Here is a 53,042-nt window from a genome sequence, read left to right on the forward strand (position 1 = left end):
TCAAATGAGTGCTGATCCGCGCCACTACGACATCATCGTCTCCCCGGTCATCACCGAGAAGGCGACGAATCTCACCGAACAGAACAAGGTCGTCTTCCGGGTTGCCCCGAAGGCCACCAAGCCGCAGATCAAGGAAGCGGTCGAGAAGCTGTTCGACGTCAAGGTGACGGGCGTGAATACGCTCATCACCAAGGGCAAGAAGAAGGTTTTCCGCGGGCTTCGCGGCCAGCGTTCGGATGTGAAGAAAGCGATCGTGACCCTGGCCGAAGGCCACACGATCGACGTCACCACCGGGCTCTGAGGACGGATCGAGGACGAGCCGATGGCTTTGAAGACATTCAAACCGGTCACGCCGAGCCTGCGCCAGCTCGTGCTCGTTGACCGCCGTGAGCTCTACAAGGGCAAGCCGGTGAAGGCGCTGACCGAGGGCAAGAGCTCCTCGGGCGGCCGCAACAATCTCGGCCGCATCACCGTGCGTTTCCGCGGTGGTGGCCACAAGCGTTCGCTGCGCAACGTGGACTTCAAGCGGCGCGACCAGCTCAACGTGAGCGCGACGGTGGAGCGGATCGAGTACGATCCGAACCGCACTGCGTTCATCGCGCTGATCAACTACCCTGACGGCAAGCAGAGCTACATCCTGGCTCCCCAGCGGCTTGCCGCCGGCGACAAGGTCGTGGCGGGCGAGAACGTGGACATCAAGCCGGGCAATGCCGGCCCGATCGGCTCCATGCCGGTTGGCACGATCGTCCACAATGTGGAGTTGAAGATCGGCAAGGGCGGCGCGATCGCGCGGTCGGCCGGCAACTACGCGCAGATCGTGGGTCGTGATCAGGGTTATGTGACGGTCCGCCTTAACTCGGGCGAGCAGCGTCTCGTGCATGGCCAGTGCTTCGCGAGCGTCGGTGCGGTGTCGAACCCGGACCACATGAACATCTCCCTCGGCAAGGCCGGGCGGAACCGCTGGCTCGGCAAGCGCCCGCACAACCGCGGCGTGGCGATGAACCCGGTCGACCACCCGCACGGCGGCGGTGAAGGCCGCACCTCCGGCGGCCGTAACCCGGTCACGCCGTGGGGCGTCCCCACCAAGGGCAAGAAGACCAGGTCCAACAAGCGGACCGACGTCTTCATCCTGTCCAGCCGTCACAACCGCAAGAAGTAACCACCATGGCACGCTCACTCTGGAAGGGGCCGTTCGTCGACGGCTACCTCTTCAAGAAGGCCGAGGCGGCGCGGGGTTCCTCGCGCTCCGAGGTCATTAAAATCTGGAGCCGTCGCTCCACGATCCTGCCGCAGTTCGTTGGGCTCACCTTCGGCGTTCACAACGGCCAGAAGCACATTCCGGTCTACGTCACCGAGGAAATGGTCGGGCACAAGTTCGGTGAGTTCTCGCCGACCCGCACCTTCCCCGGCCACGCGGCCGACAAGAAGGCGAAGAGGCGCTGATATGGGCAAGCAGGCTACCCCCCGCGTGCTCCCCGAGAACGAAGCCAAGGCGGTGGCGCGCATGCTGCGCGTCTCCCCGCAGAAGCTGAACCTCGTGGCGCAGCTCATACGCGGCAAGAAGGTGGAGACGGCGCTTGCCGACCTCCAGTTCTCTCGCAAGCGCATCGCGACCGACGTCAAGAAGTGTCTCGAGAGCGCGATCGCCAACGCCGAGAACAACCACGATCTGGATGTCGACGACCTCGTCGTCAGCCAGGCTTTCGTGGGTAAGGCGCTGGTCCTGAAGCGCTTCCACGCCCGGGCCCGCGGCCGCGGCGCGCGCATTCTGAAGCCGTTCTCGAACCTCACCATCGTGGTTCGGGAAGTCCGCGCGGCGGAAGCGGCGTGAGGAGGATCTGATGGGTCAGAAAGTCAACCCGATCGGTCTCCGGCTCGGTATCAACCGGACCTGGGACTCCCGCTGGTTCGCCAACAAGGGCGAATACGCGAAGCTCATGCATGAGGACGTCGCGATCCGCGCCGCCCTGACCAAGCAGCTCAAGCAGGCCGCGGTCTCCAAAATCGTGATCGAGCGTCCCCACCGGAAGTGCCGCGTCACCATCCACTCGGGTCGTCCGGGCGTGGTGATCGGCAAGAAGGGCGCGGATATCGAGAAGCTGCGCAAGCTCGTCGGCACCATGACCAAGGCCGACGTGACCATCAACATCGTCGAGGTGCGCAAGCCCGAGATCGATGCCACCCTGGTGGCCGACTCGATCGCCCAGCAGCTCGAGCGTCGTGTTGCCTTCCGTCGCGCCATGAAGCGTGCCGTGCAGTCGGCCATGCGTCTCGGTGCCGAGGGTATCCGGATCAACTGCTCCGGACGTCTCGGCGGCGCTGAGATCGCCCGTCAGGAGTGGTACCGCGAGGGCCGCGTTCCGCTGCATACTCTGCGTGCGGACGTGGATTACGGGACCGCCACGGCGTTCACCACCTACGGCACCTGCGGTATCAAGGTGTGGGTGTTCAAGGGCGAGATCCTTGAGCACGACCCGATGGCCCAGGACAAGAAGGCCCAGGAAGAGGGCGGCCGCTCCGGCGGGCGCCGCGAGCGTGACGGTGAGGGTGGTCGTGACCGCCCGCGTCGCGAGCGCGAGCACGCGTGAGGTAAGCCATGCTGCAACCCAAGAAGACCAAGTTCCGCAAGCAGTTCAAGGGCCGTATCCACGGTACGGCCAAGGGCGGCTTCGACCTGAACTTCGGGCAGTTCGGCCTGAAGGCGATTGAGCCTGAGCGCGTCACCGCCCGTCAGATCGAAGCCGCCCGCCGCGCCATTACGCGCGAGATGAAGCGTCAAGGCCGTGTCTGGATCCGGGTGTTCCCGGACGTGCCGGTCTCGACCAAGCCGACCGAAGTCCGCATGGGCTCGGGTAAGGGTGCGCCGGACTATTGGGCCGCGCGTATCCATCCCGGCCGCATCATGTTCGAGGTCGATGGCGTCGCCGCCGACATCGCCCGCGAGGCCCTGCGCCTCGGTGCGGCGAAGCTCCCGGTGCGGACGCGCATCATCACGCGCATCGCCGACTGAGGAGATCGTTCGTGAAGACCACCCAACGCCACTCTGATCTGAAGGCTTTGTCGCCTGATCAGCTCGCCGACGAGCTGCTGAACCTGAAGAAGGAGCAGTTCAACCTGCGCTTCCAAGGGGCCACCGGGCAGCTCGAGAACGTTTCCCGCATCCGTGAGGTGCGGCGGGACATCGCCCGCGTTCGTACGCTGCAGCGTCAGAAGACGCTCGCGTCTGACGCCAAGGCCTGAGGAGAAGACCATGCCGAAGCGCGTCCTGCAGGGCGTCGTCGTCAGCGACAAGGGCGAGAAGACCGTCGTCGTGAAGGTGGAGCGTCGCTTCACCCACCCGGTGATGAAGAAGACCGTCCGTCGCTCGAAGAACTACCATGCGCACGACGAGGCGAATGCCGCCAAGGTCGGGCAGACGGTGTTCATCGAGGAGTGCCGTCCCTTCTCCAAGCTCAAGACCTGGAAGCTGGTCGAGGGCGAGGCCGCTCCGGCGGTCGAGTCGGGCGAAGCCGCCTGAGGCCCGGTCGGACGTTTCGTCCGGCCCTATTCCTTATCCGAACTTGCTGACGGCGAGGCGATCCTGCACGGGATCGCCTCGCCGTTTTGCGTTCCGAGTTTGCGTAGGGTCTGAGGCCCGGCTCGTCATTGCGAGCACAGCGAAGCAATCCAGGGATACGCTACGTTCCGAGACGACCCTCTGCCCTGGATTGCTTCGCTGTGCTCGCAATGACGGCGGTCGTCGATATTGGCTGAAGCAATCCTCAACGGCAAACGGCCCCGGATGTGATCCGGGGCCGTTTGTGCTTCGATCATGCGACGGGAGATGGACGCTCGATCACGCCTCGCCGGGATCGAGATCGTCGTCCGTCGGCTTGGCGTTTTCCAGGATCTTCTCGGCGACGAGGCCGGAGTTCTGGCGGATCATGCCCTCGATCTTGGCGGCGATCTCAGGGTTGTCGCGGAGAAAGCCCTTCGAATTCTCGCGGCCCTGGCCAAGGCGCTGGCTGTCGTGTGAGAACCACGCGCCCGACTTCTCAACGATGCCGGCCTTCACTCCGAGGTCGATCAACTCGCCGACCTTCGAGATGCCCTCGCCGAACATGATGTCGAACTCGACCTGCTTGAAGGGCGGGGCGACCTTGTTCTTCACCACCTTCACGCGGACCTGGTTGCCGATGGCCTCGTCACGCTCTTTGAGGGTCGAAACCCGGCGGATATCGAGGCGCACCGACGCGTAGAACTTCAGGGCGTTGCCGCCCGTCGTGGTCTCCGGCGAGCCGTACATCACGCCGATCTTCATCCGGATCTGGTTGATGAAGATGACCATGCAGTTCGAGCGCGAGATCGAGCCCGTCAGCTTCCGCAGGGCCTGGCTCATCAGGCGGGCCTGGAGGCCGGGCTGGCTCTCGCCCATCTCACCCTCGATTTCGGCCCGGGGCGTCAGAGCCGCCACCGAGTCCACCACCAGCACGTCGATGGCGCCGGAGCGCACCAGCGTGTCGGTGATCTCGAGGGCCTGCTCGCCCGTATCGGGCTGGGAGATGAGCAGATCGTCGAGGTTCACCCCGAGCTTGCGGGCATAGACCGGATCGAGGGCGTGCTCGGCATCCACGAAGGCGCAGACGCCGCCTTTCTTCTGGGCCTCGGCGATGGTGTGTAGGGCGAGCGTGGTCTTGCCCGAGGATTCCGGGCCGTAGACCTCGATCACGCGGCCCCGGGGCAGGCCGCCGACGCCAAGGGCGATATCGAGGCCGAGCGAGCCGGTGGAGATCGTCTCGACCTCCTGCACCTTGTCGTTCTTGCCCAGCCGCATGATCGAGCCTTTGCCGAAGGCTCGTTCGATCTGCGACAGGGCGGCGTCGATCGCCTTCGACTTGTCCTTATCTGCAGGGGGCATATCGACCACTTTCAGCGCGGGCTGGGCCATCTGGCGACGCTCCTTATGGAGAGGAAGGGCGCCGATCACAACGCGCCCCCCGGAGCGAATTTGTACATGATTTGTTCTCAAACGACAAGGGCACGGGCTTAGCCCTAAGGCTCAGACCCGACTGTGCCGACGAGTATTTGAGGGTTTTGGGCGGGGTTCGCTCGCGCGTTAAGGGAATGTGTGGCGCCACGCTTATTGCCTGTTATCGCGGCGTCGCTGCAAGCGAAGCAATCCAGCGATACGCTTCGCTTTGAGACGTGCCGTTGCCCTGGATTGCTTCGCTTCGCTCGCAATGACGGGGTGCGTAAAAATAAAAAAATTACTTCACGACGATCCAGTCTTCCACGACCAGGGCATCAAGGCCGGTGGTGTAGAACATCAGGATCGCGTCCTCCGCCGTGTGGAGGATCGGCTTGCCCATCACGTTGAAGCTGGTGTTGAGCAGCACCGGCACGCCGGTCAACTCGCGGAAAGCCTCGATCAGGGAGGCATAGGCAGGGTTACGGGCGGCGGTGACCGTCTGCAGCCGGCCGGTCCCGTCCTCGTGGACCACGGCCGGCACCTTGTCCCGGACGCTCTCCTTCCAGACGAGGGTACGCTCCATATACGGGCTGTCCGAAAAGTCTTCGAACCAGTCGGGGCCGGCCACGGCCAGGATCGAGGGGGCGAAGGGCCGGAACGCTTCCCGGTATTTCACCTTCGCGTTCAGGGAATCCTTGGCGCCGGCGGGCCGTGGGTCGGCCAGGATCGAACGGTTGCCCAGTGCCCGGGGCCCGAACTCCGCCTGACCCTGCACCCAGCCGACGAGCCCCCCCGCCGCCAGGATGCGGGCCGCCTCCCGGGTCACGGCACCGTGGCCGAGCTTCCGGGCGCGGGGCTCCTGCTCGGCGAGCCGCTCCATCGGGGCAGTGGAGACCCGCGCCCCGAGATAGGGCGTGAGCGGACGCACGGTGTCGGGTGGCCCAGTCCAGTCGGGGTTGTCATCCCGGAAGGCGAGCCACGCGGCGCCCACCGCGTTGCCGTCATCGGCCGGGGCCGAGGGCACGTGCAGCCGGGTGAAGGGCGAACGGCCGAGCACCCGCCCGTTGTAGGATGAGTTGAGCCCGCAGCCCCCGGCGATCACGAGGTTGTCGGACGGGGCCAGGGCATGGGCCTCCCCGACCAGGGTGTCCATGAGCGTTCCGAACAGGTCCTGCCCGCAGCGGGCGAGGTCGGCCCAGCCGTTCTCCATCGCGTCGGCCGGCCGCCGGGCGAGGAGGTCGGCGGCCACGCCGCGGATCGTGTCCGCATCGGCGAAGCGCAGGCGCGTGCCTTCGATTCGACAGAGCCGGGCGAGGATCGCGGCGAGTTCGGGGTCCGGCCGGCCGTAGGGGGCGAGCCCCATGATCTTCCATTCCTCGCCCTTCACCTGATCGAACCCGGCGAGGTCGGTGATGAGGCCGTAGAGGAAGCCGAGGGAGCCGCGCCCCCGGTGGCGCTTGACCTCCTCGATCTGGCCGTTGGCGAGGCGATAGATCGCCGAGGCGCCGGTCTCGCCCATTCCGTCCACCACCACGGCGGTGGCGTCGTGGAACGGGCTCCCCCACAGGCCGTAAGCGGCGTGACAGAGATGGTGCGGGTAGCGGCGCTGGCCGACGATCCGCGCCCGCGGCGGGCTTCCCCCGGTGCGCACGTCCTGCGTCAGGGCGAGGAGTGTCCCGAGGCCTGCACGCTCCTGGGCGAGGTGGAGGTCGGCGATGAAGACCCGCTCGGCCTGTTCCGGCACGAAGGAGGCGTTGAGATCCACCGGATGGGCCGCAAGCGCCGGCAGGTCGAAGGTCCCGGCCTGGGCCTGCCCTTTGAGGAACCCGGTGAATTGCTCGCCCCAGGTCGAGGCGACGACGATCTCCGAGCCGGGCGGGACGTACTCGCGCAGCAGGGGGGCGATCCGCATCGGGGCGTCGGGCTCGCAATTGGGGGCCCGTTTGTATTGCAGGAACCGCTCCGTCGCCTCGGCGAAGAGCAGGGTGCCGTCCGGTCCCACCAGAGCGAGGGCCGGATCGTGGAAGGTGGTCGCGAGACCGAGATAGAACCGCATCCGCGCCGGGTTAGCCCGCACACGCAGCAGGATCAACGGCGCAGGCTATGCCGAATGCAGGTCGCGCCCGTCAGGAGGTCCGGCCAAGGGCGGCGCGGACAAGGGCGAGGCCATCGGGGCTCGACCATTCCGCCGGCCCCTTCATGACGCCGATGGTGCAGCCGGCGCCGTCGATGAGCAGCGTGGTGGGGAGGCCTGCCGAATCGGCATGGTGCTGCACCACCGGGAGCACCCGGCCTCCCGGATCAGCATAGAACGGGAGATTCGCGATCCCCGCCTGTTTAAGCCATTGCGGCGGCTTCTCGAGGTTGCGGGTATCGACGTTGATGGCCACCACCGCGAAATCGGGGCCGCCCAGGGCGCCCTGCAGCCGGTCGAGGGCGGGCATCTCCGCCTTGCAGGGGGCGCACCACGTGGCCCACAGGTTCACGAGGAGGAGCCGGCCCTTCATGGCGGCGAGGCTCGTCTCGGTTCCGTCGGGCCCATTGAAGGCGATGTCGGGGGCGGGCTTGGCCTGCTTCGGCGCCTGCATGGCGGCGACATCGCCCCGGGCGGCGGCCTCGACCCGGGCGAGGCCGGGGGCGGAGGCCGCGCAGGGTCCTGACGCCACCCCCCCGTTGCCGCCCACGAGACCGCTCCCGTATAGGGCAAACCCGGCAAGGCCGAGGACGGCGAGTCCGGCGCCCGCGATAAGACCCGCGATGAGACCCTTGCGGTTGGGCATCAGGCTTGCCTCGGTGGAACGGCGCGACGCGGAAGGATCGACATGAGCAACCGGATGTGGGGCGGGCGGTTCGCGAGCGGTCCCGCCGAGATCATGGAGGAGATCAACGCCTCCATCGGGTTCGACAAGCGCCTCGCGCCCCAGGACATACGCGGCTCGCTGGCGCATGTCGCCATGCTCGGGGCCGCAGGCATCCTGCCGGCGGAGGATGTGGCGGCGATCGAGGCCGGGCTCAAGTCCGTCCGCGACGAGATCGAGGCCGGTACCTTCGTGTTCAGGCGCGAACTCGAGGACATCCACATGTCCGTCGAGAGCCGCCTGACGGAGATCGTCGGCCCGGGCGCCGGCCGCCTGCACACGGCCCGCTCGCGCAACGATCAGGTCGCGACGGACATGAAGCTGTGGGTGCGCGACACCCTCGATGCCCTCGACGGGCAAGCGGCGGAGTTGCAGCGGGCGCTGGCCGAGAAGGCGCTCGCCCATGCCGGCACCGTGATGCCAGGCTTCACGCATTTGCAATCGGCGCAGCCCGTGACCTTCGGGCACCATTGCCTCGCCTATGTCGAGATGCTCGCCCGGGACCGTGGGCGGTTCCGGGACGCCCGGGCGCGGCTCAACGAATGCCCCCTCGGGGCGGCGGCGCTGGCCGGCACCTCCTTCCCCATCGATCGTCACGCCACGGCGGCGGCCCTCGGCTTCGACAGGCCGACGGCCAATTCCCTCGACTCCGTCGCGGACCGGGACTTCGCCCTCGAAGCCCTCTCAGCCGCCTCGATCTGCGCCGTCCACCTGTCGCGCTTCGCCGAAGAACTGGTGGTCTGGACCTCGGCCCAGTTCAATTTCGTGAGGCTGTCGGACGGCTACACGACCGGCTCGTCGATCATGCCGCAGAAGCGCAATCCCGACGCGGCGGAGCTGGTGCGCGCCAAGGCCGGGCGGATCGTCGGCGCCCTGATGGGCCTGCTGATGGTGATGAAGGGCCTGCCGCTCGCCTATTCGAAGGACATGCAGGAGGACAAGGAAGGCACCTTCGATGCCCTCCAGGCGCTCTCGCTCTGCCTCGCGGCCATGACCGGCATGGTGAAGGATCTCGAGCCCGTGACGGAGGTGCTCGCCAGGGCGGCGGGGTCCGGCTTCAGCACGGCCACAGACTTGGCCGACTGGCTGGTGCGCGAGCTCGGCATGCCCTTCCGGCAGGCTCACCACGTCACGGGCCGCCTCGTCGGCGTCGCCGCGGGCAAGGGTGTGGGCCTGGAAGCCCTGACGCTGGCGGAGATGCAGGAGGCCGAGCCCCGCATCACGGAAGCCGTCTACGCGGTGCTGGGTGTCGAGAACTCAGTCGCGAGCCGCATAAGCTACGGCGGCACGGCGCCCGACAACGTCCGGACGCAAGCGCACGGCTGGATCGCCCGGCTCGACGGTGAATCACGGTGAAATGATGCGCCGCAACCGCTTCGCCCTTGGCGCGTTCACCGTCTAGCTAGGTGCGTCGCGTTACGGGGACTTGTGCGACCGGAGAGACCGCAAAGCATGTCGATCGAGAGCTGGATGAAGCCCGAAGACGTCGCCGACCTTGCAGCGCACGCGACTGCGATGATCGATGCCGCCCTGGTGGGCACCGACCTGTCGCGGGAGGTGTTCTGGGCCGCGGTGCGGAAGGGCTACAACACGCCCTACAACGATCCCCCGCGGCGGCGGTCGGCACCCGCCGCCGTCGAGATCGACCCGGTGGCAGTGGACGAGGCTGCTCCGGTAGTCGTCTCGCCCGCCTTGGCCGCAGCCGAACTGCGCGTCGTCTAGCCGGGCGCATGACAGATCAGTCCACGGTCGTCGTCGTCCGGTGCCTTGCTGTCGTCCCAACCCGCGTTCATTAATCGATTCCTAACGGCCCAGTTCGCTCCGGCTGGCGCCCGCAGGGAATGAATATGGTCCGCGTCTCCCATCTGGTTCCGGTCGGCCTCGTCGCTTTCCTCGCTTGTGCCTCACCGCCGGACACGATGGCGGCCCGTCTGTTCGGGGCCGGCCCGGCGCTGGCGCAGGAGGCGGAGGCTCCCGCGCAGGATGCCGCCCCCACCCGCCGGCAGCGGCATGCCGCCCGGAGCCACAGTCGCAAGAGCGAGCGGAGCGAGGTGACGCCTCCGGGGATGCAGCAGGCCGTCCCGGTGGCGATCTTCGGGGGCTGGAACGTTTTCGTGAACGGCGATGCGCGCAGCCGAATCTGCTACGCGATCTCGCAGCCCCAGACCCGCTCGCCCAAGACCCTCAAGCGCGACAGCGCCTATCTGTTCGTGACCGTCCGCAAGGCGGAGAACGTGCCCAACGAGGTGGCGGTGATGCTGGGCTTCCCGCCGAAGCCCTCCGCGGCGCAGGTCAAGGCGGGTTCGCCGGCCGCCCCCACCGATCCGAGCCTGAATCTCGGCACCACACGCTACGGGCTGGTGGTCAAGGACGGCAACGCATGGCTGCAGAACCCCACCGATGAGGCGCGGGTCGTCACAGAGATGAGTGGCCGCGCGCCCAAGCTGACGATCAAGACGACGTCAATGCGCGGCAACCCGACAAGCGACGAATACGACCTTGCCGGCTTTGCGGAGGCGATCAAGCGCGCCCGGGACGAGTGCAGCAAGTAAGGTTCGCGTTCGGGCCGGAAGGCAGCGGAATTCCGGAAGACTTCCAGTCGTGAACGGGCGCGCGGGTCTCGCCGCGCGCCCTCGACTGTCAGACCGCGATCGGCCGAGGCGCCTTGCGGGCGCCGGGCCGCGTCAGGTCGCGGGCGGCGCGGGCTGCCTGCTCCGGGTTGCGGAACAGCATCCCGTCCAAGCCGTCGAAATCCCGCGAGGCGGAGAAGAACCGCACGCCCCGGTCCTCCGGGACGGCGATACCGGCGGCGACCTCGCCGATCTCGATCACCCGTGCGAGGGCGGGGGCCGGCTGGAACAGGGCCGGCGGCGGTTCGGCTGAGGGGAGGGGAGTGTCAGGGTTATTCACGGTTGAAACGAGCGAAAGAGATCTGGGCATCGAACGTGCGACTCCCTGGGCCGGCGCAAAAGCCGTGCCTGATTGCGATGACGGGCCGGTGACTCCTCGGACGAGGAAAGAGCGCGGCTACAGTCGACAGCGCGATCCAGGAAAATTCTTCAGCCGATGCAGAACGATCATTGCAGTCACGTTGTCCTCCAAATTGAAGGACCGCGAGGCCAAACCAGCCCTCGCAGTGCTTTAGCGTTTGGTGACGCGGCGCAAGCGACGCTAATCAAATCACCGCGGCCGGCCTCCGCAAGGCCGACGCAGTGATGATGCGCCGGGCTGCAGCAGGCGTCAATGGAATTGTCTGCCGTTTCAGGTGCGAATGCCGGTGGAAACCATGCGGCTGAAGCATGCGACGCAGCAACAGCTTCTCCAGAGCGAATTTAACCTGTGATCACCTTGGAGAGGTTCGAATAGTCGGAAAATATCGTGGCGGCTCCGGCGCGTAGCAGATCGGCCCCCTCCGGGTCGTGACCCCAATGGCCACCTCCCGTAAAGCCGACGACGCGCATGCCCGCGGCCACCGCCGCCGTGACGCCCGGGACGCTGTCCTCGATGACGAGACATGCGGCTGGTGCAGCCCCCATCCTTTCCGCCGCGAACAGGAAGAGGTCGGGGTGCGGCTTCCCCCTCGGGACCTGGGTCGAGGAGAACACGTTCCCGGAGAAGAGCGGCAGCAGGCCCGTAAGGGTCAGCGAATGGCGCAGCCGCACGGGATCGCTGCTCGATGCCACGCAGACGGGCACGCTCAGCGCGCGGATCGCCCCGGCGACGCCGTTGAGGGCCTTCAACTCTCGGTCGAAGGTGGCGAGGGTCTCGGCCTTCACGTCGTCCACGAAGCCCGCCGGTGCGGCGACACCGTAATCGCGTTCGATATGGCCCATGATCGAGGGCATCGACGTACCGGCGAAGCGGCTGCGCACCGTCTCGAGGTCGATGGGAACGCCGATCCGGTTGAGGCCGGCCGTGAGGCAGGCGAGGCTGAGGGGTTCGCTGTCGACGAGGACGCCGTCGCAGTCGAAGATGACGAGGGCCGGTGCCGTTCCTGCGTTCCCCGTCATCATCCCTCCGTACCGGGAGCCCATCCCTCGAACCGGGGCTGTGACATGGGGGAGGGCCGGCAGGCAACCGCTTGCACAGGTGCGCCGCAGACCGTAGGCCGATGGCCGCGCCACTGCCGGCGCGGCTCGATGACCCGGTGATGCTCCGCTTCCTCGCCCGTCTGCTCGGCCTGTTCTTCATGGCGGGGGGCTTTGTCGCCCTGGTCTATGACGGTGCCCGCTCCATCGCCAATAACGGGCCGAGGATCACATCCCTGTCGGATGTGATCGCCTTGCTGTTCAAGGACAAGGCCGGGGCGCTGCAGACCGGCGTGGAGGGCGCGGCACCCTGGCTCTGGCACGTGCTCGGCCTGCCCCTGACCCTGGCGCCGGTCTCGCTGGTCGGCCTCGTGCTCGGTGCGGTCCTGCTCTGGCTGGGCCAGCCGGGCCGGGAACCGATCGGCTTCCTCACCCGCCCTTGAGCGGGGACTGGAGGGTCAGACGTGGGCCGGAATCTTGGCTTCTGCCTCGGCCAGCCGGGCTTTGAGTTCCGCGATCTCCGCCCGTAGCCGGTGATGCTCCGACACGTCGAGCTGCGAAGCGAAGAAGTAGACCACCTTGCCCTCCTCGTCCCGCACGGGGCCGACGTAGAGCGCATTCTGGAAGGTCGATCCGTCCTTGCGGTAGTTCAGGATGTCGATCCGGATATCGACCTCGTCCCGGATCGCTTCGCGGATCCGGTTCACGGCCTCGGCGTCGGTGCCGGGTCCCTGGAGGAAACGGCAATTGCGGCCGGTGACCTCAAGGCGGGTGTACCCCGTCAGCTTGAGGAAAGCGTCGTTGGCGAAGACGATCGGGTTGTCGAATTGCCGGGGGTCGGTCACGATCATCGGCATGCGCGTCGCCCGCACAGCCGCGGCGAACGGATCGCCCTTGACGGATTCGCTTTCCAGGTTTCCGAGCAGACTGCCGGTGGTCTGTTCCGTCCCCAAGTCGACTTCCCCCAAATGGCCGGCGTCGCAGCGCCGCCGTTCACTATGTAGAACTACGAAGCTGCGCGGAAGGTCTACCCCTCGCATGACTTTCAACGCTGCGGCGATGGAGATTATCCCTCTCCGCTTTCGAAGCAGGCTTTTCGGGCCCATATTGGCGTGAGATTGAGCGACCCGAGAGGAAGAGCCATGTTCCTTTTCCGCAAGAAGGCCGAGATGCCGAGTGCGGCCGATGCCCTGCCGGGCCGTCCGACACCGATCCCCACGGCCGACCGGCACTACGTGAACGGCAATCCTTTGAAGGGCCCCTTTCCCGCGGGGATCGAGTCGGTCGTCCTCGGCCTCGGCTGCTTCTGGGGCGCCGAGCGGCGCTTCTGGCAGGTGCCGGAGGGCGTGTTCGTCACCGCCGTCGGTTATGCGGGCGGTTACACCCCGAACCCGACCTACGAGGAAGTCTGCAGCGGTCGGACGGGCCATAACGAGGTCGTGCTGGTGGCCTTCGACCCGGCGGTGCTCCCTTTAGAGGCCCTGCTGCGCATCTTCTTCGAGAGCCACGATCCGACCCAGGGCATGCGCCAGGGCAACGATGTGGGCACGCAGTACCGCTCCGGTATCTACACGAGCGACGACGGGCAGAGGCGGACAGCGCAGGCCGTGCGCGACGCCTATGCCGGCGCCCTGAAGTCGAAGGGATTCCCGGATGTGACGACCGAGATCGTGCCGCTCGACACGTTCTATTACGCCGAAGCCTACCACCAGCAGTACCTCGCCAAGAACCCGGGCGGCTATTGCGGTCTCGGCGGCACGGGCGTCAGCTGCCCCGTCGGGGTCGGCGTACCCGCCTGATCCGGAAGGACGTTACCGGGGTGTCTCCGGGTCGCCCTTCTGCGCGACCGGCTTGAGCAGGCCGGTCGCGCTGGCCACGAGCGTGCCGTCCCCGTCGCGGATGACGGCCTCGCAGAACGCCACCGAGCGTCCGCCGCGGGTGACCCGCCCTTCCGCCTCAAGCGTGCCGCGGCCGGCGTTCAGGAACCGAACCTGCATATCAAGGGTCACGACGGGACCTCCGGCGGCGAGGCGGGCGGCGGTTCCCATCGCCACGTCGAGGAGCGTGCACAGGATGCCGCCGTGGGCAATGCCGAGGTTGTTGGCATGGTCGGGCCTGAGGACGAGGCGGAGGAGCGTCCTCCCCTCGGTGACCTCCAAAGCCTCGATCCCACAGAATTGAACAAACGGAATGTGCGCGCCGAAGATCGTTTCGGGATCCCATTCCGTCATCATATCGACCCCATCCTTCAGTGCGATCTGGCTGAAATGCCGCAATGCACGCAGCGGTCGTCCAGTGCAGGCATACCAGATCCGGCAAGTTTAAACCCATAGTTGTTCAGCGTCGTACTGCTGATGCGAATGGGTGGAAAAGCGACGCATGGAACGAAGCCGATGCGCTTAGGGCGTGTGCCGGTGGTTCCGCCTTGAAATTTGCACTCTGCACGACTGAGGTTGCATCGAGCCTGAATAATCGTGACAGATTTCTATGGGATTGGCCAAATTTCTGTTCTCATGTCTCTTGATTTTATCGCCCAAACGTTAGAACCGTCGCTGAAGCCCCAAGGAGAGGGAATCAACGATGGACGATACCACAGCAGTCCCCTACGAGAGCTTGATCGAGCAAGCGTCGGATATCGTGTCCGCCTATGTCTCGAATAATTCAGTACCGGTCGGGGAATTGCCGGCGCTTCTGGCTGGCGTACATGAAGCGCTCCTGAAGCTTGCGTCGCCGCCGCCCGCGACGCCCGAGGTTGCGGACAAGCCGACCCCGGCCCAAATCCGCAAGTCGATCACGCCGGATGCCCTGATTTCGTTCATCGACGGCAAGCCCTACAAGACCTTGAAGCGGCATCTCTCGCGCAACGGGCTGACCATCGAACAGTACCGTGAGCGGTACGGCCTGCCGCGGGATTATCCATCGACGGCCGCGAGCTACTCGGCTCAGCGTTCGGAACTCGCTCGCAGCCTCGGCCTTGGCCAGCAGCGCCGCAAGTCCGCGGCGCCTGCCGAAGCCCCGGCGGCGGAAGCGGTCGAGAGCACCGAGAAGCCCAAGCGCGCCTCGCGGCCGCGCAAGGCTAAGGAACCGGCCTGAGACGACCGGGTTCGCAGCCTCCCCGCGAGGGTGCGACATTCGTCTCCCTCTTTCCGATCGAGGGGACGGGGCGCGGACAGGTCCCGCGTCCCAGCTTTCACCGGGACTCAATTGACTTCAAAGGTGTCTGCCCAACCGGGGCAGACACCTTTTGTCGTTTTGGGCCCGGGTAAATCTGGGCCCAAGTGACTTGGAGCGGGTCAGCGCGAGTTGCCGCCGCCGCCGGCGCTGCCGTTCGGGACGGCGAGTTCCGGCCGGCCGGCATTGCCGCCCGCCGCCGAATTGGAGGTGAAGGTCTCGGCGCCAGTGGCCCCGCGGGGGATCGTCACGCTCACATCCCCGCCCGTATTGTTGCGGCTAATGATCGCGAAACCGCCGGGCGGTACGAAGACACCGGGAGGGAGCGGTTGGGCTGTTGCCACGGTCGCCGCCGCCGGCAGCGCCGACAGCACCGTGACGAGGGTGAGAGCGAGTTTGGTCATCATCCTGTCCTTTGTCGTCTTGTTCCTCAGCATGTCCTGACGTCCGCCGAACGGGACAATGCTGTATCTTAAAGGTGTCGCGGGCTTGTGGGTCGGACCCAGGTTGGTTGGCGGCTAGGCTCGATCTCAGGCGAAATCGGCGAGGTCGTCAGCCACGTCCCCGGCGTCGCGATCGAGGCGAGCCTGCTCTTCGGCCGATCCGCCGCCTCGCCCGGACCCGTCGGTGGGCGAGGGGTCGTGCTGCTTCCCCCGGGGCGGCACGTTGGCCCGGTCCGGTCCGGTTTCGGACGATGCTGGTGGATCACCCATGGCTATCCTCAGCCTGCAGCGTGACGCGATCCGTCACCGGCGCCCACCGGACTGTGAGCGTGGAGCGAATTCTGTGTCAAAGCCGAAGGGGGAGGTCGCGTTCCGGACAGACGGCGCCTCCGAGCAAGACGCCGCAGGGTCGGCTCACCCCTCGCATGGACCGGTGGGCATTCGGATCTGTCGTCGTGTTGGACCGGCCTGAAAGGGGGAAGTGTTTGGGGCAACGGTACGGGTTGGAAATCCGCGCGGTGTCGGGGAGCGATGCGCCGGGCCTTGTCGCACTTCTGGAAGCGCCGGAAGGTCGCCGCATCGAGCCGGCCGATATGGCGGCCCGTGTGGACGCCCTCGTCCAGGCCGGGGGAAGCATCCTCGTGGCCGTCGAGTGGGGGCCGCCGAGCGGCGTGATCGCCGTTCAGCCGCTGCATGACCTCGCGGCGCCCCGCCCCGCGGGATTGATCGTCGCCCTGGCCGTATCGGAGGATGCCCGTCGCCGGGGGATCGGCCGGTTGCTGGTGAAGGCCGCCGCCCGATCGGCGAGGCTCGCCGGATGCGACCGCCTTCTGCTCTTCGCCCATGACGCGTCGGATGGGCTTGCAGACTTCGCCGCCGCCGCGGGTTTCCTGCCGGAAGGACCCTACCTCGTCCGGCCGCTCCTAAGGCGGGGGCCTTCGGCGGATTGAGTGGGTGGGGTGGCCGGAAGTTTTCCACAGGTCCCGCCCGGTCCCAGGCTGGTGCAGGTCGGATTCGCAGCAGCTTAAAGGTCGATTCACGCCGCCGGGTTAGGTTTGCCTAACGGTACTTTTGCGTAAACCGGTCCCTGATGCCTGCATCCGATGCGCTGCCGGACCTGTCCGGGCTCCTCGAACTTTCGAGGATCGAACAGCTTGACCTCAAGCCGGTCATCCTGCGCGTCCAGACGGACCTGTATCTCCGTGCGCCGCGCCGGGATCGGGCTGCCCGCGAAACCTTCACGTCCCTGGCCTGCGGCCTGATCCCCACCGTCGATCAGGAGACTGCCTGTATCGTGGCCGAGAAGCTCGCCGGCCATCCCGAGGCTCCCCAGGCGGTGCTCGACGCCCTGGCGGCGAGGGGCGGCCCGGTCCGCGCGGCCATCCTTGCCGGAAGGGCCGCCGGAGCGGTTCACGTCGGTGTGGGGGATCCCCCCGACGACGCGGGGGAGGAGGCGCCCCTTCCCGCCATGCTCACGGCGCGTCTCGCCTCGCTGCCGTCATTGCGCCGGGAGGCCATCGAGGACCTGTCCCGCGACGGGCGGCCGGAGGTCGATCTGGCCCTGGCCCTCAACCGCGGGATCGTCCTCGCGGGTGCTCCCCTGCGGCGGCTCGTGGACCGGGCCCGACGTGCGCCCGACCTCGCCTATGTCCTCCTCGCCAGGGGCGACCTGCCGCCACCCGACCTCGCGCCCCTTTATCTCTACGCGGATCCGGCTCGGCGCGAAGCCATTGTGAGGGCCGTCGAGGCCACGGCGGGCCTTCGGCCCTGCCCGCCCGTCCCCCGCGGCCTGGGGGCCACCCTGACGGCCCTGTCGACGGACCGGGACGTGGCCGCCTTCGTCTCGACCCTGGCGAACTATCTCGGCCTGCCGCAGGATTTCATCACGGCCGTCGAGGAGGCCGCCGCCCGTTACGATCTGCTGGCGGTGGCCATGCGTGCGGTCGGCCTGCACGAGGACGAAGCGGTCTACGTCTTCCTCACGCTCAACCAGGGCGTCGCCTGTTCGGCTCAGCGCGTCTCCGCCCTCGTCTCGGTGTTCCGCTCGTTGACGCGGGCCACGGCCCGGGACCTCCTGGCCGCCCTCCTCGACAGCCCCCTGGCCGAACGGACGCCCGAACTGTACCGCCCCTATCACGGCCCCGAGGCGTCTTTTCGTCATGGGGGCGAGCGCGCTGCGCCGCGGCGTGCGTCCATGCCGTTGCTGCCCGTCCGCCCGGCCCGCGAGGCCAACTGAGCCCTCCGTTGGCCTGTCGCGCGGGAACGTCGTGGTCACCACGCACCGGGGCACGACCCGGCGCTGGATGATCGAAGTTACGGTGACAGTCGTGGGTGAGCACGTCGTTTGATCGGCGTGATCGCGATCCCTTAAAGGGTCAGCGATGCTCGATACCCCGCCATGCCGGGGCCCGATCAGCTTCGCTGAGCGTATCGTGGGACGGCGCGGACGGATCGGGCTCGGCCGCCCGGCGCGCGAGTTCCGCCATCAACCCACGGGCGAGCACATCGCGCACGACCTTCTCGCGAGTCTCTGTGGGCAGGGCCGCCGCCGCGGCCGGGAGGATCGCGGCGGGGGAGGGGAGGGCCGTCAGCTTGCGCGCCTCGACGACCGGATCCGCGCCGCCGCGCATCAGCGCGAAATAGGTGAGGGCGCCGACGACGAGGACGACGCGCAGGACGAACAGCATCGGGCGCCCCTTCATGAAGCCGGTGCCGACAATCCGCCGGGTTTAATGAAGTGCCCGTCAACCGTCCGGGGGATTCCGACGACATGGTGAACATCGTCTTCGCCGCGTCTGGTTACCTCGTGGAAAGCATCTCCGGCGGTCGTCCAAGTCCCGCAACACTCGTTTAAGGGGGGTCTGAGACCGTAGCGTAGTCGTTCGAAAGTCGAACCGGAGGCGTTTCGGGTGTCTGACGAACACCTTGACGCCGCGCGTGTGAGTCTTGACCATTAATAAAGTCCTGACAAACCTGTTCGACGAGCGCCTCGCTGGTCTCGTGCATCGCTCGGTGAGCGATGAGGGCGGCATCCGGCACCGGCACGAGCGTTTCCTCATCTCCCGCCTCGCCACGGGGCTGGTGACCATGGCGGCCTTGCCGCCTTACCTGCTGTGGCGGGGCGTGCCCTCGGCGATCGAGGCCGCCGCCTTCGCGAGTCTTCTGCTGCCTGTGCTCGCCGCGGTGCTGCTCTCGCGGACGGGCTCCCTCTGGATCGCCCATGCGGTCTCATCGGCGGGCCTCACCGGTCTCGTGGTCTGCCTCGCCTTGATGACGGGCGGGCCGTCCTCCCCGGCCGCCGTCTGGCTCGCGGTCATCCCCCTCGAAGCCCTGGTGTCCGGATCGTGGCGGGCCACCGTCGCGGCCACCGTCGTCGCCGCCCTCGGTGTGGGCGCGGTCCTTCTGGGAACGCTTTGGTTCGGCACCGATCCGATGATCGCCCTGCCGGTCAACGTCGCCCTGCCGGTCTTCGCCCTGGCCGCCCTCGGCCATGTGGCGGCCCAGGCCTTGGAGCATCTGCGCAACGAGGGCGCCTGGAAGGAGCGTCTGCGGAGCAACGAGGCCCGCGACCGCCTTCTCCTGTCGGCCATCGACGACCTCGTGACCTGGCACGACTGCAATGGGCGGGTCATCGAGGCGTCCGCCTCCGCGATCAAGTTTGTCGGCTGCGATGCTGCGAGCCTGCGCGGCCACGGCCTCCTGAAGCGGGTCCACGTCACCGACCGGCCCGCGCTCCTCAGCGCGCTGAGCGACGTCGCCGCTAGTGGCAAGCCGGCGACCCTGGCCGTGCGCCTGCACGTCGATCCGGCGGCCCACCGGGCGGACCGGGCCGAGCTGATCCACGCCGAGATGCGCGCCCATCGCATCGGCGATGCCGGGGCCGAGGGCGCGATGACCGTCGTCGCCGTGACCCGTGACATGACCGAGCATCACCGCCACGCCCAGGAGCTGGAAGAGGCGCGCAAGGCAGCCGAAATGGCCGACGCCGTGAAGGGGCGCTTCCTGGCCAACGTGACCCACGAGCTGCGCACGCCCCTGAACGCCATCATCGGCTTCTCAGAGGTGCTCTCCGGCGAGGGCGGCGTGGCGCTGGGCACGGAGCGGTCCCGGGAGTATTCGGGGCTCATCCACCAGTCGGGCCGCCATCTCCTCGACGTGGTGAACACGCTCCTCGACATGAGCCGCATCCAGAGCGGCAACTTCGACTATAAACCCGACGCGATGGATGTGTCGGAGCTGGTGCGGTCCTGCTGTGCCATGATGAAGCTCAAGGCGAGCGAGAGCGAGATCCAGCTCATCGCCAACCCGGTCGCCCCGATGGAGATCGTCGCCGATCCCCGTGCCTGCCGCCAGGTGCTGATCAACCTCATCTCAAACGCCCTGAAATACACGGGCGCCGGCGGTACGGTGGCGGTCAGCCTGAACCGGGAGGTGGATGGGCTGGAGATCACCGTTGCCGATACCGGCATGGGCATCGCCGTCGAGGACCTGCCGCGCCTCGGCACCCCGTTCTTCCAGGCCGGCGAAGGCGGCTACGCCCGCACCCATGAGGGGACCGGCCTCGGCCTCTCCGTGGTGCAGGGCCTCGTCGGCCTCCACGGCGGTGCGATCCGTATCGAGAGCGCCCCCGGACTGGGAACTGCCGTGACGGTGACTCTTCCTTATGCCGGACGTGAGCAGGATGCCCCCGGCGGTCCGGCGCCGATCTACACCGCGGTGCGCGGTGCAGCCCCGGCCCGGCCGAAAGTGGTGAGGTTGCCGCTCGGTCTGTTCGACCCGGAGCCCATCGTCGGCGCCGTGTCGGCATCCGATCTCGCTGCCACCGTGCCGTTCCGGCGCGCCGGCTGAGGGAAGGCAGGAAGGAGGACCGATGGCAGGCTATCGCGAGATCACCATCGCGGGCGAGGGCCGCTCCCCGCGCCCGAAGCGGACCTCGGTCAGGGTCGCCCCCGAAAGGGGGGGCGCGGGCTGGCGCGGTGTGGCGATGCGGATCCTGAGCCACGGCTTCGCCATGGGCAAAGTCGCCTGTCGGGAGAAGCCCGGTTCGGTCTTCGGCGGCGTCGTCGCCCTCGTCGCGGCCGGTTTCATCTGCGTGAACGCCCTCGACTCGCAGAAAGGCCGCCATCCGGCGCCGATCCTCCCCAAGGTCGCCCCGAAGGTGGCTGCCAAGGCTCCGCCTCCCGCGCCTACCCCGGCGCGGCAGGAAGCCGTGAGGGAAGTGGCCAGGGAATCCGTACCCGCTCCGGCCACCAATCCGGCGTCTCCCAAGCCAACGACGCCGGACCGGATCGCCGAACTGATCCGCGCGGAAGACACCACCGCTTCGGTGAACCCCCGGACGAAGCCCGCAGCGGCCAAGGCCGAAGCGTCGGCCCCGGCGGTGGACCCGGCCGTCTCGCGGGCGCAGCGCGCCCTGGCCAAGCTCGGCTACGGCCCGATCAAGGCCGATGGTGCCATGGGACCGGCCACCAAGGCAGCTATCGAGAAATTCGAGCGTGACCGCAAGCTTCCGGTGACCGGCGAGGCAGCGGGCAAGACCCTGCGCGCCCTGGAAACCGGCGCGGGCAAGGGCTAGGGGACGAAAGGGGAGGGGAGGCCCGCCCCCTCCGGGAAAGTCCCACCGCCATGCCGCGCCTGCGCTCCGATTTCTGGGTCTCGGCGCACCTGCGCCGCCTCAATGACCTTGCCATCCCCGCCGTGCTCCGCCGCCGGGGTGCCGCGGAGGCCGGGGCGATCTTCGTGAAGGTCGATCGTCTCGACGGCACAGCCGATCTCTACGGGCCCGCGCCCCAGTCGCTGATGGCCGAGCCGGACGATCTCGGCGAGCGGCGTTTCACACCCGTCCAGCAGGGGGCCTCGCCCCCGGATGTGGAGGAGCGTCTCAGCCGGGAGATCCGCTACGACTCCGACCTCTGGATCATCGAGATTGATGATCGCGAGGGCCGGCACTTCCTCGATCTGGCGGAGGGGTGATCACGCCGTTTCCGCCGCCCATCCACATTTCGTGGGGGCCGGACGACGAAGTGGACCGGTCCGACTAGCCAATCTGGGAAGCTCCCCCTCTCCCCACCTGCGGGGAGAGGGCCGCGACGACCCCGTCGTCGGCGCGGCAAGGCGGCAGCCGGGGGTGAGTGGGCGTGCGGGATGAGTCTGCTCCGGGCAGCTCCCTCACTGCCGCAACTCCTCATTCCCATCGCCGTCCTCATCCTGAGGTACCGTCGCGAAGCGTCGGTCTCGAATGAGGTGTCCATGTCCCTCGCGATCCCTGGAGGGCTCCTTCGAGGCCGCTGACGCGGCACCTCAGGATGAGGGAGAGGGTGGGAGGGAGGAACCGAGGCATCCCCTTGCCCCGAAGCAGTGCCGTGGGGCTTAGCCCTAGCGGATCCGGTTGCCCACCACGCCCGCCTCGACCGCGACGGACAGGCGGTCGGTCAGCGCCCATTCGACCCCGACGCGGGCGTCGGGGCGGATGGCGAGGTCGTCCCGGGAGAAGGCCGGCGAGACGGGTGTCGGTCCGGCCCGCAGGGTCTCGTGGACCGCCAGGGCGCCCACCTTGCCGTAGAGCAGCACACTCGGCGTGAGCAGGGTCCCCACCTGTGCGTGGACGATCCCGGCGAAATCGCGGGAATAGGCCAAGCGGCCGAACCCCGGCATCGTGGTGCCGCCGGCCGGGATCAGATAATCCAGGCCGCCTGAGATGCCGTAGACGAGGCGACCATCCTGCCAGAGCCGGCCACCCTCGAAGCCGATCGTCGGCCCCGAATAGCTGCCGAAGCGCTTGGACGAGACGGCCTCGTACCCCGTGGACAGGCTCGCATAGGACCCTTCCCACCGACCGGGCCCGTCACCGGCGGCCCCCGGCCACGCGAAGGACGGCAGGGAGGCGAACCCCACCGAGAACGGCACCCCCTGTGCCGCGGCGGGGACCGATCCGAGAACGAGGGCGCCGAGCCCCAGGGAGGCGACGAGCGGGCGGAGAAAGGCCGGTCCGGTCATGGGCGCTTCATAGCCGATCCCCGCGCGCCGCAACAGAAGGCCAAGCTTGGGCCGGTCGCCATTTACCCCCACAGGTCCGCCCCGGGCGGAAGGATCGTGCTGCCCTCGTAGCGCAGGGGTGGCTCGCGATCCCGGGCGAGGAGCAGGGGGCCGTCGAGATCGATGAACTCCGCGTGGTGCGTCAGGAGCGTCGCCGGCGCCATGCCGAGGGAGGTGCCGAGCATACAGCCAACCATCACGGTCAGGCCCCGGTCCCGTGCCGCCTGGGCGAGCAGGGTCGCCTCGGTCAGCCCGCCCGTCTTATCGAGCTTGATGTTCACCGCGTCGTAGCGGCCCGCGAGGGCGTCGAGACCGGCGCGGTCGTGCAGGCTTTCGTCGGCGCAGACCGGAACCGGATGGGCGATTCCGGCGAGGAGCGCATCCTCACCCGCCGGCAAGGGCTGCTCGATCAACTCGACGCCGGCCTCCAGGCAGGCGGCGAGGTTCATTTCGACATCGGCCGGTCGCCAAGCTTCGTTGGCATCCACGATCAGCCGGGACCGGGGCGCCCCCGCCCGGACGGCCGTGATCCGTGCAGGGTCGCCCTCGCCGCCGAGCTTGACCTTGAGCAGGGGCCGGGCGGCCGCCGCGCGGGCGGCCGCGCCCATACTCTCCGGCGTGCCGAGGCTCAGGGTGTAGGCGGTCGTGGCCGGGGCTGGCGCGGGAAGGCCGAGGATCTCCCAGGCCCGGCGACCGGTGGACTTGGCTTCAAGGTCGAGGAGGGCGCAGTCCAGGGCGTTGCGGGCGGCCCCGGCCGGCATCCGCTCCATCAGTTCGGCCCGCCCGATCCCCGCTGCGATCGCATCGCCCTGGGCCTCGATCAAGGCCTGGACGCTCTCGACGCTCTCGCCGTAACGGGGGTAGGGCACGCATTCACCCCAGCCCGCATGAGGGCCATCCGAGATCCGCGCGACCACCACCGCAATCTCCGTGCGGCTGCCGCGGGAGATGGTGAAGGCCCCTGCGATCGGGAAACGCTCGACGGTGAGGCTGAGGGAGCGGGCCATTCACGCCTCCGCGAAGTCGGCGACGATCCGGTCCACGAGGGTCTCGACCCCGAACCGCACCGGGTCGGTCGCCGGGAGGCCGTGTTCGGCGGACAGGGCCTCGAGCAAGGCACGGGCCTCCCCCTCGGCCAGCGCCTGGGTGTTCACGGCGATGCCCACGGGGCGGATGTCCGGGTTGGTGAGGGCGCCGAGCTGAGCCGTGAGGTCGATAACCTGACGGATCGTCGGCAGCGGGTGCGCGACACCGCGCATGGTGGTCCGTGTCGGCTCGTGGCAGACGACGAAGGCATCGGGCTGGGCCCCATGAAGGAGCCCAAGGCTTACCCCTGCGAAGGACGGGTGGAAGAGCGAGCCCTGTCCTTCGATCAGATCCCAATGGTGGGGGGCGGCGGCGGGGGAGATCGTCTCGACGGCGCCGGAGATGAAGTCGGCCACCACCGCGTCGATGGCCACGCCCCGGCCCGAGATGAACACGCCGGTCTGCCCGGTGGCCCGGAAGTCGGCGTCGAGTCCCCGATCGCGCATGCCCTTTTCCAGGGCGAGCGTCGTGTACTTCTTGCCCACCGAGCAGTCGGTCCCGACCGTGAGGAGGCGCCGGCCCGGCCGGCGGGTGCCCTTGCCGGTGGGGAAGGTCTCGCTGCTGTGGCGGACGTCGTGGAGCTTGCTGCCCCGCTTCGCGGCGGCTTCGGCGATGGCCGGCACGGCCCCGAGGCGCACGTGCAGGCCGCTCGCCACATCGAACCCCGCCTCGATCGCCGCGACGATCTCCTTCACCCAGTGATCCGGCAGGACGCCGCCCGCGTTCACCACGCCGACTACGAGGGTCCGGCAGCCCTTGGCCAGGGCCTCCGGGAGGGTGAGGTCCGGGATGCCGAGATCGGCCTTGCAGCCGGGCAGGCGCATCTGCCCGATGCACCATTCCGGCCGCCAGTCCTTGATGCCGTAGGCGGTCTTGGCGGCCAGGGCGTCCGGTACGTCGCCCAGGAACATCAGGTAGGGGGTGGCGATCTGCATCGGACGGCCCTTTCGCTTCGGTCCGTCTATGGGCGATCCGGCGGCGGTCCCGCAAGAAGCGCGCGCGAACCTCCCACAGGACGGGGCAGGGGCGGCGGCGGGCCCGCCAAGCAAAAAGCGGGGTAAGGCCGCCGGCTCACCACCAAACCTAACTTGTGTGGTGGTCGCTACTTGGGTCCAAGCTAGGCGGGAGGGTGCCACTCCACGTTGTTCGCAGATCCGAATGGATACCCCTCTCGCGCGAAAGTTGAGGAATTTCGTTCCTCTGACCTCTGTGGACCTTTACCTGCTTTCGGAAATCCTCGAGCCGGCCAGGATCGTCGAAGCCCGTGCTGACATTGTCGAGGAGGGCGAGGATCCGCGGGCGGTCAATGTCGTCGTCAGCGGCTGGGCCTGTCGCTACCGCCAGTTCGAGGATGGGCAGCGCCAGATCATTTCGATTCTCCTGCCAGGGGATTGCTGCGATCCGCATATCTTCCGGCTCGACCGCCGGGATCATGCGATCGGAGCCCTGACGCAGGTCTCGGTGGCCCGGATCGCCGGCCACGCGATAGCCGACGTCATGAACCGTAGTGCGGCCCTCGACCTCGCCTTCCACCGCGAAGCCCTCGCGGCGGCCGCCATCCAGCGGGAATGGACGGTGAGCCTCGGCCGGCGCTCGGGCGTCGAACGCCTCGCCCACCTGTGCTGCGAATTGCATGCCCGGCTCACCGCCGTCGGCCTCGCGGAGGGGATGACGTGCCCGATGCCGCTCACGCAGCCCGACCTTGCCGACGCCCTGGGCCAGACCACGGTCCACATCAACCGGACCTTGCAGGACCTCCGGGCGGCCCGCCTGCTTGCCCTCAAGAGCCGGCGGCTGACGATCCTGCATCCCGAGCGGCTGCGCCGGCTCGCCAAATTCGACCCGGCCTATCTGCACCTGCGGGCGGCGGATGATGCCGTCCGCAGAATCGAGACGATCAGGCCCTGAGCTGCGGGCTCAGAAGACCGGCATCGCGCCGGCCACCGTCACCAGGGCACCGGACGTGTAGCTGCTCTCCTCGCTCGCCAGCATCACGTAGGCCGAGGCCAACTCGGCGGGCTGTCCAGGCCGGCCGAAGGGCACTTGGCTGCCGAAAGACTTCACCGCATCCTCGCTCATCCCCGCGGGAATGAAGGGCGTCCAGATCGGGCCTGGCAGGACGCCGTTCACCCGGATGCCCTTCTCGGCGAGCATCTGCGACAGGCTCAGCACCATGTTGCTGAGCGCTCCCTTGGTGGCGCTGTAAGCCATCAGGGTCGGCATCGGATGCTTGGAGTTCACCGAGGACGTGAAGATCACCGAGGCACCGGGCTTCAGGTGGGCGAGCGCCGCCTTCGTGACGTAGAACGAGCCGAACACATTGGTGCGGAAGTGGGTCTCGAAGACTTCGTCCTCGATCTCCTCCAGGCTCTTGGCCGGCTGCTGGAACGCACCGTTGTTCACGACGATGTCGAGGCGGCCGAAGGTCTCCGCCGTGCGCGAGACGGCCTCCCGGGCGAAGGATGACTGCTTCAGATCGCCGGGGAGCAGCAGCGCCTTCCGGCCCGCCTTCTCGATCCACTGGCCGACGGCCTCCGCATCGGCCTGTTCCTCGGGCAGATAGACGATGGCCACGTCGGCGCCCTCCCGGGCATAGGCGATCGCGACCGCCCGGCCGATGCCGGAATCGCCGCCCGTGATCAGCGCCGCCTGGCCGGCGAGCTTGCCGGAGCCCCTGTAGCTCTCTTCGCCATGGTCCGGCTCGGGGGACATTTTTCCGGTCTTGCCGGGGAAGCCCTGCGGCTGGCCCTCGAAGGGCGGACGGGGATATTTGTGGAGCGGATCGGTCATCGGCTGTTCCAAGGTGGAAAGGGATGCCCGCTCAACCGGTCCCCGGTGGCGACGTTCCCGGCACCGGCCGGTCCCGTGGCGATGGGACGCGAAGGCGAAGAGGGCGGGAACCGATGGTCGCCGAACTGACGGGACGCCGCGCCGCGTGCTTCGGCGAGTGCATGCTCGAACTCCGGACCCGGCCCGACGGGCTGCTCTCGCGCTCCTACGGCGGCGATACCCTGAACACGGCGGTCTACCTCGCCCGGCTCGGCGCCCCGGTGGACTACGTGACGGCCCTCGGGGACGACGACCTCAGCGCCGGGATGATCCGCGCCTGGGAGGGCGAGGGCGTCGGCACCGGCCATGTCCGCCGCCTGCCGGGATGCTTGCCGGGGCTCTATGTCATCGAGACCGATCCCGACGGCGAGCGGCGCTTCCTCTACTGGCGGGACTGCGCCCCTGTGCGCCGTCTGTTCGACCCGGACCATGCCGACGCCACCGCCGCGGCGCTCGCTGGGGCGGGGCTCGTCTACCTGTCGGGGATCAGCCTGTCCCTGTTCACCGGGCCGGCGCGGAACCGGCTGTTCGCGGCCCTCGAACGGGCCCGCGCCCAGGGCGCGCGCATCGCCTTCGACACCAACTTCCGCCCCCGCGGGTGGCCCGACCTCGCCGAGGCCCGGGCCGCGTACGACAGGATGGCCGGCCTGAGCGACGTGGTGTTCGCCGGCTGCGAGGATGTCGCCGCCCTGACCGGCCGGGGCGATCCGAAGGACGTGCTCTCCTGGCTCGACGGGGCGGGCGTCGGGGAGGCGGTGGTGAAGCTCGCCCGGCCGGGCTGCCTCGTCCGCGCCGCCGGTGCACCCGTCGCGGTGCCGGTTCCCCAGCGGGTCGCCCCGGTCGATACCACCGCGGCGGGGGACAGCTTCGCCGCGGGCTACCTCGCCGCTCGCCTCGCCGGGCGGGACCCGATCGTAGCGGCCGGCGAGGGCCATCGCCTCGCCGGGACGGTGATCGCCCATCCGGGGGCGATCATCCCACGGGAGGCGACGCCGGTTTAGGCCCCGATACCCGCGCCGTCATTGCGAGGGCAGCGAAGCAATCCAGGGCAAGCGCCACGTCAGAAGATGTCCCGCATCCCTGGATTGCTTCGCTGCGCTCGCAATGACGGGGATGGATGGCAGGCGGATGCGCGGATCTCGCGGGTTTGTAGCCCTACGGCGCCTTCAGAACCGCACGGCAGGCGGCGGGCAGGGCCGCCATGGTCATCGGCGGCTTGGGCTTCGGCTTCACCTTCGGCGGCTTCGGGTGAAGCACCGCGTCGGAGAACCAGTAGCCGAGGTCATCGCAACCGTCGCCGGCGGGCGGCGGGTCCTGCGACTGGCAATCCCCCTGTCCGGCCGGACAGCTCAGGCGGATATGATAATGGTAATTGTGCCCATACATCGGGCGCACCTTCGACAGCCAGCGACCGCCGCCGGATTCCCGGCAGAGCGCCTTCTTGATCGCCGCATTGACGAAGATGCGCTCCACCTCCGGCTGCTCCGCCGTCAGCTTAATCAGCTGGAGGTGATTTGGCGTCCAGACATCGGGATCGATGTCGAGGCGGTCGGAGCGGACCATGTCGGTGGCGGAGGTCTCCTCCCGCTCGGCCCGGCTCATGCGGTGATCAGGCATCGGCGTCAGCCACACGTCGGCGTCGATGCCGATCTGGTGAGAGGCGTGGCCGGTGATCATCGGCCCGCCCCGGGGCTGGGCCATGTCGCCGACGAGGAGGCCGGGCCAGCCAACCCGCGTCGCCTTCTCAGACAGGCGCTCGATGAAGTCGACCATCACCGGCAGCCCGTACATCCGGTTGCGGGAGGGCCGCATCACCTGCCAGTGCTCGCCGTCCAGGGGCAGCGCCTCGCCGCCCGAGAAACAGCCCTTGGCGTAAAAGCCGTAGATATGCGGCGGCCCGGAACTCGGATGGGTGACCCGGCCGAACAGCGCCTTGGCCGGAGTCGATGGATCGTCTGGGTTGGCGAGCGGCGGCAGCGGCTTCGGGTTCACGCTCCCCCTGTCCTGGGCGCCGGCCCCATCGGTCAGGGCCAGCGCGGCGAGGGTCGTGAGGCAGACAAGGCGCGGGAGCGTCATGCGGGCGTCGGTCCGGGAGGCAGGGAACACGCCGCAGCCTCGCCGTCCGCCGCGGCGTTTTTCGGGCAGACCTGTCGGCGCGTCAGCACTCCGACGGGCCGCACCATCCCGGGAGGTACCCGGCATCCTTGGATTTCGCCAGAGACAGGGCCTTCTCCAGGGCGTCGGAGAAGTCGTCCTCGACCCGCTTTTCCTTGATGTTCCGGCGCAGGAAATCCGCCCACAGGAACTCGCTGAAGGGTGTGGTGTCCTTGGCGAAGCCGCCGGCACGCCGCAACTCGCCCGCGAGGCTGCGGAATGGGTCGTCCTTCAGGTCGTCGATCGCCTTCGGGATATCCTTGAAATCCTGTCGGACGCCTTCGGCATCGTAGGGATGCACCCAAGACTTGTGATCGCAGACGGTCCAGAACGCGTCCTTGTCGAGGTGGTGCAGGTCGGCGACCACCGTCACCAGCACATGCTCCACACCCTCCTCGAACAGGGCGCGGGACAGGTGGTGGTTGTCGATCATGTAGTGATGCTTCTTCGGCCCCAGCAGGGTCGGGATCATGTGCGCGCCGAGGTAAGCGCGCTTCTTCTCGGCGTCGAAGTCCTTCCAGCGCCGCCGCTTCTCGGCCACTTCCCGATAGCCGACCGTCATCTGCGTCGGACGCAGCTCCTTGATCGGGACGGGCTTCAGAAGCGGTTCGCGGATGGCCATCGTGAATGTGTCTCCTGCTGCGGCGATTCCCCGCGGTCTATGTCATGGTATCGTCATATGCCATGCCCGGCGCGCAATCCGGCATTGTATGGCCGATCACGATTTGCCGAGTTTCCCATTCAGGGCGGCGTCCAGGACGTGGACCCGGATCGCCGACGACAGGTTCTGCCCGGCCCGGCCTGCGTCGATCGCCCCGACCAGCGCCTGAACCGAGCGGCCTTCCCCTTCGGCGAGGCACGTGAGCGCCTGCCAGAACGGGTCCTCCAGGGAGATGCTCGTCCTGTGGCCCGCGATCATCACCGAGCGTTTGACGACGCCGCGCATGGTCATGGCACCGATCCCGGGCGGGCGGCCTGCTCAATCCTGTTGGTCGTCCTGCGGGCCGGCAAGGCGGTGGCCCTCGTGGCGGGCCTCCTCCAGGGCCTTGCGCTTCTGCTGCAGGGTCCTGGCCTTCTTCGGGCGGCCGAAGGCGATGCGGTTGGCCTCGGCCTGGGCATCCGCCTCGGCGCGGGACTTGGCCTTGCGGACCTGACGCAGGTTGACGATCTCGCCCATCCCTTGGCCCCTCCGGTAACGATGCCACGGCGAACCGGAGGGCGTGACGCCCTCCGGGATGTTTTTTACTCCGCGCTCGGCGCCAGCATCGTCTCCGGCCGCACCACGCGCTCGAACTCCTCCTCGGTCACATAGCCCAGGCGCAGGGCCTCTTCCTTGAGGGTCGTGCCGTTCTTGTGGGCGGTCTTGGCGATGGTCGCGGCCTTGTCGTAGCCGATGGAGGGGGCGAGCGCCGTCACCAGCATGAGCGAGCGGCTCATCAGGTCGGCGATCTTGTCCTCGTTGGCCTTGATGCCGACGACGCAGTTGTCGGTGAAGCTCACCGCCGCGTCGGCCAGCAGCCGCACCGATTGCAGCACCGCGTTGGCGATGACCGGCTTGAACACGTTCAGCTCGAAGTTGCCCTGCGAACCGGCAAAGCTCACCGTGGTGCCGTTGCCGACCACCTGGGTGCAGACCATCGTCATGGCCTCGCACTGGGTCGGGTTGACCTTGCCCGGCATGATCGAGGAGCCCGGCTCGTTCTCCGGCAGGGACAGTTCGCCGAGGCCGGAACGTGGGCCGGAGCCGAGGAGCCGGATATCCTGGGCGATCTTGAACAGGCCGGCGGCCAGGGCCGACAGGGCGCCCTGCGTGAACACCAGGGCGTCGTGGGTGGCGAGCGCCTCGAACTTGTTCTGGGCCGAGGTGAAGGGCAGGCCGGTCAGCTCGGAGACCTTCGCGGCGAAGCGGTCGGCGAATTCGGGATGGGCGTTGAGGCCCGTCCCCACCGCCGTGCCGCCCTGCGCCAGGGCGAGGACCCCCGGCATGGTCGCGGCGACGCGGGAGCCGCCGAGCGCCACCTGTGCGGCGTAGCCGGAGAATTCCTGGCCGAGGGAGACGGGCGTCGCATCCTGCAGATGGGTGCGGCCGATCTTCACGATGCTCCCGAAGGCCCTCGCCTTGGCATCGAGGGCGGAGTGCAGGTGCGTCAGAGCCGGCATCAGCCGGTCGTTGATCTCCCGGGCCACGGCGATGTGCATCGCGGTGGGGAAGGTGTCGTTGGAGGACTGGCCGCGGTTGCAATGGTCGTTGGGGTGGATCGGGCTCTTGCCGCCCCGCTGGCCGCCGAGGGACTCGTTGGCGAGGCTGGCGATCACCTCGTTGGCGTTCATGTTGGACTGGGTGCCCGAGCCGGTCTGCCAGACCACCAGGGGGAACTCGTCGTCGTGCTCGCCGTCCACCACGGTGGCGGCCGCGGCGGCGATGGCGTCGGCGAGCTTCGGCTCGAGGACGCCGAGATCCTTGTTCACCAGGGCCGCCGCCTGCTTCACCAGACCCAGGGCGTGGACCAGCGGGGCCGGCATCCGCTCGGTGCCGATCTTGAAGTTCTGGATCGACCGCTGGGTCTGCGCGCCCCAATAACGATGGGCCGGAACCTCGATCGGGCCGAAGGTGTCCGATTCGGTGCGGGTCGCGGTTTCGGTGGGCGACATCGTGGCCTCTACGTCTGGTGCGGTGCGGCGCCTACTTAACGGAGGCGGGACCGAAGCGCGATGGCGCAAGGTCCGGGCCGGCCGACATCCTTGCCGCTCTGTCCACGGCAATCGCGGCTCCGGCGCCGCCTCTCACGAGCCTCGGAGCGACGAGCCTGAGCATCGACCATACCGCCCCGATGGGGGATCTCGCGCCTGCGAACCGGTTCCGGCCGGCCGTCCCGCCGCCCCTCACGCAGCCCCTGGGCCTGCTCGATTTCCTGCGCGCCGCCCGGCGCAACCCGATCACCACCTGGGCGGACGCCCATTTCCGCCTCCCCGTCGTGGCGGCCGAGGGCGTGATGGGCCGTATCACCGTGGTCAGCGAGCCCTCGCTGATCCGCAGGGTGCTGATCGACAATGCCGACGCCTACCGAAAGGACGATCTTCAGCGCCGTGTCCTGGCCCCGGGCCTGGGCAATGGCCTCCTCAGCGCCGAGGGCGACGAGTGGAAGTTGCAGCGGCGGACCCTGGCACCGATCTTCTCGGCCCGCACCGTGCGGAGCTTCGAGGCGGCGATGAACGCGTCGGGGGCCCGCATCGCCCGGCGCCTGCGCCGCCGGGACGGCATGCGCGTCGACGTGGCCCTGGAGATGACCCGGACCACCCTCGATGTGCTGGAACGGACGATCTTCACCCAGGGATTGCCTGGCGACCCGGATGCGCTCGGGCGGGCGATCACCCGGTTCCTGGAGGCGGTCGGCCCCATCGATCCCCTCGACGTGTTCGGGGTGCCCGACTTCGTGCCACGCATCGGCCGCCTGCGGGCTCGGCCCGCCGGCCGGTTCTTCGCGGAGATCGTGGACGAGCTGATCACTAGGCGTCGCGCCCTGATGGCGCAGGGGGAGGGGCCGCAGGACCTGCTGACCCTCCTGCTCGCCGCGCAGGATCCCGAGACGGGCAACGGGCTCACGGATCTCGCGGTGCGAGCCAACATCGTGACCTTCATCGCCGCCGGCCATGAGACCACGGCCAACGCCCTGACCTGGGCCCTCTACTGCCTGTCGCAGGACGAGGCGGCGCAGGAGCGCGTAGAGGCGGAGGTCGATGCGGCGCCGGAGGGCGACTTCACCCTCGACGCACTGCCCTTCACCCGGGCCGTGGTGGAGGAAGGGATGCGCCTTTTCCCGCCAGTGCCGTTCCTCAGCCGGCAGGCGGTGCGCGGCGACCGGTTCGGCCGGATCAAGGTGCCCAGCGGATCCCTGGTGCTCATCGCGCCGTGGGTGCTCCATCGGCACCACCTGCTGTGGGACGACCCGGAGGCCTTCGTGCCGGAGCGGTTCCTGCCGGAGAACCGGGACGCCATCCCCCGCTTCAGCTACCTGCCGTTCGGAGCGGGTCCGCGGGTCTGCATCGGGCAGACGTTTTCCGTGCAGGAGGCGGCCATTCTCCTGGCCCACGTGGTCCGTGCGGTGCGCTTCAGGCTGCCGGACGACCACCCGCCCATGACGCCCCTCCACCGGGTGACCCTGCGGCCGGAGCACGGGCTGAAGATGGACGCCACCGCACGGAACTAGAGCCGCACCCGAACGAGTTGGTTCAGCAAGCAGCTCCAGATCTTCCCCTCATCCTGAGGTGCGGCGATAGCCGCCTCGAAGGCCTCATCCTGAGGTGCGGCGATAGCCGCCTCGAAGGAGGGCTCCAGGGATCGCGCGGCCAGCTGGAGCCCTCCTTCGAGGCCCGCTGACGCGGGCACCTTAGGATGAGGTGAGAGGCCGGGGGCCGCGTCGACGTGATCGGTCGCTGCGCTAGCAGGCTGCTGCAAAAGTCCGGCGAGGGAGATCATTCGCGCAGGGTGCCGTGCAGCCTGGCTTCACCCGCCGTCATTGTGAGCGTCCCGCGCCGTCATTGCGAGCGGAGCGAAGCAACCCAGGGCAGCGGGCCGTTCCCGAATGTAGCGTATCACTGGATTGCTTCGCTACGCTCGCAACGACGTTGAGGCGCTTGTCGTTGGTAGAGAAACCTTGCCTCCTCCGAACGACGTCGTCAGCAGCCCGCGAGCCAACACCCTCCCCGCCGAAGGGGGAGAGGACGCCTCAGTTCTTCTTCCGGAAGGCGTCCAGGCTCACGACCTCTGCGCTGCCTTCCTCGCCGTCCTTCTTGGCGGCGGGGCGGGCGGCCTTGTCGTCACCTTTGCCGTCCGACTTTCCACCCTGCGCCGCCGGGGCCGGCAGAACGGTCGGCACGCCGGGCGCACCGATGGTAGCGAGGCCCGTGCCGTTCCGGGGCTTCACCTCTCCGGGCTCCGACGCCGCCCCACGGGGGCCGTTCTTGGCCGCGGGCATCTCGGGTTCGGAAGACGCTTCGTTCCCTGCCTCGCCGAGATCGAACTTCAGGCCGAACTGCACGGAGGGGTCGAAGAAGCCCGAAAGGGCATCGAAGGGCACGAGGAGACGCTCGGGCACGCCGGAGAACGACAGGCCCACCTCGAAGGCGTGCTCGGTCACCGCCAGATCCCAGAATTGGTGCTGCAGGACGATCGTCATGTCCTGCGGGTACTTGTCCCTGAGGGCCTGGGAGATGCGGACGCCCGGCGCTTCGGTGCGGAACGAGACGTAGAAGTGGTGCTCGCCCATCAAGCCGTTATGGGCCGCATCCGAGAGGACCTTCCGGACAACGCCGCGGAGGGCGTCCTGCACCAAAAGGTCGTAGCGAATCAGGTCGTCTGCCATTCTGCGTTCGCTTTGCCCGACCCGTTCGCCGCCTCGGTCCGGAGCCGGGGACCGTGGAATTCTAAAGTGGAGGCTTCTGTTGCCAGGTGCCTCCGAACCCCGCCTATGCGGTGCTACCCGCTAGGACTTCAAATCGGTATTGGGGACCGCTTACGCGGCCACCGCCACCGGAGCAAAGTTGTCGTTGGCAACTATTGCAAAGGCCCGATAACGGCGGAACCATGCCGAGCGAAAGCTCAACCTTTACGCCCTCGTCGATCCTATTTCGCCCCCGCCGAAGCTCAGTCATCATGCCCGCGGCCTTGCGGCCTTGCGGCCATCGGTCCTGGGCTCGGGTGGAGGCGCCGGGTACCGCCCCCGGGTCCGATAGGTTTATTTCGAAGAACGTTTATCGCCATAGCCGGCCTTGCGACCGGCAAAGGGAATATAGAGGGGATCGGCCCGGTTTTGAAGCCCGATCGCGCCGCATCCGTGACCGAACGGATGGACGACCCGCCCAGTGTGGCCGCGGGTGCTCAGTCTCGTCCCGAATTCCGCGCTGGCGGAGTCGCCCGGGCTAGCCTCGCTCTGGCCCGGATGCTTCTGGTGGGGCTCGTCTGCCTCGGGGTGGCGAGCCTCGCGGCCCTGGCGATCGTGCGGGTCGGCTTCGACCTGTGGGAGGGGATCGACCCGTTCCTGCCGCCGGAGAGGCGGCCTTTCCTCGGCGTCGTGCAGCTGGCTCACCGGGCCTTCGCCGTCGATGTCCTGCGGCAGGTGATCCTCGCCGGCCTTGTCATAGGATGGGCATGGTGGCGCGACCGGTCGGGCTGGCGGCGGCGGCTCGCCCTCGACAGGGAGAAGCCCAACGGCCTGCGACCCGTCGTCCTCCTGAGTATCCTGCTGTTCTGGCCGATCCTGCACATCGCCTGGGTCACCGGCACCGCGGACGTGTTCGGTGCGGGCTTCGGACGGAACATGCGGCTGTCGCCGTTCATGGACCGGACGGCGGTGGTGGCGTGGCTCGTCTACCTGACCGTGCTCGCCCCATGCGCCGAGGAGTTGCTGGTCCGCGGCGAGATGTTCCACCAGGCGAGCCGGGCGCTCCGTCCTGTCGGGGCGGCGGTGGCCACGGCGCTCGTCTTCGCCGCGGCCCATATCTCGTCGTTCGGCCTCGCACGGCCGGTCTCGCTCCTGCCCCTGGCCTTCGCCCTCGGCCTGCTGCGCTGGCGCACCGGCCGCCTCTGGCCCGGTATCGCCCTGCACGGCTGGTCCAATCTCGCCCTGGTCGTCTACCTTTTGTGGTTGCGGTAGCGATCCTACCCGCCGCCCTCGCACGGCCTGTCAATCAGCGGCCGAGATGCCGCGGTACTGACTCGCCCTCCGGCCGGTCCTGCTCTAAGCGTCCCCCATCGGTACGGACGCCCGAGTCGGACGTTTGCGGCGAAGAAACGAGCCTGCGGCCATCTTGGCGGGCAGGAGTGCCCATGGACGCGTATCACAGCCTTCTCCGCCGGATCCTCGACGAGGGTGTCGCCAAGGAGGACCGCACCGGCACCGGCACCCTCTCGGTGTTCGGGCACCAGATGCGCTTCGACCTGAGCCGGGGCTTTCCCCTGGTCACGACGAAGCGGCTGCACCTCAAGTCGATCATCCACGAACTGCTCTGGTTCCTCGCGGGCGACACCAACGTCGCCTACCTGCGAGAGAACGGCGTGACGATCTGGGACGAATGGGCCGACGGGGACGGCGAGCTCGGCCCGGTCTATGGGCGGCAGTGGCGTTCGTGGGAGAAGCCCGGCGGCGGCGCCGTCGATCAGATCCGCTGGGTGCTCGACGAGATCGCCCGAAACCCGGACTCCCGGCGTCTCGTCGTCTCGGCCTGGAACCCGGCCGACCTCGACCGGATGGCCCTAGCGCCCTGCCACTGCCTGTTCCAGTTCTACGTGGCCGAGGGGCGCCTGTCCTGCCAGCTCTACCAGCGTTCGGCGGACGCCTTTCTCGGCGTGCCGTTCAACATCGCGAGCTACGCCTTGCTGACGCATATGGTCGCGCAGGTCACGGGTCTCGCCCCCGGCGACTTCGTGCACAGCTTCGGTGACGTGCACCTGTACCGGAACCACCTCGACCAGACCCACACGCTGCTGCAGCGCGAGCCCCGCCCGCTCCCGCACCTGCGCCTGAACCCGGCGGTGCGGGACCTGTTCGCCTTCCGCTTCGAGGACATCGCGGTGGAGGGCTACGAGCCCCATCCGGCGATCTCCGCGCCGGTCGCCGTCTGATGCCGGGCGGACAGACCGTCGCCCTTGTCGTCGCCGTCGCCCGCAATGGCGTTATCGGCCGCGACAACGGCCTCGCGTGGCACCTGTCGAGCGACCTCAAACGCTTCAAGGCGCTGACGATGGGCTCGACCCTCCTCATGGGGCGGCGCACCTGGGATTCCATCGGCCGGCCCCTGCCGGGCCGGCGGACGCTGGTGCTGACCCGCGACCGCGGCTTCCGCGTCGAGGGCGCGGAGACAATTCACGATTGGAGTTCCGCCCGGAGGATGGCCGGGGAGCGGCTGATGGTCGTCGGTGGTGCCGAGATCTACGCCCTCGCCCTCCCGGAGGCCGATCTCATCCACCTGACGGAGGTCGAGGCCGAGCCCGAGGGGGACGTCCGGTTCCCGCCCTTCGATCGCTCCGCCTTCAAGGAAGTGCACCGGGAGGCGCACCCGGCTGGCCCCCGCGACGATTATCCTTACGCATTCGTCGACTTGGAGCGATTGCGCTGAGGCGGCCCGCCGCGGTTGCGCTCAAGACCCCCCGTGCCCACCTGCCAGCCTTGACAGCGAGGGGGGCGGACCCGCAGTTGCGAAGGGGGTCCGCCCGAGGCTCTCGCGTCTGCGAGGGCCGACGGTTCGGTCCCCAGGCGATGGACGGCACTCGGGATTGACCCGGCGGGTGCGGCCGTTGGCAGGGGGCGCCCCGAGAACGGGCGCAACGGGTGCGGCAGGTCAGGAGACGACGGCCAGAATGCCTTGGAGCAATCAGAATGGCGGTGGCGGCGGCCCTTGGGGTCGCCCCAACGGCAATGGCGGCGGACCCTGGGGCGGGGGTGGCGGCAACACGCCGCCGAACCTGGAGGATCTGTTGCGGCGCGGACAGGACCGGCTGCGGCGGATGATCCCCGGTGGGGGCGGTCCGGGCGGGTCGTCCGGAACGGGCTCTCCCTTTGGCGGTGGCCGCGGCGCCTTGATCATCGGCGCGCTCGCCGTGGCGGTGTGGCTCGCCACCGGCTTCTACAAGGTCGAGCCGTATCAGGTCGGCATCGAGACGATCTTCGGCCGCTACGTCGGCTCGACCGGCGAGGGCCTGCGCTACAACTTCCCTTATCCGATCGGCGGCGTGGTCAAGCCGAATGTCGGCCAGGTGAACTCGATCCAAGTGGGCTACCGCACCGGTCCGGGGCAGACCCGCAACCGGGACGTGCCGGACGAGAGCCTGATGCTCACGGGCGACGAGAATATCGTCGATCTCGACTTTGAGGTTCAGTGGCGGGTGAACCCGCTCAAGGCCTCCGACTTCGTGTTCAACATCCAGAACCCGGAAGGGACCATCAAGGCCATCGCCGAGAGCGCCATGCGCGAGGTGATCGGCCGGCGGAACATCCAGGCGATCCTCACCAACGAGCAGGCGAGCATCGCCCAGGAGGTGAAGGAGATGGTCCAGAAGGCGCTCGACGAGTACGGCGCCGGCGTGCGCATCGAGGTCGTGCAGCTCGTCTCGGTGAACCCGCCGCCAGAAGTGCGCCCTGCCTTCGTGGACGTGAACGCCGCGCAGCAGGACGCGGACACGGCGCAGAACGAGGCGAAGACCTATGCCAGCCGGGAGGTCCCCCAGGCTCGCGGCAAGGCCTCGCAGATCGTCCAGGCCGCCGAGGCCTACAAGACGAAGGCGACGGCCGACGCCACCGGACAGGCGGCGCGCTTCAATGAGGTCTACGCCTCCTACAAGGTCGCCCCGGCCATCAGCCGCGAGCGGATCTTCCTGGAGACGATGGAGAAGGTGCTGGGCTCCGTGAACAAGGTGATCATCGACCAGAACGGGGCGCCCGGCTCCTCCGCCCCGGCGGCGGGCGTGCTGCCCGTGCTGCCCCTGTCCGAGTTCGGCGCCCGCGGGCAAGCCCAGACGGGGGCCGCCCGATGAACCAGGCAGTGCGCACCGGTCTGATCGTCGTCGCGGCGATCGTCGCCATCGGTCTCTACGCGTCGGTTTTCGTCGTGGGCCAGATGCAGCAGGCCCTGGTCCTGCAGTTCGGCCGCGTCCGCGCGGTCCTCAACGCCACGGGCGAGGAGAAGCCCGGCCTCTACTTCAAGATCCCCTTCGCGGAGACGGTCGTCACCTTCGACAAGCGGGTGCTCGACCTCGACCTGCCGGTCCAGACCATCCTCACCGCAGACCGGCAGAATCTGGAAGTGGACGCCTTTGCCCGCTACCGGATCCTCGATCCGCTGCGCTTCTACCAGTCGGTGGGCAATGTCGGGATCGCCAACCAGCGCCTGCAGAGCTTCACCAATTCCGGCCTGCGCAGCGTGCTGGCCCGCTCGACCCGGGACGCCATCGTCAAGAACGAGCGCGGCCAGTTGATGCACACGATCCAGGAGGACGTGAACAGGCAGGCCAAGGCGCTGGGCATCGAGATCGTCGACCTGCGCATGACCCGGGTCGATCTGCCGGCGCAGAACTCGGCGGCGGTGTACCGGCGGATGAAGACCGAGCGCGAGCGCGAGGCGGCCGACATCCGTGCCAACGGCGAGCAGGCCGCGGCGACCATCCGCGCCAAGGCCGACCGCGAGGTGACGGTGATCGTCGCCGAGGCGACGCAGAAGGCCGAGCAGTTGCGCGGCCAGGGCGACGCCGACAAGAACCGCATCCTCGCCGACGCCTTCGCCAAGGATCCGGACTTCTTCGCCTTCTACCGGTCGATGCAGGCCTATGAGACGGGGCTGAAAGGTCCCGACACCCGCCTCGTCATCAGCCCGAATACCGATTTCTTCCGGTATTTCAGCGATCCGCAGGGGCACGGCGTGCCGCAGTCGGGCGCCGGGCGTCCCGGTCAGGATCCGGCGGCGACGACGGGCTCGACGGCGGCCGGCGCGGCGCGCTGACCGACGGAGTGGACGCCCCGCCGTCGCGGGCTACCTTTGACGTCTACCGCCGGCCGCCACGAAGCGGCCGGCGCCTACGGGAAACGCGTTCCTGAAGAGGTCGATCATGCACCCCGTCGAGGCAGCCCGTCCGGGGCCGTTCACACGCCTGCGCCCCGCCGCGGCGGCCATCCTTCTCGGCGTCTCGGTGCTGGGTTCCGCCCTGCCGGTGCCGGCTTTCGCCAAGGGGCCCGCCTCCCTGGCCGATCTGTCCGAACAGGTCACCGACGCGGTGGTGAACATCTCGGCCTCCACCACAGTGGAGGCGCGCTCCACCCGCACGATGCCGCAACTGCCGCCGGGGACGCCCTTCGAGGACCTGTTCGAGGAGTTCTTCAACAAGCGGAACGGCGGCCGTGGCGGCAGTGGCGGCAATGAGGAGGCGCCCCGGGCGCGGAAGTCCAACTCCCTGGGGTCGGGCTTCATCATCGACGCCTCTGGTATCGTGGTGACGAACAACCACGTCATCGGTGACGCCAACGACATCCAGGTGATCCTGCACGACGGCACGAAGCTGAAGGCGGAGATCGTCGGCAAGGATTCGAAGATCGACCTTGCGGTCCTGCGGGTGAAGCCCACGGCCGACCATCCGCTGAAGGCGGTGCCGTTCGGCGATTCCGACAAGATGCGCCCCGGCGACTGGGTGATCGCCATCGGCAACCCGTTCGGCCTCGGCGGCTCGGTCTCGGCCGGCATCGTCTCGGCCCGGGGCCGCAACATCGAGTCCGGCCCCTACGACAACTACATCCAGACCGACGCGGCCATCAACAAGGGCAATTCCGGCGGCCCGCTGTTCAACATGGACGGCGAGGTCATCGGCATCAACACCGCGATCCTGTCGCCCACGGGCGGTTCGGTGGGCATCGGCTTCGCCGTGCCGTCGAACACCAGCAAGCCGGTGATCGACCAGCTTCGCGAATACGGCGAGGTCCGGCGCGGTTGGCTCGGCGTGCGGATTCAGAACGTGGACGACACCACCGCCGAGGCCCTCGGCCTGAAGGGCGGCGCGCGGGGCGCCCTCGTGGCCGGCGTAGACGAGAAGGGTCCGGCCAAGGCCGCGGGGATCGATGTCGGCGACGTCATCGTCAAGTTCAACGGCACGCCGGTGAAGGCCTCCAGCGACCTCCCGCGCATCGTCGCCTCGACCCCGGTCGGCCAGAAGGTCGACGTGGTGGTCGTCCGCAAGGGCGACGAGGTGACGAAACCCGTCACCCTCGGCCGCCTGGAGGACACCGAGAAGCCGCAGCAGGCGAACCTCAAGCAGCCCGATACCGAGAGCACCGTGCGTCAGGCCCTCGGGCTCAGCCTGTCGGGCGTCACCGACGAACTGCGCAAGCGCTACAACATCAAGGACGGCCAGAAGGGCGTCGTCGTGACCCGGGTCGATCCCAACTCGAACGCCGCCGATAAGCGGATCCAGCCGGGTGAGATGATCGTGGAAGTGGGTCAGGAGGCCGTTTCGACGCCGGCCGATGTCACCAAGCGCATCGATGCCCTGAAGAAGGACGGTCGTAAGTCCGTGCTGCTCCTCGTCGCCAATGCCAGCGGCGACGTGCGGTTCGTGGCCCTCGGTCTGGACTGAGGTCTCGGCCGGCGCCGGCGCCTCTCGCCGGCGTGGTCGGGGACGGCCGTTACCCTACGAATTCGGCCGCCGCGTAGCCCTGCAGATAGAGCAGGGCGGTCAGATCCCCGTGCTCCACACGCACCTGCGCCGCGGCGGCGACCGCCGGCTTGGCCCGGAAGGCGACGCCGAGACCGGCCTCGCCGAGCATGTCGAGGTCGTTGGCGCCGTCGCCCACGGCGAGGGTGTCCGCAGGCGAGAGGCCGGACCTTTCACGCAGTTCGATCAGCGCGGCCCGCTTCTCGGCCTTGCCGACGATCGGGTCTTCCACCACGCCGGTCAGCCTGCCTTCGGCGACCGCGAGGCGGTTGGCCCGGTGCTCGGCGAAGCCGAGGGCCTCGGCGATGGGGCCGGTGAAGAGGGTGAACCCGCCCGACACGAGGCAGGTATGGGCACCGTGGGCGGCCATCGTCCGTACCAGCGTCCGCCCGCCGGGGGTATGGGTCAGGGTCTGCGCAATCAGCCCGTCCACGACGCCGACGGGGATGTCCTTCAGGAGCGCCACCCGCTCGCGCAAAGCCGGCTCGAAGGCGATCTCCCCGCGCATCGCCCGCTCGGTGATCGCCGCGACGTGGTCCTTCAGGCCCAGCGTTCCGGCGAGCTCGTCGATGCATTCCTGCTCGATCATGGTGGAATCCATGTCGGCCAGGAACAGGCGTTTCCGGCGATGCGCGTCGGCGGGCACCACCGCGATGTCGATGGGCTCGCCGGCCAGGGCCGAGCGCAGACGGGCCGTGATCGCGGCGGCGGCCGGGGCTTCGCCCTGCACGAGGATCTCCGCGGCGACCTCCCGGTGGAGGATCCGCGGCGGGTGATCCGTGCCGAGCACCTTGCGGGCCTCTGCCAGAACCGCATCCGTGATGGCCGGGCGGTCCGGGTTTGCTATCAGGACCGCGACCAGCATGCGGAGGAAAACCTTGCCGTTGTGGGAATCCGGGGATCGCCCGGCGGCGGTTCTCATCGCAGGCCCGACCGCCTCGGGCAAGTCGGCGCTGGCGAGCCGCATCGCCCGTGAGCAGGACGGCGTCGTGGTCAACACCGACTCGATGCAGGTCTATGCGGATTTGCGCGTCCTCACCGCCCGGCCGGACGCCGACGAGGAGGCCGCCGTACCGCACCGCCTCTACGGGCACGTGGACGGCGGGACGAATTACTCCCTGGGCCATTTCGCCCGGGATGCGGCGGTCCTCCTCGCGTCCCTGAATGGACGCATGCCCGTCTTCGTCGGCGGGACGGGCCTGTATTTCCGCGCCCTTGAAGAGGGCTTCTCGGAATTACCCCCGGTGCCGGAGGAGATCCGTGCCGCGATCCGCCGTGAGGCCGAGGGCCGCCCGACCGAGGCGCTCCACGCCGATCTTGGCCGCCTCGATCCGGAAGGCGCTGCCCGGCTGCGCCCGAGCGACCGGATGCGCATCATGCGTGCACTTGAGATCTTCGCGGCGACGGGCAGGCCCATCGCGAGCTTCTACGGCGATCCCATCCCCGGCCCCCTGGCGGGACGACCCCTGTGCAGGATCTTCCTCGCCCCGGACCGAGCGCTCCTGCGCGAGCGGATCGATGGGCGCTTCCGGACGATGATCGCGGCCGGCGCCCTCGACGAGGTCGCGGTTCTCCGCGAGCGGCGGCTCGATCCGATGCTGCCGGTGATGCGCGCGCACGGCGTCCCGGGCCTGATTGCCCATCTCGACGGCGCGGCGACCCTCGACGAAGCCATCGCCCGCGGGCAGGCCGACACCCGCGCCTACGCCAAAAGGCAATTCACGTGGTTCCGCCACCAGATGGGCAAGGTATGGCGCTGGATCGATCCGGCGACGCTCAGTTGAGCGCCGTTCCCTCACGGCGACCTGCCTTGCCGGTGGCGAGGTGCCCGTCGCTTTCGGCTTCTGCTAGAAGGGCGCCGCTCCACCCCTTCCGAGATTTCCGCCGCAGGCGTTCGACGTGATTGCCCCCGTTTCCTTCGCCGACGAGCCAGCCATCCTTCCGGGCTGGCGGTTCTCCGTCGCCCCGATGATGGATTGGACCGACCGCCATTGCCGTGCATTCCACCGGGCGCTGTCGGGGCGGGCGCGGCTCTACACCGAGATGGTCACGACCGGCGCGGTGATCCACGGCGATCGGGAGCGGCTGCTCGGCTTCTCCGGCGTCGAACATCCCGTCGCGGTGCAGCTCGGCGGGTCGAATCCCGCTGATCTCGCGCAAGCCGCGCGGATCGCCGCCGAGTTCGGCTACGACGAGGTCAACCTCAACGTCGGCTGCCCGTCCGACCGGGTGCAGGAGGGGCGCTTCGGCGCCTGCCTGATGCGTGAGCCCGCCCTCGTGGGCGAGTGCGTAACCGCCATGAAGGCCGCCGTGTGCGTGCCGGTGACGGTGAAGTGCCGGATCGGCGTGGACGACCAGGACCCGGAGGCCGCCCTCGACGCCCTCGCGGATGCGGTCGTGACCGCAGGGGTGGATGGGCTCATCGTCCATGCCCGCAAGGCATGGCTCAAGGGCCTCTCGCCGAAGGAGAACCGCGACGTGCCGCCCCTCGATTACGGCCGGGCGGCCCGCCTGAAGGCCGCACGGCCGACGCTGCCCCTGGCGGTGAACGGCGGCCTGCGCAGCCTCGGCGACGTGCAGGCCCGGTTGGCGGAGGTCGATGGCGTCATGGTCGGCCGGGCAGCCTACATGGAGCCGGCGATGCTCCTCGACGTCGATCCGCTGCTCTACGGTATGGCGGCCCCGGCCCCCGATCCCTTCGCGGCGGTGGAGGCGTTCGAGCCTTACGTCGCGGGCGTGCTGCAATCCGGCGAGCGGCTGCATGCAGTCACGCGGCACATGCTCGGCCTGTTCAACGGCCGTCCTGGCTCCCGCGCCTTCCGCCGGCACCTCTCGACGCAGGGGATGCGCGCCGATGCCGACCTCGACACCCTGCGGGCGGCAGTCGCGCTGGTCTCCCGGGACCGGCCGGATGCGCGGATCAGGGACGCGCAGGCCGCCGCCTGAGCGGCGCCGGCACTGCGATCGCGGACGTCATGGCGAGGGACGCGAAGCAATCGAGGGCGGAGCCACGTTCAGAGGCGTCCCGCTGCCCTGGGTTGCTTCGCTCCGCTCGCAATGGCGGCGGAGATGGCGCGAGGGTGTTAGCCGGCGAGGGCACAATTCCAAAAAAAATCAGCGTCCGGGCGTCAGGATCAGCCTGTCGCCGCGGACCTCGTAGCTGCCGAGGCGGTCGAGGAAGGTCTGGCCGAGGAGGTTGTCGCGCAGGGCGCCGGGCCTCGCGACCATCGCGTTCACGTTGCGCTCGGTGATCGTGCCGACGGAGAGGGTGTCGAGCTGGATCGGTGCCGCGCTGGTCGCGCCGTTGGCGGTGGAGACCCGGGCGTTGAAGCCGTCGGGCCCCGGGCGGAAGCCGAGGGCGGCGGCGTTCTCGGCGGTGAGGACGACGCTGCTTGCCCCCGTGTCGAACAGGAAGTCCTGGGCACGTCCGCCGACCCGGCCCTCGACGCGGAACGAGCCGTCCGCCCGTCGGGTGATCGTCACAGTCCCGCCGGGGCCGGGCACCGCCGAGCCCGGCCGAAGGTCGCCCATCACCCGGGCCGACACGTCCCGGATCCTGTCGCGGTAGCTGTAGCCGATCACCAGGGCGGCCGCGATCAGCCCCCAGGCGGCGAGCGCCTGGATGTGGCGGAGGGGCGCCGCCCGGAACTGTCGCCAGAACCCGGCGACCACGAGGGCGAGGATCGTGCCGGTCCAGGCCACGTTCGCCAAGGTGTCGGGCGCCATCCCGCCGACGCCCTCGCTGCCATCGGAGAGGGCGAGGGCGACGAAGACGAGCGCCAGGGCGCCGAGGCCGAGGTAGATCATGCGCTGGACGGCTCCGGCACGGGATAGGCCGCGCTCAGCCGACCATCGAGTTTGGCCATGATCGCCCGTCGCTCCGCCTCGCTCATCAGGCCCCAGGCGGCGATCTCGTCGCGGGTCCGCCCGCAGCCGCGGCAAAGGCCGGTGGCGTCGTCGAGGATGCAGACCTTGGTGCAGGGGCTGGAGGGTTTGTTCGAGGCAACGGACATGAATGCGGTTTGGAGGGGCGGGCGCGGCCCGGTCAAGGTGCCATGGCCGCGACAAGCCCGAGCAGGCCTGCGATCTCGGCCACCTGCTGGCAGGCGCCGATAACGTCGCCGGTCTGTCCGCCCAGCTTGTTCCGGGCGAGGCTGGTCACGGGCCAAACCGCCAGGGCGGACAAGCCGGCCATCGCGGCGACCCCCGCGAGGCCGAGCCCGAATGGAAGGGACGCGAGGCACAGGGCGACGCCCAGGGCCGCCGCGACCCCGAGGCTCGACCCCGTCGGCCGCCCCGCGGCGGCCGAAAGCCCGTCGCTCCGGGCCGGCGGCAGCAGAACCATCGGGGCCAGTGCGGCGAGCCGGGACAGGGCGGCGGCCAGCACGAGGGCGATGGCGGCGGCGGCGCCGATCCGGTCGAGGAGGGTCGCAAGGGCGCCGATGCGTAGGGCCAGACCGAGGAAGAGGGCGATGGCCCCGTACGAGCCGATCCGGCTGTCGCGCATGATCGTGAGCATCCGGTCGCGGTCGCCCCCCGCGCCGAGCCCGTCGGCGAGGTCGGCGAGGCCGTCCTCGTGTAGCCCCCCCGTCGTCGCGGCGAGGGTTCCCACGGCAAGGGTCGCGGCCAGGAACGGCCCGAGCCCCCCGATCCAAGTGGCCGCCAGGACCACCGCCGCTGGCAGGGCCAGGATCGCACCAGCCAGCGGCAGCATGCGGGGCAGTCGCGCGAAATCCGGTGTCCGGTGGGGATCCCCCTCGCCGGGCATTTGCGGGACCGGCAGGCGAGAGTAGAAGCGCAGGCACGCGGCGAGATCGTGCAGGGCCTCGCGCCCTGGCCAATCGGCCTCGCCGCCGGTCTGCCTGTCCATCGCGCGGTCCCGAGCGCCGGGTTCGATGCACCGGCACTCCCTTCATAGCGGGCGGCGGAGCATCCGTCCGCCCGGAATGCGCCAACCCACAGGATCGAGGCAGCGATGGGCGGCCCCTTCGACGATATCCGCAATCTCGTCCGCTCCATGCCGGAGGCCGACGCCGAGGCCGCCGACGCCGCGGTTGCCCGGGACGCGACGCTGACCAAGCCCGCAGGCGCCCTGGGACGCCTGGAGGACCTCGTCTCCTGGCTGGCCGCATGGCAGGGCAAGGCGCGGCCGAGCTTCGACAGGCCCCTGGTCTGCGTCTTCGCCGGCAGCCACGGGGTGACGCGGAAGGGGGTCTCGGCCTTCCCGGATGCCGTGAACCGGCAGATGCTCGACAACTTCGCCGCCGGAGGCGCGGCCATCAACCAGCTCTGCTCCGCCTACGGCCTGGGCTTCAAGGTGTTCGACCTCGCCCTCGACGTGCCCACCGGCGACATCACCGAGGGCCCGGCCCTCGACGAGCGCGCCTGCGTCGCCACCATGGCCTTCGGGATGGAGGCGGTGGCCGCGGGCACCGATTGCCTCGGCATCGGCGAGATGGGCATCGGCAACACCACCGTCGCGGCGGCGCTCTATGCCGCCCTGTTCGGCGGCGATCCGGCCCATTGGGTCGGGCGCGGCACGGGGATCGACAGTGATGGCCTCTCGCGCAAGGTCGCGGCGGTGGAGGCGGCGCTCGCCTGCCATGCCGGCCATCTCGACGATCCGCTGGAAACCCTGCGCCGCCTCGGCGGGCGGGAGATCGCAGCGATGGCCGGGGCGATCCTCGCCGCGCGGCTGCAGCGGGTTCCGGTGGTGATCGACGGATACGTCTCCACCGCGGCGGCGGCCGTGCTCCATGCCCTCGATCCCGCCGCCCTCGACCATTGTGTCGCCGGCCATCTCTCGGCCGAAGGCGCCCACGCCGACGTGCTGGAGCGGCTCGGCCTCAGGCCGGTGGTCTCCCTCGGGATGCGCCTCGGCGAGGGATCGGGCGCCGCCGTGGCGATGGGCGTCATTAAGGGCGCGCTCGCCTGCCACACGGGCATGGCCACCTTCGCCCAGGCGGGGGTTTCGGGGCGGGACGGGGATTGATACCGTCCCACATCGTATTCCGCTGCACCCTCATGGCACAACGGCGACGCAATTCAGGGTCGCGGGCCATCGTAAAACGTGGCGCGAGCCTGGATGGCTTCGCGACGCTCGCAATGACGGTGTGGCCATATCCGGCATCACGCGAAACGACCTGACCATGCGAATCACCCAGGCCTTCACCTTTGAGGCGGCGCACCGGCTGCCGAACGTGCCCGCGACCCACCGCTGCCACCGGATGCACGGGCATTCCTACCGGGTCGAACTGACCGTGGAGGGGCCTGTCGATCCGCAGACGGGCTGGGTGATCGACTTCTACGATATCGAATCCATCTTCGGCCCGCTGTTGCTGCGGCTCGATCACCATTGCCTCAACGAGATCGAGGGCCTCGAGAACCCCACCGCGGAGAACATCGCGGCCTGGATCTGGCATCGTCTGCGCCCCGATCTGCCGGGGCTCGCCCTCGTGCGCGTCGCGGAGACCCCGATGTCCTGGGCGGAGTACGATGGCGACTGATCCGATCGCGGGCGACGACGCGGCCCTCGTCTTGTTCTCGGGCGGCCAGGATTCGGCGACCTGCCTCGCCTGGGCCCTGGACCGGTTCGCCCGGGTCGAAACCCTCGGCTTCGATTACGGCCAGCGCCATCGGATCGAACTGACCTGCCGCGCCGGGTTGCGGACAGGAATGGCGGGTCTCGACGCCGCGTGGGGCCGCCGGCTCGGCGAGGACCATACGCTTGGCCTCGATGCCCTGGGCGCCATCTCCGACACGGCCCTGACCCGCGAGGCCGAGATAGGCTTCGAGGCGTCCGGATTGCCCAACACCTTCGTGCCGGGGCGCAACCTCGTCTTCCTGACCTTCGCCGCCGCGCTCGCCTACCGGCGGGGCATCCGCCACATCGTCGCCGGCATGTGCGAGACCGACTATTCCGGCTATCCCGATTGCCGGGACGACACGGTGAAGGCCCTGCAGGTGGCCCTCAACCTCGGCATGGAGCGCCGCTTCGTGCTGCATACCCCGCTGATGTGGATCGACAAGGCGCAGACTTGGCGCCTCGCGCAATCCCTCGGCGGAGTCCGGTTGACCGATCTGATCGTCGAGGACAGCCATACCTGCTACCTTGGCGAGCGCGGACAGCGCCACGACTGGGGCTACGGCTGCGGCGAATGCCCCGCCTGCCGCCTCCGGGCGGAGGGGTTCGCCAAGTTCGCCGCGACGCCATAGGGCTGTTCGAAGGCCCAGCGCCATCCGCTCGAGCGGAGCGCCGCAGAGACGGGTGCCCGCCTCACGGGGATGGGAAGTCCACCGGGCTGGCCAACTTTCATGCGCACACCTAAATAGAGCACAATAATTCCAGGGAGGCTCAGAATGGCCGCAGAAGCCGTTCGACCGGTGGGGCGGATGTTGGCTGGTTCGCGAACGGTCTCGCGGCGGCATGCCCTGTTCGGCGGACTATGCCTGTGCTGCCTCGCCACGGCCGGGCTCTCGCCCAGGGCCTATGCGGAGTCCTTCACGATGGAGGAAGCCGGTCCCGGCATCTTCATCCGCAAGGGATTGATCGCCGACGCCGACGCCGAGAACCTTGATGCCATCGCGAATATCGGCTTCATCATCGGCAAGAGCGGAGTGCTCGTCACCGAATCCGGTGGCAGCTTGGCGGACGGACAGTGGCTACGCGGCGAGATCGCCAAGCGCACGGACAAGCCGATCACCCATGTCGTCCTAACTCACGTCCACCCCGATCATGCCTTCGGTGCGGGGGCGTTCGTGGCGGACAAGCCGGTCTTCGTCGGCCACGCCAAGCTGCGTGAGGCCCTGGACGCCCGCGGGGAATTCTATCGCAAGCGGCTCGCCGACCTGTTCGGCGAGGAGAAGACCGGTCCGGTGGTCTACCCGACCATGTCCATCGCCGACACGGGGCAAATCGATCTCGGCGACCGCACGCTGACCTTCACTGCCCACGGGCCGGCCCATACGACCAGCGACCTCTCCATGCGCGACTCGGCGAGCGGCCTGCTGTTCCCGGCGGATCTGCTGTTCGTGGAGCGGATCCCGTCCTTGGACGGGAGCCTCAAGGGCTGGCTCAAGGAGCTGGAGCGGGTGAAGGCCAGCGGCGCGACCCAGGCCGTGCCGGGCCACGGCCCCGTGCGTGTCGATCTCGCCCCCGCCATGGCCGATCTGACCGCCTACCTCATCGCCCTCCGGGACGGCACCAAGGCGGCGATTGCCAAGGATGTCTCTATCGACAAGGCTGTCGATACGGTCGCACAGGACCAGAAGGACAAGTGGAAGCTCTTCGAGCATTATAATCGTCGCAACGTGACGGTGGCTTATCAGGAACTCGAGTGGGATTGAGCCGTCGTCACACAGAATCGATAAGATGGGAGACAACGCCATGCGCCCGACCTTCGCCCTTGCCCTTGGCCTGACCCTCTCGGTCGGCGCCCTCTCCGGGCCGCTCGCCCCCGTCGTCCACGCGGCGGGCGCGTCGGACACCGATCAGGAGCGGGCGCAGCGCTGGCAGGAGATCGCCAAGTCGATCTTCGGCGACCGCAAGATCGAACCCACCGACACCCTCGTGAAGATCGAGGCGCCCAAGCGCGCCGAGGATGCTGCCCTGGTGCCGATCACCCTGTCGATGCCCGATCGCGGCACGGTCAAGTCGGTGTCGCTCGTCATCGACGACAACCCCGCCCCCTATGCGGCGAAGTTCGAGTTCGGCCCCGCCGCCGACACGAGCGAGCTGAAGCTGCGCGTGCGGGTGAACAACTACACCGACATGCATGCCGTGGTGGAGACCAACGACGGCAAGCTGTATGAGGCGAAGCAGTTCGTGAAGGCCTCCGGCGGCTGCTCGGCCCCGATGGGCATGAGCGACGAGGAGGCCATGAAGGGCATGGGCGACATGCGCATGAAGTTCGCCGACGCCCAGGCCGGGAAGCCGGTGGAGGCGACGTTGATGATCCGCCACCCGAACTTCTCGGGGATGCAGATGAATCAGGTCACCCGCGAGTTCACGCCGGCCCGGTACATCGAGAAGGTGACGGTCTCGGCCGGGGATGAGAAAGTCTTCACGATGACGGGTGACATCTCGATCGCGTCGAACCCGGTTATCAATTTCGGCTTCAAGCCGGACGGGAAGCCGATCCAGGTCGCGGCGAGCGACAACCAGGGCGGACATTGGGCCCGCAGCTTCAACCCGCCGAGCCCGACGAACTGAACGTGCGGACCGGTCCGTTCCTGAAGAGATCGGCGGTGGCCCTGGCGGCCATCGCCTGCCTCGCCGCCGCGGCGCCGGCCGACTCGCCGGTCAACGTGCCGGAGCCCGAGGGGCTCTATACGGGTCCACAGAAGGGCTACACGCCGCCGACCCTGAAGGGTGCCCAAGTCGTCGATGCGGCGGCATTGGCCGCGCTCATCGATGGCCATGAAAAGCCGGTCCTGATCGATGTCGCCGCCCGGGAGCGCAAGCCGGCAAACTTTCCCGAGGGGCGGTTGTGGCTGCCGGTCCACCCTTCGATTCCGGGGGCGGTCTGGCTTCCCAATGCCGGCGCCGCCCCTTTGCCGCCGGAGCGCGAGGCTCAGTTCTTCAACAGGGTCGCAGCGCTGACCGGTGGCGACAAGGCCAAGCCCATCGTGGTCTTCTGCCATGTCGAGTGCTGGGGAAGCTGGAACGCCGGCAAGCGCCTCGTGGACAAGGGCTACACGGCCGTCCACTGGTTCCCCGAGGGTGTCGAGGGCTGGCAGGACGCCCACGAGACGCGAAACCTGACGGAAGACGCGCAGTGGAAGAAGGGCGAGGTGGCGGAGCGGTAGCTATCCTCGTTCCTCCCCGCGCCTGACAACCCGGCCGTTCCGCCGTGTGTCCCCCTGTCCCCCCACGCCCCGGTCGTATAGGCCCTTACCCGCTTGAACCGTCCGGTCGGCCTCGCTCGCCTCGGCATCGTGGGGGCGGCGAAGCGAGCGGGGGCAGCGCGACGCCGGCCGGCGTCGCGTTCCCCAGGTTGCCGGACTGAACTCGTGTGTGGGAGCGCCGGATGTCCCAGGTCATCCAATCCCGCCGCCTGAGGGCGGTGGATCTCGCCAAGCGCAAGGCCGCGGGGCGCAAGATCGTCGCGCTGACCGCCTACCACGCGCATACGGCGGGCATCGTCGACAGCTTCTGCGACTTCATCCTCGTGGGCGATTCCCTGGGCATGGTCATGCACGGGATGGAATCGACCATCCCCGTCACGCTGGAGATGATGATCCTCCAGGCGCAGGCGGTGATCCGCGGGACCACAAAGGCCCTGGTCGTGGTCGACATGCCTTTCGGCTCTTATGAGGCGAGCCGCGAGCAGGCCTTCCTCAGCGCGTCCCGGATCCTGAAGGAGACCGGGGCCGGTGCGATCAAGATGGAGGGCGGCGCCCACTTCGCCGACACCGTGGCGTTCCTGGTCCAGCGGGGCGTGCCGGTGATGGGCCATATCGGCCTGACGCCTCAGGCGGTGAACGTGATGGGCGGGTTCAAGGTCCAGGGCCGGGCCCCCGACGACGAGCGCCGTCTGATGGAGGATGCCCGGGCGATCTCCGAGGCCGGTGCCTTCGCCATCGTGCTGGAGGGCATCGTCGAGCCCGTGGCCCGGGCCATCGCCCGGTCGCCGCAGGTGACCGCCGCCACGATCGGCATCGGCGCGTCCTCCGTCTGCGACGGGCAGATCCTGGTACTGGAGGACATGCTCGGCCTGTCCGAGCGGACACCGAAATTCGTGCGCCAGTTCGGCTCGCTCCGGGCCCATATCGAGGGTGCGGTGCAGGCCTATGCCGAGGAGGTCCGGGCCGGCACCTTCCCGGCCATCGAACAGACCTACGACTGACCGCCTTCCCTATCCCTCGTCATTGCGGCACCGACTCTCGCAATGACGCATGGCGGCTACCCCACCCGCCGCGAGGGCAGCCGCAGGCCCGGGGCCGGGCGTTCCAGCAGGACTTCCCGCCGGAAGCGCACGAGGCGAGCCGGGCGCCCGGCGGCGCCGCTGGTGATGCTCTCGGTTTCCTCGACGAGCCCCTGCTGGGCGACGAGGCGGCGGAAATTCTGCTTGTGCAGCTGCACGCCCGACAGGGCCTCGACGGTGCGCTGTAGCTGGAGCAGCGTGAAGGCTGGCGGCATCAGCTCGAACACCACCGGACGGTACTTGATCTTGCCCCGGAGGCGCCCGATCGCCGTGGCGAGCACCCGGCGGTGGTCGAAGGCCATCGGTACCCCGGTCGGATCGCCCGCACGGCCGGGTCCGGGATTGCCCCGGGATTCGGGGACGAGCCCCGCCTCGAACAGCAACTCGTAGCGCTCCAGCACCCGCTCCTCGTTCCAGGTGCCCCCATTCATGCCGAAGGTGAGCCCCAAGCGGTCGAGCCTTCGCTGGCGAAGGGCCTTGTCCGCGGTGTCCGCAGCCCAGGCGGTGAGTCGCGGTTCGATGGCATCGAGCTGCGCCGGGCGGCCCTGGCGGAAATCCTCGTAGGGAAGGTAGCGGTACCAGTTGTGCCACGATGCCTCGGCGAGGCCAGCGGGCCGCTCCTCCCGGACGAGGGCGAGATAGGCGACGGACAAAGCGTGGGCCGCCGGGGCGTCCTCGCTGCCGGAGCGGTCCCGGTCGCCGAAGGTGTACAACTGCTCGACATAGCCGAGGCGCTGATTCGTCTGTCGCTCCACCCAGGCCCGAAGCCCCCGCTCCAGGGTGGCATGCTCCGGCACCAGCGGGCCCGCGGGCAGGCCGTCGCCCCGGCAGGTGGCCTGGCCGGGGACGCGGATCGTCAGCGCGCGAGGCTCGCCCTCGGTGGCGGCGATGATCACGGCGACGAGGCCCACGGCCGAGCGGTCGGTCACCGGCTGACCGGCACCGCCCCCTTTCGCCCCGTCCCTCGTCGTCTCCTCGGCGACCGACATGCGCCCGGCGTCAGCCTCCTGCTTGCCCACCGTCGTGGGGCAACTCGGCGGTATAGGCGCGAGGTTTGGTCATCCGTCAACGCGCCGGACCAAGCCTGCGGCGTCCTCGTGCGGGAAAAGTCCCACCGGGTCTGGCGGTGACCGGGACGGGCGGGCACGAGATTGTCATTTCGAAAAGGCCGGCCGGCCATTGCATTTGAGGGCGAATCTAGATTGATTCCAATCTCAAGATGTCCGAACGCACAGCTCCGAGTCTTTGGTGGCAACTGACTCCCGCGCAGAGGGCGATGCTCCGTCGCCTTCGGTCCGAGGGTCCGCTGCCGACACCCGATCCCAGTGAGATGCGCACCGTGCGCTCCCTGGTGCGGCGCGGCCTGCTTCGGACG

The 53,042-nt window shown here is 68.7% G+C and carries 62 protein-coding genes and 1 other RNA gene; 37 read left to right on the plus strand and 26 right to left on the minus strand.

Annotated features, from left to right (window positions below; translation table 11 throughout):
- Positions 1–4 precede the first annotated feature (4 nt).
- The 8 genes from MFF22_RS16065 to rpsQ are packed head-to-tail and all read left to right on the plus strand — an operon-like array spanning position 5 to position 3,517.
- Positions 5–301, plus strand: a complete 297-nt coding sequence (locus MFF22_RS16065) for a 50S ribosomal protein L23 (RefSeq protein WP_238206644.1) — start codon at positions 5–7, stop codon at positions 299–301.
- 21 nt (positions 302–322) lie between these two features.
- Positions 323–1,159, plus strand: coding sequence for a 50S ribosomal protein L2 (gene rplB / locus MFF22_RS16070; RefSeq protein ID WP_238249991.1), 837 nt, complete (start codon positions 323–325; stop codon positions 1,157–1,159).
- 5 nt (positions 1,160–1,164) lie between these two features.
- Positions 1,165–1,443, plus strand: a complete 279-nt coding sequence (rpsS, locus tag MFF22_RS16075; protein ID WP_012319190.1) for a 30S ribosomal protein S19 — start codon at positions 1,165–1,167, stop codon at positions 1,441–1,443.
- Between the two features lies 1 nt (position 1,444).
- Positions 1,445–1,831: a 50S ribosomal protein L22 gene (gene rplV, locus MFF22_RS16080; RefSeq protein ID WP_238249992.1), complete on the plus strand. Its 387-nt coding sequence runs from the start codon at positions 1,445–1,447 to the stop codon at positions 1,829–1,831.
- Between the two features lie 10 nt (positions 1,832–1,841).
- Entirely contained in the window at positions 1,842–2,588 is a 747-nt protein-coding gene (gene rpsC / locus MFF22_RS16085) for a 30S ribosomal protein S3 (protein ID WP_238206636.1), read from the plus strand.
- An 8-nt stretch (positions 2,589–2,596) separates the two neighbouring features.
- The gene (gene rplP, locus MFF22_RS16090; RefSeq protein WP_238249993.1) at positions 2,597–3,010 is read left to right on the plus strand and encodes a 50S ribosomal protein L16; all 414 of its coding nucleotides are present in this window, start codon (positions 2,597–2,599) and stop codon (positions 3,008–3,010) included.
- A gap of 11 nt (positions 3,011–3,021) precedes the next feature.
- Positions 3,022–3,240, plus strand: a complete 219-nt coding sequence (rpmC, locus tag MFF22_RS16095) for a 50S ribosomal protein L29 (RefSeq protein WP_238249994.1) — start codon at positions 3,022–3,024, stop codon at positions 3,238–3,240.
- Positions 3,241–3,250: 10 nt separating this feature from the next.
- On the plus strand, positions 3,251–3,517 hold the full coding sequence (gene rpsQ, locus MFF22_RS16100; RefSeq protein WP_238249995.1) for a 30S ribosomal protein S17: 267 nt from the start codon (positions 3,251–3,253) through the stop codon (positions 3,515–3,517).
- 318 nt (positions 3,518–3,835) lie between these two features.
- Here the strand turns inward: rpsQ and recA are convergent, their stop codons facing one another.
- From recA to tlpA, 3 genes are all read right to left on the minus strand, one after another.
- Positions 3,836–4,897 carry a recombinase RecA gene (gene recA, locus MFF22_RS16105; protein ID WP_370877525.1) on the minus strand — a complete coding sequence of 354 codons (1,062 nt, stop codon included), beginning with the start codon at positions 4,895–4,897 and terminating at the stop codon, positions 3,836–3,838.
- A 349-nt stretch (positions 4,898–5,246) separates the two neighbouring features.
- Entirely contained in the window at positions 5,247–7,004 is a 1,758-nt protein-coding gene (locus MFF22_RS16110; RefSeq protein ID WP_238250300.1) for a carbamoyltransferase family protein, read from the minus strand.
- A 70-nt stretch (positions 7,005–7,074) separates the two neighbouring features.
- On the minus strand, positions 7,075–7,728 hold the full coding sequence (gene tlpA, locus MFF22_RS16115; RefSeq protein ID WP_238249997.1) for a thiol:disulfide interchange protein TlpA: 654 nt from the start codon (positions 7,726–7,728) through the stop codon (positions 7,075–7,077).
- Between the two features lie 42 nt (positions 7,729–7,770).
- On the opposite strand from tlpA, the gene argH reads away from it, so the two are divergent.
- From argH to MFF22_RS16130, 3 genes are all read left to right on the plus strand, one after another.
- On the plus strand, positions 7,771–9,162 hold the full coding sequence (gene argH / locus MFF22_RS16120; RefSeq protein WP_238249998.1) for an argininosuccinate lyase: 1,392 nt from the start codon (positions 7,771–7,773) through the stop codon (positions 9,160–9,162).
- A gap of 96 nt (positions 9,163–9,258) precedes the next feature.
- Positions 9,259–9,528, plus strand: coding sequence for a hypothetical protein (locus MFF22_RS16125; protein WP_238249999.1), 270 nt, complete (start codon positions 9,259–9,261; stop codon positions 9,526–9,528).
- A gap of 125 nt (positions 9,529–9,653) precedes the next feature.
- Positions 9,654–10,358: an invasion associated locus b family protein gene (locus MFF22_RS16130; RefSeq protein WP_238250000.1), complete on the plus strand. Its 705-nt coding sequence runs from the start codon at positions 9,654–9,656 to the stop codon at positions 10,356–10,358.
- An 88-nt stretch (positions 10,359–10,446) separates the two neighbouring features.
- Here MFF22_RS16130 and MFF22_RS16135 read toward each other — a convergent pair whose 3' ends face one another.
- Positions 10,447–10,668 carry a hypothetical protein gene (locus MFF22_RS16135; RefSeq protein WP_238250301.1) on the minus strand — a complete coding sequence of 74 codons (222 nt, stop codon included), beginning with the start codon at positions 10,666–10,668 and terminating at the stop codon, positions 10,447–10,449.
- A gap of 470 nt (positions 10,669–11,138) precedes the next feature.
- Positions 11,139–11,816 carry an HAD family hydrolase gene (locus MFF22_RS16140; protein WP_238250001.1) on the minus strand — a complete coding sequence of 226 codons (678 nt, stop codon included), beginning with the start codon at positions 11,814–11,816 and terminating at the stop codon, positions 11,139–11,141.
- A gap of 140 nt (positions 11,817–11,956) precedes the next feature.
- On the opposite strand from MFF22_RS16140, the gene MFF22_RS16145 reads away from it, so the two are divergent.
- The gene (locus MFF22_RS16145; RefSeq protein ID WP_238250302.1) at positions 11,957–12,277 is read left to right on the plus strand and encodes a PetM family of cytochrome b6f complex subunit 7; all 321 of its coding nucleotides are present in this window, start codon (positions 11,957–11,959) and stop codon (positions 12,275–12,277) included.
- A gap of 15 nt (positions 12,278–12,292) precedes the next feature.
- Here MFF22_RS16145 and MFF22_RS16150 read toward each other — a convergent pair whose 3' ends face one another.
- Positions 12,293–12,787 (minus strand): PAS domain-containing protein, encoded by a 495-nt coding sequence (locus tag MFF22_RS16150; protein ID WP_238250002.1) that lies wholly within the window; start codon positions 12,785–12,787, stop codon positions 12,293–12,295.
- Positions 12,788–12,976: 189 nt separating this feature from the next.
- Here MFF22_RS16150 and msrA point away from each other — a divergent pair, with 189 nt between their 5' ends.
- Entirely contained in the window at positions 12,977–13,633 is a 657-nt protein-coding gene (gene msrA, locus MFF22_RS16155) for a peptide-methionine (S)-S-oxide reductase MsrA (RefSeq protein ID WP_238250003.1), read from the plus strand.
- A gap of 12 nt (positions 13,634–13,645) precedes the next feature.
- Here the strand turns inward: msrA and MFF22_RS16160 are convergent, their stop codons facing one another.
- Positions 13,646–14,068 carry a PaaI family thioesterase gene (locus MFF22_RS16160; RefSeq protein ID WP_238250004.1) on the minus strand — a complete coding sequence of 141 codons (423 nt, stop codon included), beginning with the start codon at positions 14,066–14,068 and terminating at the stop codon, positions 13,646–13,648.
- Positions 14,069–14,414: 346 nt separating this feature from the next.
- On the opposite strand from MFF22_RS16160, the gene MFF22_RS16165 reads away from it, so the two are divergent.
- Positions 14,415–14,927, plus strand: a complete 513-nt coding sequence (locus tag MFF22_RS16165) for a Ros/MucR family transcriptional regulator (RefSeq protein ID WP_238250005.1) — start codon at positions 14,415–14,417, stop codon at positions 14,925–14,927.
- A gap of 200 nt (positions 14,928–15,127) precedes the next feature.
- On the opposite strand, the gene MFF22_RS16170 is transcribed toward MFF22_RS16165, so the two are convergent.
- On the minus strand, positions 15,128–15,409 hold the full coding sequence (locus MFF22_RS16170; protein ID WP_238250006.1) for a hypothetical protein: 282 nt from the start codon (positions 15,407–15,409) through the stop codon (positions 15,128–15,130).
- Positions 15,410–15,535: 126 nt separating this feature from the next.
- On the minus strand, positions 15,536–15,718 hold the full coding sequence (locus MFF22_RS16175) for a hypothetical protein (protein ID WP_238250007.1): 183 nt from the start codon (positions 15,716–15,718) through the stop codon (positions 15,536–15,538).
- A 248-nt stretch (positions 15,719–15,966) separates the two neighbouring features.
- Between MFF22_RS16175 and MFF22_RS16180 the strand changes: the two genes are divergently transcribed.
- Positions 15,967–16,398: a GNAT family N-acetyltransferase gene (locus MFF22_RS16180; protein WP_238250008.1), complete on the plus strand. Its 432-nt coding sequence runs from the start codon at positions 15,967–15,969 to the stop codon at positions 16,396–16,398.
- A gap of 140 nt (positions 16,399–16,538) precedes the next feature.
- Positions 16,539–17,684, plus strand: coding sequence for a hypothetical protein (locus MFF22_RS16185; RefSeq protein ID WP_238250009.1), 1,146 nt, complete (start codon positions 16,539–16,541; stop codon positions 17,682–17,684).
- Positions 17,685–17,823: 139 nt separating this feature from the next.
- Here MFF22_RS16185 and MFF22_RS16190 read toward each other — a convergent pair whose 3' ends face one another.
- Positions 17,824–18,135, minus strand: a complete 312-nt coding sequence (locus tag MFF22_RS16190) for a hypothetical protein (RefSeq protein ID WP_238250010.1) — start codon at positions 18,133–18,135, stop codon at positions 17,824–17,826.
- Between the two features lie 259 nt (positions 18,136–18,394).
- Between MFF22_RS16190 and MFF22_RS16195 the strand changes: the two genes are divergently transcribed.
- From MFF22_RS16195 to MFF22_RS16205, 3 genes are read left to right on the plus strand one after another with little or no spacing between them, the layout of a single operon-like run.
- Positions 18,395–20,296, plus strand: coding sequence for a PAS domain-containing sensor histidine kinase (locus MFF22_RS16195; RefSeq protein WP_238250011.1), 1,902 nt, complete (start codon positions 18,395–18,397; stop codon positions 20,294–20,296).
- A gap of 22 nt (positions 20,297–20,318) precedes the next feature.
- The gene (locus MFF22_RS16200) at positions 20,319–21,023 is read left to right on the plus strand and encodes a peptidoglycan-binding domain-containing protein (protein WP_238250012.1); all 705 of its coding nucleotides are present in this window, start codon (positions 20,319–20,321) and stop codon (positions 21,021–21,023) included.
- A gap of 50 nt (positions 21,024–21,073) precedes the next feature.
- A complete protein-coding gene (locus MFF22_RS16205) occupies positions 21,074–21,421 on the plus strand; it encodes a DUF1491 family protein (protein ID WP_238250013.1) in 348 nt (115 codons plus the stop codon).
- A 402-nt stretch (positions 21,422–21,823) separates the two neighbouring features.
- Here MFF22_RS16205 and MFF22_RS16210 read toward each other — a convergent pair whose 3' ends face one another.
- The 3 genes from MFF22_RS16210 to dgcN all read right to left on the minus strand — a co-directional run bounded on the left by MFF22_RS16210 (position 21,824) and on the right by dgcN (position 24,504).
- Entirely contained in the window at positions 21,824–22,444 is a 621-nt protein-coding gene (locus MFF22_RS16210; protein WP_238250014.1) for a hypothetical protein, read from the minus strand.
- A 62-nt stretch (positions 22,445–22,506) separates the two neighbouring features.
- Positions 22,507–23,490 (minus strand): N-acetyl-D-Glu racemase DgcA, encoded by a 984-nt coding sequence (gene dgcA, locus MFF22_RS16215; RefSeq protein WP_238250015.1) that lies wholly within the window; start codon positions 23,488–23,490, stop codon positions 22,507–22,509.
- Positions 23,491–24,504 (minus strand): N-acetyltransferase DgcN, encoded by a 1,014-nt coding sequence (dgcN, locus tag MFF22_RS16220; RefSeq protein ID WP_238250016.1) that lies wholly within the window; start codon positions 24,502–24,504, stop codon positions 23,491–23,493. It abuts the gene before it with no gap.
- A gap of 223 nt (positions 24,505–24,727) precedes the next feature.
- On the opposite strand from dgcN, the gene MFF22_RS16225 reads away from it, so the two are divergent.
- Positions 24,728–25,477 carry a Crp/Fnr family transcriptional regulator gene (locus MFF22_RS16225; RefSeq protein ID WP_238250017.1) on the plus strand — a complete coding sequence of 250 codons (750 nt, stop codon included), beginning with the start codon at positions 24,728–24,730 and terminating at the stop codon, positions 25,475–25,477.
- A gap of 9 nt (positions 25,478–25,486) precedes the next feature.
- Here MFF22_RS16225 and MFF22_RS16230 read toward each other — a convergent pair whose 3' ends face one another.
- Positions 25,487–26,359 carry an SDR family oxidoreductase gene (locus tag MFF22_RS16230; protein ID WP_238250018.1) on the minus strand — a complete coding sequence of 291 codons (873 nt, stop codon included), beginning with the start codon at positions 26,357–26,359 and terminating at the stop codon, positions 25,487–25,489.
- Between the two features lie 113 nt (positions 26,360–26,472).
- Between MFF22_RS16230 and MFF22_RS16235 the strand changes: the two genes are divergently transcribed.
- On the plus strand, positions 26,473–27,399 hold the full coding sequence (locus MFF22_RS16235; RefSeq protein WP_238250019.1) for a sugar kinase: 927 nt from the start codon (positions 26,473–26,475) through the stop codon (positions 27,397–27,399).
- 154 nt (positions 27,400–27,553) lie between these two features.
- Here the strand turns inward: MFF22_RS16235 and mepA are convergent, their stop codons facing one another.
- The 5 genes from mepA to fumC all read right to left on the minus strand — a co-directional run bounded on the left by mepA (position 27,554) and on the right by fumC (position 31,204).
- On the minus strand, positions 27,554–28,474 hold the full coding sequence (mepA, locus tag MFF22_RS16240; protein WP_238250020.1) for a penicillin-insensitive murein endopeptidase: 921 nt from the start codon (positions 28,472–28,474) through the stop codon (positions 27,554–27,556).
- An 82-nt stretch (positions 28,475–28,556) separates the two neighbouring features.
- Positions 28,557–29,174 (minus strand): ParB-like protein, encoded by a 618-nt coding sequence (locus tag MFF22_RS16245; protein ID WP_238250021.1) that lies wholly within the window; start codon positions 29,172–29,174, stop codon positions 28,557–28,559.
- A 96-nt stretch (positions 29,175–29,270) separates the two neighbouring features.
- Positions 29,271–29,504 carry a ribbon-helix-helix domain-containing protein gene (locus tag MFF22_RS16250; RefSeq protein ID WP_238250022.1) on the minus strand — a complete coding sequence of 78 codons (234 nt, stop codon included), beginning with the start codon at positions 29,502–29,504 and terminating at the stop codon, positions 29,271–29,273.
- 27 nt (positions 29,505–29,531) lie between these two features.
- On the minus strand, positions 29,532–29,729 hold the full coding sequence (locus tag MFF22_RS16255) for a DUF4169 family protein (protein WP_238250023.1): 198 nt from the start codon (positions 29,727–29,729) through the stop codon (positions 29,532–29,534).
- A 65-nt stretch (positions 29,730–29,794) separates the two neighbouring features.
- A complete protein-coding gene (gene fumC / locus MFF22_RS16260; protein WP_238250024.1) occupies positions 29,795–31,204 on the minus strand; it encodes a class II fumarate hydratase in 1,410 nt (469 codons plus the stop codon).
- Positions 31,205–31,383: 179 nt separating this feature from the next.
- Here fumC and MFF22_RS16265 point away from each other — a divergent pair, with 179 nt between their 5' ends.
- Positions 31,384–32,760 (plus strand): cytochrome P450, encoded by a 1,377-nt coding sequence (locus MFF22_RS16265; RefSeq protein WP_238250025.1) that lies wholly within the window; start codon positions 31,384–31,386, stop codon positions 32,758–32,760.
- Positions 32,761–33,279: 519 nt separating this feature from the next.
- Here MFF22_RS16265 and MFF22_RS16270 read toward each other — a convergent pair.
- Entirely contained in the window at positions 33,280–33,915 is a 636-nt protein-coding gene (locus MFF22_RS16270; RefSeq protein WP_238250026.1) for an SspB family protein, read from the minus strand.
- Positions 33,916–33,980: 65 nt separating this feature from the next.
- Positions 33,981–34,371: a transfer-messenger RNA gene (ssrA, locus tag MFF22_RS16275) on the minus strand.
- A gap of 27 nt (positions 34,372–34,398) precedes the next feature.
- On the opposite strand from ssrA, the gene MFF22_RS16280 reads away from it, so the two are divergent.
- The 6 genes from MFF22_RS16280 to MFF22_RS16305 all read left to right on the plus strand — a co-directional run bounded on the left by MFF22_RS16280 (position 34,399) and on the right by MFF22_RS16305 (position 40,664).
- Positions 34,399–35,205 carry a CPBP family intramembrane glutamic endopeptidase gene (locus tag MFF22_RS16280; RefSeq protein ID WP_238250027.1) on the plus strand — a complete coding sequence of 269 codons (807 nt, stop codon included), beginning with the start codon at positions 34,399–34,401 and terminating at the stop codon, positions 35,203–35,205.
- 173 nt (positions 35,206–35,378) lie between these two features.
- A complete protein-coding gene (locus tag MFF22_RS16285) occupies positions 35,379–36,173 on the plus strand; it encodes a thymidylate synthase (RefSeq protein WP_238250028.1) in 795 nt (264 codons plus the stop codon).
- A complete protein-coding gene (locus tag MFF22_RS16290; protein ID WP_238250029.1) occupies positions 36,173–36,667 on the plus strand; it encodes a dihydrofolate reductase in 495 nt (164 codons plus the stop codon). The genes MFF22_RS16285 and MFF22_RS16290 overlap by 1 nt, the downstream gene beginning before the upstream one ends.
- A gap of 241 nt (positions 36,668–36,908) precedes the next feature.
- Entirely contained in the window at positions 36,909–38,081 is a 1,173-nt protein-coding gene (hflK, locus tag MFF22_RS16295) for an FtsH protease activity modulator HflK (protein WP_238250030.1), read from the plus strand.
- Positions 38,078–39,043 (plus strand): protease modulator HflC, encoded by a 966-nt coding sequence (gene hflC / locus MFF22_RS16300; protein WP_238250031.1) that lies wholly within the window; start codon positions 38,078–38,080, stop codon positions 39,041–39,043. The genes hflK and hflC overlap by 4 nt, the downstream gene beginning before the upstream one ends.
- Positions 39,044–39,149: 106 nt before the next feature.
- On the plus strand, positions 39,150–40,664 hold the full coding sequence (locus MFF22_RS16305; RefSeq protein WP_238250032.1) for a DegQ family serine endoprotease: 1,515 nt from the start codon (positions 39,150–39,152) through the stop codon (positions 40,662–40,664).
- 49 nt (positions 40,665–40,713) lie between these two features.
- Here MFF22_RS16305 and serB read toward each other — a convergent pair whose 3' ends face one another.
- Positions 40,714–41,607 (minus strand): phosphoserine phosphatase SerB, encoded by an 894-nt coding sequence (gene serB, locus MFF22_RS16310; RefSeq protein ID WP_238250033.1) that lies wholly within the window; start codon positions 41,605–41,607, stop codon positions 40,714–40,716.
- Between serB and miaA the strand changes: the two genes are divergently transcribed.
- Entirely contained in the window at positions 41,606–42,526 is a 921-nt protein-coding gene (gene miaA / locus MFF22_RS16315) for a tRNA (adenosine(37)-N6)-dimethylallyltransferase MiaA (protein ID WP_238250034.1), read from the plus strand. The two genes, serB and miaA, sit on opposite strands and share 2 nt — an antisense overlap.
- Before the next feature lie 151 nt (positions 42,527–42,677).
- Positions 42,678–43,688 carry a tRNA dihydrouridine(20/20a) synthase DusA gene (gene dusA, locus MFF22_RS16320; RefSeq protein WP_283206188.1) on the plus strand — a complete coding sequence of 337 codons (1,011 nt, stop codon included), beginning with the start codon at positions 42,678–42,680 and terminating at the stop codon, positions 43,686–43,688.
- Positions 43,689–43,856: 168 nt separating this feature from the next.
- On the opposite strand, the gene MFF22_RS16325 is transcribed toward dusA, so the two are convergent.
- Genes MFF22_RS16325 through cobS form a run of 3 tightly spaced genes read right to left on the minus strand, consistent with a single transcriptional unit; the run spans position 43,857 to position 45,612 of the window.
- A complete protein-coding gene (locus MFF22_RS16325) occupies positions 43,857–44,549 on the minus strand; it encodes a retropepsin-like aspartic protease family protein (RefSeq protein ID WP_238250035.1) in 693 nt (230 codons plus the stop codon).
- Entirely contained in the window at positions 44,546–44,755 is a 210-nt protein-coding gene (locus MFF22_RS16330; protein WP_238250036.1) for a DUF1289 domain-containing protein, read from the minus strand. Before MFF22_RS16330 ends, MFF22_RS16325 begins: the two co-directional genes overlap by 4 nt.
- Before the next feature lie 32 nt (positions 44,756–44,787).
- Positions 44,788–45,612 (minus strand): adenosylcobinamide-GDP ribazoletransferase, encoded by an 825-nt coding sequence (gene cobS / locus MFF22_RS16335; RefSeq protein ID WP_238250037.1) that lies wholly within the window; start codon positions 45,610–45,612, stop codon positions 44,788–44,790.
- 105 nt (positions 45,613–45,717) lie between these two features.
- On the opposite strand from cobS, the gene cobT reads away from it, so the two are divergent.
- The 7 genes from cobT (at position 45,718) to panB (ending at position 51,589) form a co-directional block, all read left to right on the plus strand.
- Positions 45,718–46,734, plus strand: coding sequence for a nicotinate-nucleotide--dimethylbenzimidazole phosphoribosyltransferase (cobT, locus tag MFF22_RS16340; protein ID WP_238250038.1), 1,017 nt, complete (start codon positions 45,718–45,720; stop codon positions 46,732–46,734).
- 157 nt (positions 46,735–46,891) lie between these two features.
- The gene (queD, locus tag MFF22_RS16345) at positions 46,892–47,248 is read left to right on the plus strand and encodes a 6-carboxytetrahydropterin synthase QueD (RefSeq protein WP_238250039.1); all 357 of its coding nucleotides are present in this window, start codon (positions 46,892–46,894) and stop codon (positions 47,246–47,248) included.
- Entirely contained in the window at positions 47,238–47,957 is a 720-nt protein-coding gene (gene queC, locus MFF22_RS16350; protein ID WP_238250040.1) for a 7-cyano-7-deazaguanine synthase QueC, read from the plus strand. The genes queD and queC overlap by 11 nt, the downstream gene beginning before the upstream one ends.
- Positions 47,958–48,101: 144 nt before the next feature.
- On the plus strand, positions 48,102–49,088 hold the full coding sequence (locus MFF22_RS16355; RefSeq protein WP_238250041.1) for a quinoprotein relay system zinc metallohydrolase 2: 987 nt from the start codon (positions 48,102–48,104) through the stop codon (positions 49,086–49,088).
- 40 nt (positions 49,089–49,128) lie between these two features.
- A complete protein-coding gene (locus MFF22_RS16360) occupies positions 49,129–49,953 on the plus strand; it encodes a quinoprotein dehydrogenase-associated SoxYZ-like carrier (protein ID WP_238250042.1) in 825 nt (274 codons plus the stop codon).
- Between the two features lie 2 nt (positions 49,954–49,955).
- Complete coding sequence (locus MFF22_RS16365) at positions 49,956–50,549, plus strand: rhodanese-like domain-containing protein (protein WP_238250043.1); 594 nt, start codon at positions 49,956–49,958, stop codon at positions 50,547–50,549.
- 221 nt (positions 50,550–50,770) lie between these two features.
- Positions 50,771–51,589 carry a 3-methyl-2-oxobutanoate hydroxymethyltransferase gene (panB, locus tag MFF22_RS16370; protein WP_238250044.1) on the plus strand — a complete coding sequence of 273 codons (819 nt, stop codon included), beginning with the start codon at positions 50,771–50,773 and terminating at the stop codon, positions 51,587–51,589.
- 56 nt (positions 51,590–51,645) lie between these two features.
- Here the strand turns inward: panB and MFF22_RS16375 are convergent, their stop codons facing one another.
- Positions 51,646–52,656, minus strand: a complete 1,011-nt coding sequence (locus MFF22_RS16375) for an NUDIX hydrolase (RefSeq protein ID WP_238250045.1) — start codon at positions 52,654–52,656, stop codon at positions 51,646–51,648.
- Between the last annotated feature and the right edge of the window lie 386 nt (positions 52,657–53,042).

Origin of the sequence: Methylobacterium persicinum (assembly GCF_022179525.1) — a bacterium.
GTDB lineage: Bacteria > Pseudomonadota > Alphaproteobacteria > Rhizobiales > Beijerinckiaceae > Methylobacterium > Methylobacterium persicinum.

Excerpts from the sequence above, each read along its gene's own strand:
- MFF22_RS16065 (WP_238206644.1), top strand. The coding sequence starts at position 5 with ATGAGTGCTGATCCGCGCCACTACGACATCATCGTCTCCCCGGTCATC.
- rplB (WP_238249991.1), top strand. The coding sequence starts at position 323 with ATGGCTTTGAAGACATTCAAACCGGTCACGCCGAGCCTGCGCCAGCTC.
- rpsS (WP_012319190.1), top strand. The coding sequence starts at position 1,165 with ATGGCACGCTCACTCTGGAAGGGGCCGTTCGTCGACGGCTACCTCTTC.
- rplV (WP_238249992.1), top strand. The coding sequence starts at position 1,445 with ATGGGCAAGCAGGCTACCCCCCGCGTGCTCCCCGAGAACGAAGCCAAG.
- rpsC (WP_238206636.1), top strand. The coding sequence starts at position 1,842 with ATGGGTCAGAAAGTCAACCCGATCGGTCTCCGGCTCGGTATCAACCGG.
- rplP (WP_238249993.1), top strand. The coding sequence starts at position 2,597 with ATGCTGCAACCCAAGAAGACCAAGTTCCGCAAGCAGTTCAAGGGCCGT.
- rpsQ (WP_238249995.1), top strand. The coding sequence starts at position 3,251 with ATGCCGAAGCGCGTCCTGCAGGGCGTCGTCGTCAGCGACAAGGGCGAG.
- recA (WP_370877525.1), bottom strand. The coding sequence starts at position 4,897 with ATGCCCCCTGCAGATAAGGACAAGTCGAAGGCGATCGACGCCGCCCTG.
- MFF22_RS16110 (WP_238250300.1), bottom strand. The coding sequence starts at position 7,004 with ATGCGGTTCTATCTCGGTCTCGCGACCACCTTCCACGATCCGGCCCTC.
- tlpA (WP_238249997.1), bottom strand. The coding sequence starts at position 7,728 with ATGCCCAACCGCAAGGGTCTCATCGCGGGTCTTATCGCGGGCGCCGGA.
- argH (WP_238249998.1), top strand. The coding sequence starts at position 7,771 with ATGAGCAACCGGATGTGGGGCGGGCGGTTCGCGAGCGGTCCCGCCGAG.
- MFF22_RS16125 (WP_238249999.1), top strand. The coding sequence starts at position 9,259 with ATGTCGATCGAGAGCTGGATGAAGCCCGAAGACGTCGCCGACCTTGCA.
- MFF22_RS16130 (WP_238250000.1), top strand. The coding sequence starts at position 9,654 with ATGGTCCGCGTCTCCCATCTGGTTCCGGTCGGCCTCGTCGCTTTCCTC.
- MFF22_RS16140 (WP_238250001.1), bottom strand. The coding sequence starts at position 11,816 with ATGACGGGGAACGCAGGAACGGCACCGGCCCTCGTCATCTTCGACTGC.
- MFF22_RS16145 (WP_238250302.1), top strand. The coding sequence starts at position 11,957 with ATGCTCCGCTTCCTCGCCCGTCTGCTCGGCCTGTTCTTCATGGCGGGG.
- msrA (WP_238250003.1), top strand. The coding sequence starts at position 12,977 with ATGTTCCTTTTCCGCAAGAAGGCCGAGATGCCGAGTGCGGCCGATGCC.
- MFF22_RS16160 (WP_238250004.1), bottom strand. The coding sequence starts at position 14,068 with ATGATGACGGAATGGGATCCCGAAACGATCTTCGGCGCGCACATTCCG.
- MFF22_RS16165 (WP_238250005.1), top strand. The coding sequence starts at position 14,415 with ATGGACGATACCACAGCAGTCCCCTACGAGAGCTTGATCGAGCAAGCG.
- MFF22_RS16170 (WP_238250006.1), bottom strand. The coding sequence starts at position 15,409 with ATGACCAAACTCGCTCTCACCCTCGTCACGGTGCTGTCGGCGCTGCCG.
- MFF22_RS16175 (WP_238250007.1), bottom strand. The coding sequence starts at position 15,718 with ATGGGTGATCCACCAGCATCGTCCGAAACCGGACCGGACCGGGCCAAC.
- MFF22_RS16185 (WP_238250009.1), top strand. The coding sequence starts at position 16,539 with ATGCCTGCATCCGATGCGCTGCCGGACCTGTCCGGGCTCCTCGAACTT.
- MFF22_RS16190 (WP_238250010.1), bottom strand. The coding sequence starts at position 18,135 with ATGCTGTTCGTCCTGCGCGTCGTCCTCGTCGTCGGCGCCCTCACCTAT.
- MFF22_RS16200 (WP_238250012.1), top strand. The coding sequence starts at position 20,319 with ATGGCAGGCTATCGCGAGATCACCATCGCGGGCGAGGGCCGCTCCCCG.
- MFF22_RS16205 (WP_238250013.1), top strand. The coding sequence starts at position 21,074 with ATGCCGCGCCTGCGCTCCGATTTCTGGGTCTCGGCGCACCTGCGCCGC.
- MFF22_RS16210 (WP_238250014.1), bottom strand. The coding sequence starts at position 22,444 with ATGACCGGACCGGCCTTTCTCCGCCCGCTCGTCGCCTCCCTGGGGCTC.
- dgcA (WP_238250015.1), bottom strand. The coding sequence starts at position 23,490 with ATGGCCCGCTCCCTCAGCCTCACCGTCGAGCGTTTCCCGATCGCAGGG.
- dgcN (WP_238250016.1), bottom strand. The coding sequence starts at position 24,504 with ATGCAGATCGCCACCCCCTACCTGATGTTCCTGGGCGACGTACCGGAC.
- MFF22_RS16225 (WP_238250017.1), top strand. The coding sequence starts at position 24,728 with ATGGATACCCCTCTCGCGCGAAAGTTGAGGAATTTCGTTCCTCTGACC.
- MFF22_RS16230 (WP_238250018.1), bottom strand. The coding sequence starts at position 26,359 with ATGACCGATCCGCTCCACAAATATCCCCGTCCGCCCTTCGAGGGCCAG.
- MFF22_RS16235 (WP_238250019.1), top strand. The coding sequence starts at position 26,473 with ATGGTCGCCGAACTGACGGGACGCCGCGCCGCGTGCTTCGGCGAGTGC.
- mepA (WP_238250020.1), bottom strand. The coding sequence starts at position 28,474 with ATGACGCTCCCGCGCCTTGTCTGCCTCACGACCCTCGCCGCGCTGGCC.
- MFF22_RS16245 (WP_238250021.1), bottom strand. The coding sequence starts at position 29,174 with ATGGCCATCCGCGAACCGCTTCTGAAGCCCGTCCCGATCAAGGAGCTG.
- MFF22_RS16250 (WP_238250022.1), bottom strand. The coding sequence starts at position 29,504 with ATGACCATGCGCGGCGTCGTCAAACGCTCGGTGATGATCGCGGGCCAC.
- MFF22_RS16255 (WP_238250023.1), bottom strand. The coding sequence starts at position 29,729 with ATGGGCGAGATCGTCAACCTGCGTCAGGTCCGCAAGGCCAAGTCCCGC.
- fumC (WP_238250024.1), bottom strand. The coding sequence starts at position 31,204 with ATGTCGCCCACCGAAACCGCGACCCGCACCGAATCGGACACCTTCGGC.
- MFF22_RS16265 (WP_238250025.1), top strand. The coding sequence starts at position 31,384 with ATGGGGGATCTCGCGCCTGCGAACCGGTTCCGGCCGGCCGTCCCGCCG.
- MFF22_RS16270 (WP_238250026.1), bottom strand. The coding sequence starts at position 33,915 with ATGGCAGACGACCTGATTCGCTACGACCTTTTGGTGCAGGACGCCCTC.
- MFF22_RS16280 (WP_238250027.1), top strand. The coding sequence starts at position 34,399 with ATGGACGACCCGCCCAGTGTGGCCGCGGGTGCTCAGTCTCGTCCCGAA.
- MFF22_RS16285 (WP_238250028.1), top strand. The coding sequence starts at position 35,379 with ATGGACGCGTATCACAGCCTTCTCCGCCGGATCCTCGACGAGGGTGTC.
- MFF22_RS16290 (WP_238250029.1), top strand. The coding sequence starts at position 36,173 with ATGCCGGGCGGACAGACCGTCGCCCTTGTCGTCGCCGTCGCCCGCAAT.
- hflK (WP_238250030.1), top strand. The coding sequence starts at position 36,909 with ATGCCTTGGAGCAATCAGAATGGCGGTGGCGGCGGCCCTTGGGGTCGC.
- hflC (WP_238250031.1), top strand. The coding sequence starts at position 38,078 with ATGAACCAGGCAGTGCGCACCGGTCTGATCGTCGTCGCGGCGATCGTC.
- MFF22_RS16305 (WP_238250032.1), top strand. The coding sequence starts at position 39,150 with ATGCACCCCGTCGAGGCAGCCCGTCCGGGGCCGTTCACACGCCTGCGC.
- miaA (WP_238250034.1), top strand. The coding sequence starts at position 41,606 with ATGCGGAGGAAAACCTTGCCGTTGTGGGAATCCGGGGATCGCCCGGCG.
- serB (WP_238250033.1), bottom strand. The coding sequence starts at position 41,607 with ATGCTGGTCGCGGTCCTGATAGCAAACCCGGACCGCCCGGCCATCACG.
- MFF22_RS16325 (WP_238250035.1), bottom strand. The coding sequence starts at position 44,549 with ATGATCTACCTCGGCCTCGGCGCCCTGGCGCTCGTCTTCGTCGCCCTC.
- MFF22_RS16330 (WP_238250036.1), bottom strand. The coding sequence starts at position 44,755 with ATGTCCGTTGCCTCGAACAAACCCTCCAGCCCCTGCACCAAGGTCTGC.
- cobS (WP_238250037.1), bottom strand. The coding sequence starts at position 45,612 with ATGGACAGGCAGACCGGCGGCGAGGCCGATTGGCCAGGGCGCGAGGCC.
- cobT (WP_238250038.1), top strand. The coding sequence starts at position 45,718 with ATGGGCGGCCCCTTCGACGATATCCGCAATCTCGTCCGCTCCATGCCG.
- queD (WP_238250039.1), top strand. The coding sequence starts at position 46,892 with ATGCGAATCACCCAGGCCTTCACCTTTGAGGCGGCGCACCGGCTGCCG.
- queC (WP_238250040.1), top strand. The coding sequence starts at position 47,238 with ATGGCGACTGATCCGATCGCGGGCGACGACGCGGCCCTCGTCTTGTTC.
- MFF22_RS16355 (WP_238250041.1), top strand. The coding sequence starts at position 48,102 with ATGGCCGCAGAAGCCGTTCGACCGGTGGGGCGGATGTTGGCTGGTTCG.
- MFF22_RS16360 (WP_238250042.1), top strand. The coding sequence starts at position 49,129 with ATGCGCCCGACCTTCGCCCTTGCCCTTGGCCTGACCCTCTCGGTCGGC.
- panB (WP_238250044.1), top strand. The coding sequence starts at position 50,771 with ATGTCCCAGGTCATCCAATCCCGCCGCCTGAGGGCGGTGGATCTCGCC.
- MFF22_RS16375 (WP_238250045.1), bottom strand. The coding sequence starts at position 52,656 with ATGTCGGTCGCCGAGGAGACGACGAGGGACGGGGCGAAAGGGGGCGGT.